Here is a 57,671-nt window from a genome sequence, read left to right on the forward strand (position 1 = left end):
GAGGGGTTTAATAGATTGACAGCGATTTCAAATATTGTGTATGATTGACCCATAAACACGTGTTTACGAAAGAGGCTGAAGGACATTGTGAAAAAGGCGGATATAAACAGCGTCGAGATCGCCCGTTTGGCTGGCGTATCCAGAAGCACGGTCAGCAGAGTCATCAACAATTACGCCAACGTTCCGCCGAAGACGCGTGAGAAAGTCATGAAAGTGATCCAGCAGTATAATTATTTCCCCAATGCTTCCGCTCAGGTGCTTGCCGGCAAACGCGCGCGCACCATCGGGCTGTTCCTGATTGCGCCTGGGCATGTATCAAGCGACATGCTGGTGAACAGGATGATCGTAAGTGTCATTGAAGATGTCTCCGCTTACGGTTATTACGTGCTGACGCATATCATTCGTGACGCAAGCGATCAGGAAACGGTCAGAAATGTGAAGGAGATCTTCTTCCAGCGCCGGATTGACGGGGGGATCTTCATTGGCGCCGCCAATCGTGAGCCATTCATCGAAGAGCTTATTGCCGAAGGCTTCATCGTCGGCGTTGTGGATCAGCAGCATCCGGAAATTCCCCAATCCAACCGGATAGTCGCCAATTTCAACAATGATTCCGGCATGAAGCAGGCAGTCGCTTATTTGACAGGACTCGGGCATACCAGGATTGGCGTTATTAATGGCGATATGAACCGTCTATCAGGCCCTACAAAATACGAGGGCTTCCTGAAAGCCATGCAGCTATGCGGTTTGCAAGTCAATCAGGATTGGGTGCTGGATGGCAGCTTTCATGAAGAAAGCGGATATGAGGCGATTTATTCCTTTCTCCGCAAGAATGGGGAACGGCCGACAGCCATCATAGCGGCCAACGACAGCGTAGCTTTCGGAGCGATCCGGGCATTGAAGGAGCATGGACTGCAGGTGCCGGAGGATATATCCGTCATTGGCTTCGATGATCATGCGCTTAGTGAGAAGCATCATCCGCCGCTTACGACGATCAGGGTCGATTTCAGCGACATGCTGAAGCAGCTGACCTCCATCCTCATCGGCAAGATCGAGCAGCCAACCGACGATGTGAAACAAATCACACTCGAATGCAGCCTTGTAGTCCGGGATTCATGCCGGAGGGTGTGAATTTTTTCAATTCCATAAACACGCGTTCGTCTATCATTCAGACCTGTATGCTTACCAACCATTCGAAGGAGGATATAACAATGAATTTGCTTATAACAGGCGCCAATCGTGGATTGGGCTACGAGATTGCCGCCGAAGCGCTGGAGCGGGGACATGCCGTAATAGCAGGAGTGCGAAGCCCCGGTCAGGAAAATGACAAGCTGTCGGCACTTGCCGCCAAGTACGGAGAACGGCTTACCGTCGCCGAGCTGGATGTAACCGACGAAGCAGGCATCGCAGCGCTTGCTGCCCGGATGCAGCAGGAGGGCAGGATGCTTGGAGCGATCGTCAATAACGCGGCGATTCTGGTAGCCCGCAACACGCAAATTGAGAGCCTGGATATGGACGATGTGGTGAATACATTTGAGATCAATCTTTACGGTCCGATGCGTGTAGTCAAGCATTTCCTGCCGCTCTTGACGGAGAAGGATGCTGCGATTATTAATATTTCCTCGGAAGCGGGCAGCATCACGAATGCCTATCCGGGCGATTATCCTTATGCGATTTCCAAAACCGCGCTGAATATGTTCTCGCAGCAGCTGCTTTCCTATGTGAAAGGCCGCGGCATTCACGTGCTCAGCATCCACCCCGGCTGGATGCGGACGGATATGGGCGGAGCATCGGCCCCGAACGATCCGGGCAACAGCGCACGCGGCATCGTGGATCAGATCGAACGCAAAATCGTTCCGGAGAGCCGCTTCAATTTCGTTGATTTCTCCGGTAAAGAAATGCCTATTTAAAGGCGCGGGCGACCATTCATTGAATGGTTCTTCTGAGGCTGCGCACGCTTGTATGCCCATCTTTCGAGGAATGCAGAACTTTATGCGCATCTCTCCGAGATGTACGGTTGTCAGGAAATAACCCTGCCTGCCCAAAGCACCGGAGGTAAAGCATTCAAATGCCATATCCCTAATATTCATTCCATCCGCCGTCTCCCTTAAGGAGGCGGTTTTTTTTATGGAACGAAAACCAGCCATCAATCCTGATGCAAAGACGCACCAAAATAAGTTTATAATATTCCTTGACAGGAATATTCCTATTGAGGTATATTCAACTCATGAATTCAAGCTTTATTGCCCTGGCCGAACCAAACCGGCTGCATATTGTCGAGCTCCTGCGCAGCGGCCCTCTTTCGGTAGGGGACATTTCCAGCCGGCACGGCCTGAGCCAGCCGCAAGCCTCCAAGCATCTCCGTGTTCTCTGTGACGCCGGGATTGTCGAGGCGCATGCTGCAGCCAACCGGCGGTTCTACAAGCTGCGGCCCGAACCGTTCAGGGAGTTTGAAATATGGCTGGAGTCCTACCGTCACGTCCTGGACGAGAGATTTGCCCGTGCGGACGATTACTTGAAGGACCTGCAAAGAAAGGATGTGATACATGGCGATATGCAGTAGTCCTGCAGGAAGTTTATTACCCAACAAAATTGGAGGAATGGAATTATGTCAGCAAACCATGCAGCAAACCATTCAGCAAGCCATTTTCAAGCATCAGTAGAAGGTCGGGAGCTTATTGTCAATCGTATCTTTCATGCACCTCGCGAGCTGGTTTTTAATACATGGACGGATCCCGAACATCTGCCTCTCTGGTGGGGACCGGCGGGCTTCACAATCACGATTCAAGCCATTGACATAAGACCAGGCGGCGTATGGAGCTATATTATGCATGGCCCCGACGGGGTCGATTACGATAATAAAATTACTTATATTGAGGTTGTCAGACCAGAGCGCCTCGTCTATTCCCATGGCGGCGATGGAGATGACGAGCAATTTCGCGTCACGGTGACTTTCGCCGAGCAGGGCAATAAGACCCGTCTGACCATGCGGTCCCTCTTCAAGTCGGCAGAAGAGCTGGATACTGTGGTAAAAGAATACGGAGCTGTTGAAGGGGCCAAACAAACGCTGGATCGCTTCGAGGAGCAATTGGCAAAACTTGTGTAATTGTGAACTTAAAACCAGAAAGGAATGAATTTAATATGAAAAGAAATACATTGATCTATTGGATTTTTACCGGCCCTTTGGCAGCCTTAATGCTTGTTGGATCCATTCCTGACATCATGTCCGTCCCCGATGCCGTTGAATTATTCGATCATCTGGGCTATCCCCACTACCTGCTGCCCTTTCTCGGAATCGCCAAGCTGCTGGGTGTCGCAGCCATCCTGATTCCCGGATTTCCGCGAATCAAGGAATGGGCTTATGCCGGGTTGGTATTTGATCTGGCAGGGGCCATGTATTCCAGCATGGCCGTGGGCGACCCTGCAGGCAGCTGGTTGCCCGTCATTATCGGATTCCTGTTCATAGCCGGTTCTTATGTGTTCTATCACAAAAGATCAAAAGCAGCAGCTTCGATTCGTTCCCATTCCGCTTATTCTTCTGAAAATGCCCAAATTCAGGTCTGAAGAAAATAAAAACCAAACAGCCAGTGCGCACCGTTATTCAAGTCGGCGTGCACTGGCTGTTTACGGATGATAAAGCACGGTTCGGCATGCTTAATCCGGTTTAACCCTGGCTTACCAATCAGCTCCGGCAGCCATCTTCCGGTTTAACCCTGGCCTACCCAATCCGCTCCGGCAATTTCCTTCCAGCGCGTACGAATGGCCTCGTACTGCTGCCGGGGAAGAAGCCCATTCTCAAGCAGCTTGGCATTCTCCAGCCACCGCCCGGGGTTGGCCGTGCCGACAATTGCGGCATGAACGCCGGGAATGGACAGCGTGAAGCGCAGGGCCGTTCCCACCGATTCACTCAGGCCGCCGTCCAGGAAATCGTAGTTCAATTCCTGCAGCCGCCTCCAATATTCGCGCGGATATTCATCTTCCGGCAGCTTGCCTGTTTTCCAGGCCGCATTGGCAATCGGACGTTTCACGACAACGCCCATGCCCCGCTTGGCCGCTTCCGGCAAGGTCAGCTCGATCGCTTCCTGATCCGCGATGCTGATCGATGTCTCCAGTGAGTCAAACGCCCCGCTTTGCACCGCGTACAGCGCGGCCGAAGAGTCCCCGCTGTACCCGATAAACCGGGTTTTCCCCTTCTCCTTGGCCCGCTTCAACACATCGATCACATCGCCTTGCCGCAGGATATCTTCCGAGCAGCTGTGGAGATGAATGACATCGACATAGTCCGTCTGCAGCCTGCTCAGGCTGCGGTCAATGCTTTGCTCCAGCAGGGCGGGGTCCCAGTCGGGCAAGTCAATACCGGACGAATGCCCGCATTTGGTAAACAGATAATAATCATCACGGCGGTGACCCACCGTCTTGCCGATCAATTCCTCGCTGATCGCATAGCATTCCGCGGTATCGATCAGATTCAGGCCAGCATCCAGCGCGCTTCCAAGCAGCTTGTCCGCCTGTTCCCCGGTAATGCCCTGAAAGCCGATCTCCGCTCCTCCAAAGCCCAGGATGCTCACATTCATTCCGGTACGTCCATACTGTCGTTTCTCCATATCGTCCATGCCTCGCTTTCCCAAATTCCCAGAATTCACAAGAATCATTACCCTTGGTTGACTTGTTACAGCAGCAATTCATAACCTGGATTACCCGTCCTGAAGCCCAGTGTAACAAGAAGAACCGGCTCCGCCGTCCTTTGGCGGCAGAGTATACTTCTTCCCTCAGACCTCATAGAAATGGACAAATGTGAAACTTACGCATTCTATAAGGTGTAAGAAGAAACGGCTTCGCCGTCCTTTGGCGGCATCGTTAGTTTCTTGCCTCATACCTTATAGAAATTTATAGGCGTGAAAACTTATAAATTCTATAAGGTCAAAAAGACCGCCTGAGCGGCCTTCCCTGCTAAGGAGCGGCAATTCCGAAATACGTAAGCAGCGCCTCATTATAATCGTCTTCCGAAGCTGGCGTAAAAGCATGAACCCCATCCGCAGTAAAGATACGGAATTCCTGCCCTGCGATCGTGTTTCGCCCCTCGCGGGTGCGCATCGCCACCATGGCGTTCCTCGTGAAAATAGAATCCGGGGCGTTCTCGCACCAGTAGGTTGCCATAATAAAATCCTTGGGCAGCTGCGGCTCTTCGGTAAATGAATACAGCCAGCTCCACCCGCCCCGCTTCCATTCGCAGAGCACCCAGCCATAGTAGGCATCCTGCTCCAGACGATAGCTTTCTTCTCCTTGCGGCTGCTCCAGCAGCTCCTGCATTTGGATGGGACGGCGCGGCACGATGCCCCCGACGCCGACATCGCACAGGTAGGAGATGCCTTCCGCCTCCACCTTCAGCACATGATGGCGCCGTTTGGGCGGGGCATCGGTCTCATCGCGCCAGAACCGCGCGAACAGGTCGGTAACCGGATATCCCAGCTCCCGCAGCAGCCAGCCGAACAGCGCATTGAGCTCGAAGCAGTATCCGCCCCGACGGCGCACAACGATTTTGTCGTGGAGCGCCGGGATTTCCAGCGACAGCGGAATTCGCTTCAAAATATCAAGATTCTCATAGGGGACCGCATGAAGATGCCGCTCCTGCAGTTCGGCCAGCGCCGCGGCGCTTCCGTCAAGATTGCCTTCATAGCCGATCCGCTTCAGGTAAGCGGTTACTTCAGGATGAAGAGGGGCTTGGTTGGTCGTCATCGCATGAACTCCTTCGCCAGTAGTTGCGGTTCGCCACAATGGGCTGATCCGGTGTGTTTCCTGATATTACTATACCACATGAACAGGCAATTGGATCGCTTCCAATCCTTTTCGTATGTAATTAACTTCCATATAATAATTCGTTTCAATCGTGTTATCTTTGTTTATTACATAAGGAAGTATAGCTTTTTCGTACTTTTTACTTTTAGGAGCATACAAAAGTATGTACAAACAAAAAAGGGGGCGGCGTTAGTGGCAAAAAAACGGATTGCCTTATTATTATTCATTATAGTCCTGACAGTGTGCGGGTGTTCCGCTGGAAATTCTTCAACTGAAAAGACAACGCTTACACTGTGGTACTGGAACCGCGGCCTGGATGATAAGCTCATTGCTTCCCTTGAGACACAATTCCCGACACTGCAGATCAATGCGCAAAAAATCGGCGGCGATTTCAAATCCAAGCTGAAAACAACGCTTGCCGCCGGATCAGGCGGACCTGATATCGTCGCTTTCAATGACTGGGTGACGGAAATGTTCCCGAATTCGGACCGTTTCTATAATTTGTATGATCTCGGAGCCAAAGAAATTGAGCCGGATTATCTGGATTGGAAATGGCAGCTCGGGGTTTCGCCTGAAGGAAAAATGATAGCGCTTCCTATCGATACGGGGCCTACAGCTTTATTTTACCGCGCCGATCTGTTCGAGAAGGCCGGACTGCCCAGCGACCCCAAGGAGGTCAGCGATGCGCTCGGAACCTGGGAGGAATATTTCGCGGCGGGCGAGAAGCTCCAGTCTGCGCTGGGAGATGACGTCAAGCTTACGGATAATATCGGCAGCATCTATACCCAGGTGAACGCCCAGAGCGATAAGATCTACTTCAACAAGGATGAGACCTTCATCGGGGAAGATTCCTCTTCTTCCATGAAGAAAGCCTGGGATCTTGCTGTGAAGGCATCCCAAATGGGACTCCTGGCCAATGCCAACGGCAGCACCTCCGAGTGGAACGCAGCCATGAACAACGGTAAAATCGCTTCCTTTGTCGGCGCGGTCTGGAACAAGGAAGTTCTGATGCAAGCCGCACCCGACACGGCCGGCAAATGGCGGGTGGCGCGGGCGCCAGGCGGAGACGGCAACAATGGCGGCTCCTTCCTGTCCATCATGAGAACAAGCAAGCATCCGAAGGAAGCCTTCGAGGTTATCAAATGGCTGCAGAATCCCGAGAATCAGGTGAAATCCTTCACCGATGTCAACCTGTTTCCATCGGCTGTCAAGGCGCTTGATGCGAAGGAGCTGCTGAAGAAAGAAGATTTCTTCGGGGGACAGGCGACCGGTGAAATCTTTACTGAATCGGCAAGGAATGTCAAGCCTGCTTACTTCGGCTCGAAATACGCCAATCTTAACGGGATCGTAAGCCGCCAGCTGCAGTCCGTTGCGCTTCAGGGGAAGAACCCCGATGAAGCATGGAAGGCTGCATTGGCCCGGGTTAAAAAGGAGCTGCTGCGGTAAAGGCACCAAGCCGGCCGCTTCAGCCAATGCCGCCCATTTGTGGCATTACAGCGTCGAGGCCATGCCGCCCGCAAAGGTTGAAAGCAGCCAAAATGAAATGGCGGTACGCCATCTACTATAAGGAGGTTAAGCTTATGGCCGAACCAACCAGACTGCAAGCATCGACGAAGCCTGCCCTGCCTGCAAGGGTGCGGGAACCCAAACGCGGACTCGCCTCGGAAATATGGAAGCACCGCAAAGAATATTTAGCCATTTCGCCATTTTACCTGTTGTTTGCCATATTCGGGCTGTTCCCGATTGCCTTCTCCATGTATCTGTCGTTTCAACGATGGGACGGAATCGGGGAGATGACCTTCAACGGCCTGAACAATTACCGGTTCATGCTGTCGGACCCGGAATTCTGGAAAGCCGTGGGCAATACCCTGCTCATCTGGGTGTATTCCACCATACCGATGCTGTTCTCGGCGCTTGTCGTCGCTTTCCTGCTGAATGCGTCATTCGTAAAATTCCGCACGTTCTTCCGGATCGGTTATTTTCTGCCGAACGTAACGTCGCTGGTAGCGGTAGCGATTATTTTCAGCACCCTGTTCTCCAACAATTATGGCCTGTTGAACTACATTCTCTCCCTGTTCGGCCTTCATTCCGTGGAATGGCTGAACGAGACATGGGGGATTCAGCTGGCAGTTTCCCTGATGGTAGTCTGGCGCTGGGTCGGCTATAATGCCGTCATTTATCTGGCCGGATTGCAAAGCATTCCAACCGTGCTGTATGAGGCAGCCAAAATTGACGGCGCCTCTGGCGTCCAGTCCTTCTTCCGGATTACGGTTCCCATTCTGCGGCCGATTATTCTGTTCACTGTCATAACCTCGACCATCGGCGGCATGCAGATCTTTACAGAGTCCCAGGTGCTCGTCGGCAATGACGGCGGCGTGAGCGGCGGCGGGCTTACCATCGTGCTGTATTTGTACCGCGAGGCCTTCATCAACAACTACTTTGGCTATGGGGCCGCAGTGGGCTGGGGAATGTTCGTGCTGATCGCGTTGTTCTCGATCGTGAACTGGAAGCTGGTTCAGGGCAAGTCGGCCAATAATTGACGATTATATGATAAATGGGGTGATGGCATATGCCAACAGCAAAATGGAAATCGACTCTGCTGCATCTGGGACTGATTGCAGGATTAATCGTTTCAATCTTTCCTTTCTACTGGCTACTGGTGATGTCCACACGCACGACAGCTGAAATATACAGCTATCCTCCGAAATTATGGTTCGGCGGCGAGCTGTTTGACAATATATCGCGGGTTATGGCCAATATTGATTTTTTTGGCGCTTTTCTGAATACACTGTTCGTCGCCTCTGTCTGTACGGTGCTGGTATTGTTCTTCGATTCGCTGGCCGGCATCACGTTTGCCAAATATCATTTTCCGGGCAAAAAGTGGCTGTTTATCCTGCTGCTGGCCACCATGATGGCGCCTGCCCAGCTGTCGCTCGTTCCATCCTTCGTCATTATGGCCAAGTTCGGATGGGTGGGATCCTTCAAGGCGCTTATTATTCCCGGCATGGTGAATGCCTTCGGGATTTTCTGGATCAGGCAGTATGCCGAGGAATCCATTCCGTCGGAGCTGCTGGATGCCGGACGGATTGACGGCTGCGGATTCTTCCGCCTGTATTGGAATCTGTCCCTGCCGATTCTGCGTCCCGCATTATCCTTTCTCGGCGCGTTCACGTTTATCGGCGTATGGAATGACTATCTCTGGCCGCTCATTATCATCACCGACGAGAGCAAATTCACGCTTCAGATTGCCCTCTCGTCCTTGAACGGGATCTATATGACCGATTACTCCATGGTTATCGCAGGTACGCTGCTTGCGGTGCTGCCGCTGATTCTGCTGTTTCTGTTTATCAGCAAGCAGTTTATATCCGATATCGCCGCAGGCGCCATCAAAAGCTGACCCGGACCTGCCGGGCTTTGTCTGCAGGCTTGAACGATAACGAAAAAGCACCTTCTTTCCCACGTCAATCGTGGTTTTAAGAAGGTGCTTTCGTATGTTTATTGGGTTGGCTCCGTAGAGCCTGGCCTTATGGAAAAGCCCCCATTTCATTTTCAGCTCAAAAAAAGCCCGCTTACAATTCAGATAAATAGCGCTTCCCGCCCTTGAACCAGGCGGCCTCGCGGTAGCCGGTCCGCTTCGCCAGCTCGACCGCTTCGTCAATCAAAGTGCCCAGATCGTCGGGATAATGCGCGTCCGACGAGAATGTGACCGGCACGCCATACTCAAACATTGCGGCAAGCAGCAGCGGGCTTGGACAAATCTCCTTCACCGGATACCGGTACGCCAGACCCGTGTTCACTTCAGTTGCGACACCCGCCTCCTTGAAGGCCCGCGCCGTCTCCCGGTACAGCTCCGCCAGCAGCCCCTCATCCGGCCTGTAGCCGAATACCTTGATGTTGTCGGGGTGGCCGATCATATCGAACAGCCCGCTGCGGGCCGCACGCTGGACCAGCGAGAAATGCCTGGCATACAGCAATTCCAGATTCTCGTCCTCAAACCGTGAAGCCGTCTCCGGATTGTCAAAGCCCCAGCCGTCAATGAAATGGACGGAACCGATGACATAATCGACATCCAGCATCTCCAGCAGTCCTGCCAGCTCGGCTTCCCCGCCGGGAAAATAATCCGCCTCCAAACCAACCGACAGTGCGTCATCGCTGCCAGCGGCGTCCTTGGCCGCCTCAATAAACGCAGCTGCCGAGGTCACACATACCCGGTCCAGCCATTCCCGCTGCAGTCTGCCGAGCGGCGAATCGTCGACACAGATATGCTTGAGGTAATAGGGCTTGAACTCCTCGAACCGGTACAGATGATCAACCAGTCCGAACTTCCCGATTCCCCTTCGCCTTCCCTCCGCCAGGTACCGTTTAATCCAGTCCTGGTGGAATGGCCCCTGCTCAATGCGCCGCCCCAGCTGGGCGCTCACGCTATTGATCCATGACAGGGAGTGGAGAGGGGACCGCCCCGTCTCCTGTTCCCTTCCGATCTCATCCGACGTTGCAGAAAGCGCCCTCGCCGTCCGCTCCAGCCAGCGCAGCGAATATGGGCCTTCCTCCAGGTGAAAATGAAAGTCTACTTTCATTCCGCCCTGCCTGCAGCCGCATGATTCAATGAACAGCCCGGCAGCTCAATCGGCCTCATCGCTGGCGAACAAGGAATACCGAGAAGTCCACACACCAGCGGCGCGACCGCCAGCTGGGGAATGGGGTCTTCGTATACGCCCGGGGTAAACTCCGGTCCTATGGCGTAGAAGGGCACATCCCGTTCTCCCTGGCCGGTCCCCCCGTGCTGTCCGAATTCGTTCATGCCGTGATCGGCTGTGACAATGATGCGGTATTTATTTTCCAGCCATACGGGGAGAAGTCCGGCGAGAACAGCATCCGCCGCTCCGGTAATTTGCCGGTATTCGGCGGAACCGGACCCATGCTTATGGCCGATGTCGTCGATTCCCATCGGATGGACGTAGAGAAAATCCGGAGCATACGCCCGGCGAAGGTATTCGGCATCGGCGAACAGATGCGTATCCGGGTACGTATCGTCAAAATAAAACATCCCGTATTGGATCGGAGATGTTCCGTCCAGCTGAATCCGGTCGGTCATCGGATTGAACGGGGCGCGGTTATACAGCTCGCTGACCCAATGGTAAGCTGCTGCGGCGGTTGTGAGTCCCTGTTCAGCCGCAAGCTGAAACACACTGCGCTGATTCGACAGCCTCACCGTATGATTGGCTGTAATGCCGTTCTCCACGGGCGGCGTCCCCGTGAGCAGCACCTCATACAGCGGCCTCGACAGACTCGGCAGCTCCGAGCTGACGCGGTAGCAGGCGGCACGGCCCTTCTCCACCAGATGCTCCATATATCCCATGACGGCGCGCGCCGTATCATAGCGCAAGCCGTCAAGCACAACCATAATCACTTTCTGCATGGCGTTATTCCTCCTTCATGTATTCGGACGCTGCCGCAATCCACTGCACGCCGGATTGATCAACGGCATCCTTCCATTCATCCGGACATTCCACATCGCAGATGATAGCCTCAATCCCGTCAAAAGGCATGATTCGTGCGAAAGTCGTTACGCCCAGCTTCGAATGGTCGGCCAGGACGACAACCCTCTGCGCACAGCGGGCGAACAGCTGCGACATGGACGCTTCGTTCGCATCGTAATCGGTTATGCCGTCGACGAGCGATACGCCGCCGACCGACATGAACGCGAGGTCCACCCGGAACTGCTCCATCATCCGTTCGCATAAGGGACCGCTGATCGACTGCTGCTCCGGGTTCAGCTCACCGCCGAGCAGCGTCACTTTGCCGCGGAAGCGGCCCTGGTTCAGCGAGTCCGAGAGGACGGCAGCGACAGCGACGGAATTGGTAATGACTTTGAGCTGCTGCTTGTCCTGAATCGCCATAGCCAGCTCCATAGCCGTTGTGCCAACATCAATCACAATGGTGCTTCCATCCTCGATCCAGTCTGCGGCAGCCCGGCCGATCGCCCGTTTCTCCTCCGCATTCTGGCTCTTCCGCAGCGCATACGGCGGCTCCGAGGGGCTGTAGCCGGAATGCCTGACGGCTCCTCCGTACACCCTCCGGAGCTGGCCTTCCCTCTCCAGCACATCCAGATCGCGCCGGATCGTCTCCGAAGACACCATGAACCGGTTCGCAAGCGGAAGCACATTCACTTTTCCCTCACGGTCAAGGATTTGCAGAATAAATTCTTTTCTCTGTTCCGATGAAACTGACAATTGCAACTCACCTCAATACTATTCGCTTCCCTTTCATGACAGCCAATGCCGTTCGCAGCAGCATTGTATGGCCCTATCCTTCCAGCGGGACGCATGCGTCCCGGTCGACCGTGAGGCGCACCCGGCTGCCCGGCGCAAAACGGCGGCTCGCCGGCGCATTCAATTCGTCGGTCGTGATGCTCAAATTCCCCACTCTGACCGTGTAGCGCAGCAGTGCGCCAAGTGCCGTGCATTCCGAAACGGTGCCACTCATCCGATACGAGTCCGTACCGGCGTCCGTTGCATTGTCCGCATCCCCATCTTCCGCGGAGGACATCCGTACCGCTTCCGGCCGGATGGCGAAGGCTGCCGGTTCGAAGCGTCCGTCAGAAGATGCCGCCGCTCCCCCGATACCCGCCATTTCATCTGCGGTCAGCACGTTGTAGTTGCCGATAAAACGGGCGACAAACGCCGTTTTGGGCCTCGTATATATTTCCTCGGGCGTTCCGTTTTGTTCGATCCGGCCTTGATTCATAATGCAGATGCGGTCGGACATCGTAAGCGCCTCTTCCTGGTCATGCGTCACGAACAGCGTCGTCATGCCCAGCTCCTGCTGAATGCGGCGGATTTCCAGCCGCAGCATTTTCCGGATTTTCGCATCGAGTGCGCTGAGCGGCTCATCCATCATCATCAGCTTCGGCTGAACGGCAAGGGACCGGACCAGCGCCACCCGCTGCTGCTGGCCTCCGGACAGCCGCTGCGGATACTGTCCGCTTTTCTCCGACATGTCGATGATCTCGAGCATTTTCTTGACCGTCCGCTCGATTTCGGCGCGCGGCATGCCTTTCATTTTCAGCCCGAAGGCAACATTCTCGTAGACCGTCATGTTGGGGAACAGCGCATACGCCTGAAAAACCATCCCGACATTCCTTTTCTTCGGCGCCATGTTCGTAAGATCGATCCCATCCAGCCGGACGGTGCCTTCGTCAATCCCCGTCAAGCCGGCCACGCAGCGGAGGAGCGTGCTTTTGCCGCAGCCGCTGGGACCGAGCAGCGTGACGAATTCGCCCTTCTCCACCCCCAGCGACAATGCATCCAGCACCGGCGCTGCGCCGGCGGTTCCGAAAAACTTCGATACGCCTTCAAATTCGACATAGCTCATCTAAGTTCCTGTCCTCCCTGCAAGTTAATTCCGCCCGCAGCGGTTCCCGGGTCCGAATGCCTGTCCTTCCTGGTCCCGGCTGCCGCCGGCTTGTCGTCGTCCGCCCCGGAAGGCGCGTTCAGCACCCGCTTGCCCAGTTTGAGCATCACACCTGAAATAATGGCAACCAGTACGAAATACGTAATAGATACCGCGCTCGACAGATGTCCGCTCTCCCCCTGCCGCCGGTACAAATAAATTTGGATCGTTTCGTATTGTCCGCCGACCAGCAGGTTCGCCAGCACGAATTCGCCGAACAGCACCGCAAACGAAAGCAGCAGCGATACGGTAAGGCCCGGCATCACGTTCGGCAGCAGCACATAACGGAACGTCTGCCAGCGTCCGGCGCCCAGCAGCATCGCCGCGTCCTGGAGCATGACGGCGTTGACCGAGCGCAGGCTGTTGCGGATTCCCTGGTACATGAAGGGCAGAACCACGACGAAATAGGCGCCGCACAGGAGCCAGATCGTGCCCGAGATGGCGAGCGGACCGGAAGAATAGAGACGAATCAGCCCGACCGCGGCAACTACGCCCGGCACCGCATAGGGGATGAGGGCCAGGATATTCAGCACCTTCTCCCATTTCGGAAACTCAAGTACGACAATGATAACTGTAGGCACCATGACCGCGGTGCTCACTATCAGGCTTATCCCGCATACGACGATCGAACGGACGAACGCATCCGTGAACCGGCTGTCGTGCAGCAGGTCCTCAAACCACTTCAGCGTCCACGATTCGGGCAAAATCGTCGTCTGCCAATTCCCTGCCAGCGCATACAACAACGTCGCCAGCAGCGGGAGAACCAGATAGATGATGAGAATCGTCCAGATGATGCGATGAAAACGGTTAGCGCGCCGCTGCCCCCGCGGCATATTCCTGTTCAAGGTAAATGCCCCTTTCCGCCAAGCTTATTCGCATGCCGTGGTTTATACGTTCGTAAGCTCCTTGCGCAGGCTGCGCATCAGCCGCGCATTGACCGCCAGCGCCGCCATCATCATCAGACCGAGCAGCACCGCAAGCGCGCTTCCCAGCTGCGGCTTCGTCACGACATCGCCGGCTACAAGAGATCCGATCCGGATCGCCAGCAGATTAAAGTTGCCGCCAACCAGGGCATACGCCGTCGCATAAGCGCCCATCGAATTGGCGAACAGGATAATAAATGTACCGGCAAGGCCGGGGAGGATAACCGGAAGCCCGATTTTCCGCCAAAACGTGAAGGTGCCCGCCCCAAGCAGGGCTGAAGCGTCCTTCCACTGCTCCTGGATGCCGAAATAGACAGGATAAAGCAGCAGCGTGGCCAGCGGAATTTGGAAATAAACGTAAACCAGCATCAGGCCGGTCCAGGAATAAAGATCGGGACTGAAAGCGTCAAGCCCCCATGAATTCAGAAGGATCGTGAAAATCCCGTTATTTCCAAGCAAAATGATATAAGCAAATGCCAGCGGAACGCCGGCAAAATTGGAGGACATGTTGGAAATCGTGAGCAGTCTCTCCCGTGCCGCCGTGGACAGCTTCGTAAGGGAATAAGCGGCGAACAGGGACACAATAAGACCAATGACGCTCGAGCCGAGCGAGATCGTGACGCTGTTCGTGATCGCCTTCAGATAATACGGACTGGTCAGCGCCGTCGCATATTGGGATAACGTATAATGCGTTTCGTCATCGGACAGCAGGCTGGTCATGATCAGATAGATAAGAGGCAGCAATTCAAACATGACGATCAGCACCACGAACGGGATGAGCGCGAGCACGACGGGATTGAAGCGGTACCGCCGGGCAGCTTTCTTTTTGAGCGTCAACTGTTGGCTCATAATCTTTCCCTTCCTTATGATAGCTCGGTTGTTGTCCGCCGGCTGCGCGCGGCAGCCGGATACGGACGGCGCAGCCCTGCGCCGCCTGCATCCATGTCCGCGTGAGCCGGTCCGGATTAACTCATATGGATCAGTACGTTATCCTGCCACAGCTGCGGCAGCGTCTTCGCCGTCTCGTCCCAGGCCTGATAATCCGCAATCGGCTTGGCGTTCTTATACTGCTCCAGCGGAATCAGCTTGGCGGCTACGTCGTCCGGAAGCTTGACGCTGTCGCGGATCGGACGGGCAAAGCCTTTGGCCAGATTGATTTGGCCGGCGTCGCTGAGAATATACTCGCGTGTCAGCTTCGCCGCATTCGGGTGCGGCGCGTATTTGTTAATAATGGTGGCATAGCCGCTCACGACGCTGCCTTCCGAAGGGATAACCACTTCGAATTGATCCGGGTTGATTTGATCGCGGTAGCCAAGAGCGTTGAAATCCCACATCAATCCAACCGGAATTTCACCTTTTTCCATATTGGCTGTCGTAACATCGGCGCTGCTGATCCGGTTCTGCTCGGCCAGCTTCTTGAAGAAGTCGACGCCCGGCTGGATATTCTTCTCGTCGCCGCCCATTGCGATGGCTGCGGCAAGTACGGACATTTGCGCTTGCGCGGCTTTGGTAACGTCGCCGACCGCTATTTTATAATCCCCTTTGAGCAGGTCATCCCAGCTTTTTGGCACGTCCTTCACGAGGTTCTTGTTGACCATGAATGCGATGGTGCCCTGATACCCGACTACCCAGTTGCCGTCTGCGTCTTTCGCCCAGGCAGGAAGCTCGTCCCAGTAGGAGGTTTTGTAAGGCTGTGTTACGCCTTTCTCAGCCGCAACCGGTCCAAACGCGATGCCTACATCGCCGATATCGGCGGTAGCCTTGTCCTTCTCCGCTTCAAACTTGGCAATTTCCTCGGCGCTCGACATATCCGTATCGGTATGCTTCAGGCCGTAGTTGGTGTTCATATCCGCCCAGGTGTCTTTCCAGTTCGCCCAAGAGTCCGGCATGCCGACACTGACGACTTCGCCTTCTTCTTTCGCTTTGGCTTCCAGATCGGCCGCTGATAATTCCGGCACTGCCTCCGAATTGACATTCGTCTGCGCATTTCCGCCGTTTCCGGCTGCCGCCGCATTGGCGCTGCCGTTATCCTTCGCCTTCGTGCATGCTGCCAGACTCACCGTCAATAGAATGATGGCCAGGAGCATAATCCCTCTTGTTAGCTGCTTCTGCATGGTTTCTTGTCCCTCTCCTTTTGTGGTTTGTTGCGGTTTCTTGTTGATTTATTTCTGTTCTCACTTTAACAGCCCTATGTTATCGGTTCTTCAACGCTGCGTGTTTCATTTGTAAAGGCTGAGGAAAAGAGGGCGGGTTTGCATACAGCCTATACACAAAACCACATTCGCTTCCCGCAGGCTCCAAATCTCTTTTTTGACGCTTAAGCGTCCGAACATATCGACTGCTGCTTCTATCCCCGAACATATCGACTGCTGCTTCAACGAAGAGCCTCAATGATCCTGGCAAGTCCTCTGGAATCTTCTAACAAGGAAATTCCTGCTTATGCACTTTCACGAAGTCTCCACCTGCTCTCCAACAAGGAAATAGCTCGCTGCAATCACCGCCAGCATGCCGTTCATCATCCGTGTGCCGATCCAATAAGGATTTTCCTGCTTGCAAGCACCCAAATTGAACCCCATTCATCTATAACAAGGAAAAACCCCCTTGCAGCTGCAGCGAGGTAATGAAGGGGACAGCTCTAGGCGCATAAGACGCGAGAGCTTCTGATTCCGCGTAGTTTGGAGTAAGAGTAAGGTCCATGCTGGAAGTCTTGCAAACCAGACTGTATTTCAGAGCGAATGAGCCTGCCCAAGGTGAGGAAGTGACAGCAGCGCGAATTATCTTTAAAGAAGACCGGAATCGGAGAACACGATAGCAGAGGTGAGGAAGTGACAGCAGCGCGAATTATCTTTAACGAAGACCGGAATCGGAGAACACGATAGCAGAGGTGAGGAAGTCACAGCAGCGCGAATTATCTTTAACGAAGACCGGAATCGGAGAACACGATAGCAGAGGTGAGGAAGTGACAGCAGCGCGAACTATCTTTAACGAAGACCGGAATCGGAGAACACGATAACAGAGGTGAGGAAGTGACAGCAGCGCTAATTATCTTTAAAGAAGACCGGAATCGGAGAACTCGATAGCGGAGGTGAGGAAGTGACAGCGCGAACAGCCTATGACAAAGACGCGAATCAGAGAAAATCACGATAACAGCAAACTCTAATGAAAGAAAGGGCTGCCTTCCATCTTGTGAAGGCAGCCCCTTTGACCGTAGCTACTGTCATTTTGCTGTTCTATTGTACAGTGCTCTTGCGCCTCCCTTGTTGGGTTGCCAGATACGTATCGTCTCATTCAGAAACGCCCAGTGGCTGACGGGGACATGCTAAAAGCCTTAGACTCCTGAGACTCTCAAATCTTGCCTGGATAATAAAATAATATTGCAGGTGACATAATAAGCGAACATAATGAGCATCAGCCCCGATGTCCAGGAGCTGCCCATATCTTTCAGCCGGTCGGATAATTGAAGACCCTGCTCAAGATTGCCGGACTGCATCAAATCGTATATGCGATAAATCAAGCGCCCCAAAAAAAGAATGGTCACGGTTCCGCCAATCCAGGCGCTGGGACGGTACCGCCAATTTCCGTCCCGCCGCTCGAAGCGGGTCTTGGCCGCTCCGTAACAAGCCAGAGCAATACCCAGCGCAATTCCGATCATATTGGAAATCAGGCTTACGGTGTCGAAGGCTCCTTCAACAAAGAAAAGCAGCCCGACCACGCCCAAAACAACGGTCATGATCCGCACTCTTCCCGGGTTCAGCTGCTGCCATCCGAACGTTCGGCGGACGCGCAGGAAAATCCGGTAAACAATAAAAACGCCTAAGAGCAAATAAATAATGACTTGCCCACTCATGAACATTGCCTCCTTTATGAATTCCCGTCGATTGATGCTAATGATACCCCTTATACCGTTTGCGAACGACCAACTACAGATAGAACTTCATATGCATCTCTATATCTGCCGATAGATATTCGCTTAAAGACAGCCGGGATTGTTGTATTCTGCCGATGGCCCGGTCTAAAATGAAGGGGTATGCAGCGAAAGGAACAAGGGAGGGGATAAATGTGGATTACCGCTCCTATGGAAAACCGTTTGCCAGCGCCGCGGTCATTTTTTTTCTTATGAATACAAATCGGATGTTTGAGGCTCCCCTTCCCCAAATCGGGATCCATCTCGTGATATGGGCGACCTTCTCCGGCATCCTGTTCATTCCGAAAATATGGTGGACATTAACGCGGGCAGTGATTGCCGCAAGTTTGCTCATCATCGAGTGCGCGATCGGGATCATTTGGTTCCAGGAGATGAAGCTGCTTTATTTTATCGCTATCCTCCTGTTTGCCGCAGCGCTTCGCCAGTCTCTTCTCAAAGGCCGGAATACGGCAATTGCGGTCATGTTCATAACGGCGACGTTGTATATCCGGTTTGGCCATGCGGACTTGTTCAATCTCGTTTCTTTTATTCTCCTTGCCATCGTGCTTTATTTTTTTATCCGCAGCCGGATCCAGAGAAATGAAATCCATGAAATGAACAAACGGCATCTGGAAGAGCTGCAGGACGCCTATGAGCAGCTGCAGGATGCTTCGGCTACTGCTTTGCAGAACGCAATTTTGGAAGAGCGGACCCATATCGCCCGTGAAATTCACGATGCCGTGGGACACAGTTTGACGTCATTGATCGTACAAATGCAGGCTTTACGTTATATGATGAAGGAAGATCCCGTCCAAGCGGGACAATCGCTGGAAGGAATACTGGGCGTAGCCCGCCAGGGACTGCAGGATATTCGGTCTTCCGTACACGCCCTTGCCGGCAACCGCACGATTCCCGGGATTGCGGCTCTGAAATCGCTGCTTTCGCGAATGGAGGCTGCAGCCTCTATCGCTTACCGGTTTCATACCGATTTGCAAGACGAGGATGTAAGCGCCGAAGTATATGAGACTCTATTCCCGGTACTGCAGGAATCGATCACCAACGTTATGCGGCATTCCCGCGCAACGCTGCTGGAGGTCGGGCTGGGCAGGGATGGGGACAATATCGTGATGCGCATCCGCGATAACGGCGTGCTTGCGGACGATTACAAAATCAGCGAAGGATTTGGCTTGCGGGTCATGAAAGCAAGGCTGGAGGAGAAGGGCGGAAGCCTCGTCTACAGGTTTGCCGAACCGGACGGCTTTGAAATTACGGCGACCATCCCAGGCGTTGATACGGGGGGGCAAATTGAATCTTAAACAGGAGGTCCGGATTTATGCCGCTCAACGGAAAAATTCAAGTTCTGCTCGCCGACGATCAGACGATGATCCGGCAAGGATTCGGCTACATCATCGGCTTGCAGGCCGATATGATGCTCGCAGGGGAGGCAGCTGACGGCGTAGAAGCGGTTGAGCTGGCCCTGCGGCTTCGTCCGGATGTCATTCTGATGGATGTTCAGATGCCCCGCATGTCGGGCATTGAAGCGGTGAAGGAGATTATGAAGCGGATGCCGGAAGCAAAGACCGTCATTTTAACCACATTTGATGACCAGGAGTATATTTATCAGGGGATTCGGGCGGGAGCGGTCGGGTATTTGCTGAAGGACGCGGAGGTTGAAGAGATGCTGGAGGCGGTCCGGTCCGCATTCAGAGGCGAAGCCGTGTACAAGACCGGACAGGCAGCCGTCGCTCTGCAGAGAGTGGCCGCACCCGGTTTTCCGGCAACCGGAGGTGACTCGAAACTCCCTCTATTGGAGCCATTGACGGACCGGGAGCAGGAGATTTTGCAGGAGATGGCTTACGGGCTGCGCAATGACCAAATCGCGCAAAAGCTGTTCATTGCCGAGGGTACGGTAAAATCGCATGTACATCGTATTTTGCAAAAATTCGGATGCGAGGATCGAACCCAGGCAGTGGTCTTTGCGCTCCGCAGCGGGATGGTAAAGTGACAGAGTCACTATATGCGTCCAAAGAAGCTTTTGATAAGCTCAGAAACATGCCGGCTTTGTTCCTCCAGCACAAAATGCCCCCCGCATAAAAGACAGATTTCAATATGATGAAGTTCTCTGCCAAAGGCATAGGCGCCTTCCAACGTAAAGATAAAATCGTTTTTACCCCAGGCTATCAGCGCAGGGGGCTGATAGGTCCGCAGATATTGCTGCCAGGCAGGGTATTCCTCTACGTTCTTTCTGTAATCGTAGCCCAGCTCCAGCTGGATTTCACTGTTTCCCGGGCGGTCCAGAAAAAACTGGTCCATCGAGTACCCGTCGGGGCTGATCAGATACGGCTGGCATACTCCGGTCAGATACTGCTTTTTTGTAAAATCAAAGGTCACCAGTTCGGAAAATGCCGCTTCGGTTGCCGGGTTTCTGTCCGCCCAAAGGGCTTTGAAGAGATCGAACGGCTGCCCCAGCCCCCTCACATCGGCCACTGCATTCTGAATGACAAACCCGAGAATACGGTGAGGATTGCGGACAGCCAGCCTGAACCCGACAGGCCCTCCATAATCATGAACGTACAAGATATAACGGGAGATACCAAGCTTGGCGATCAGCTTTTCAATCACAAGAGACAGGTTTTCGAAGGTGTAAGGAAATTCTTGGGCCGCAGGCATGCTGCTGTTTCCAAAGCCGGGGTAATCCGGGGCAATGACATGAAACCGGTCTTTCAGAAGAGGAATCAGATCCCTGAACATATGGGAGGAGCTTGGGAATCCGTGAAGCAGGATAATCGCCGGATTGCCGGGATGCCCGGCTTCACGAAAAAATATATCCAATCCGCCGATCTTTATTTTTTTGTACAGCACCATCATGTCAACCTCCTTTCCGATGCTTCCATTTTCCGCCATAACAAAAATATATGTGGCTCATGAGTCTTTAAGTATCTTCTTGTTTCGTCGGCAGCGGCGGCGGCATATCGACAGGCGGGCCGCCCTACAGATCAGGCAAATTTCCGGATTTTGTTCCTACCCGGTATGAAGTCGTGACACCCTCGTAATTGAGCATCATGCTCATGCCCATAGAGGCATGCATCAAATTATGGCAGTGCGCCATCCATAGTCCAGGATTATTGGCCAGCACATACAGCTCATAAGTCTCATCTTTCTTCGTTAGAATGGTGTCCAGAAAGACGGGGCTTCCCCTCAGGGGCTCGCCGTTCCGGCTCAATACGCGAAAGGTATGACCATGAATATGAAAAGGGTGGTCGCCTCCTCCTTCGTTTGTGAGCGTGATCTTGATCCGCTCTCCTTCTTTCACCGTCATGGGCGGAATTTCATGAAAGGACTTGCCGTTGATTGTATTAACGAATAAGTTCTGTCCGAGCCTCAGATCGAAGGTTTGATCAAAGGTCGGCTGACCAACAGGATCATCTTCTGAGGGTGTTCCATAATCAAGAAAGTCGAATAAAATATTGTTCACCGAATGGACAGGTTCTGCTCCTTCGCCGATCGTAATCTTCAAGCCTTCCTCCATGAGGCTTCTGACCACGGCTGTACCTTGCTCCGGAATCTTCAGCAGCAAATCATACCGCTGACCTGCTCCCATCTGGAAATTCGTATGATCGAGCAGTCCCGGTTCATGGATATCGTTGCCATCCATCGCGATGATCCGATATGGCGCCCCTTCAACAGCCATCTCCATCGTATCGTTAGTGCCATTGGTCAGCCTCACCCGGATGGTATCGCCCGGTTTGCCGGATACCTCAAGTCCCTTCGTCCTGCCGTTAATGACGAAGCTCGAATCCAGCTTCTGCATGAGGCCGGCAATATCCTGTGCTGCTGCAGACTTGGCCTGCTTGGGCTCCACGATGAACTGTCCCAGAAGTCCTTTTTCCGCCTGAATCGAGCTCATCTGGTGGGAATGGTACCAGTAGGTGCCAGGTGCGGATGCAATAAATTCATAAGTGAACTCTTCCCCGGGCAGCACCGCATTTTGCGTGACACCCGCTACTCCGTCTTGCGAGCAGGGGACAACCACACCATGCCAATGAATCGTTACACCCTCTTCAATGTCCTTGTTATGAAGCGTCACCATAACCCGGTCGCCTTCGGTTACCCGAAGCTCAGGGCCCGGCGATGAGCCATTGAATGTCCATGCCTCTACAGTCTTTCCATTATCCAGCTTCAACGCGGTTTGAGCGGCGGTCATCTCAAACGTACGAACCGGCGCCTGAGTATCTGCGGCTCTAATCATATCGCAGGGAGTGACGGATGTTGCTGAAGCTTCCATCTGATGGCCGGCATGTGACATGGCATCCATAGCATGCATATGGTCGGCCATATTGATCTCCTCCGGTTTTTGAAGCCGGATTTGCCAGAAATACAGGGCGGCGGCAGCCCCGATCAGGATGACCGGCGCGAGCAGCAGCCCCATCCACAATTTACGCTTTTTGCTTGTTGTTCCAGCCATTATGCGCTCACCTTCTTTACTTCCGCCCGTTGCACAAGGATAACAATGAGCGCGCCGACGATTGCAAACACTGCCGCTCCCAGGAATACACGGGCGAATCCCCCGGTCAGCGCCTGAAAATTGCTGCTGCCCCCAGACAACAGTCTATTCGTTCTGGATGCCGCAACCGCAGCCAGGACGGCCAGCCCGACCGCTCCTCCGATTTGCTGGCTCGTATTGACCAGTCCGCCGGCAAGCCCTGCTTCGTTCTCCCTCACGCCGTGTACGGCAAGCTCTGTCCCTGCTACAAAAGCGCCGCCAAGCCCTGCGCCAATGACAAGCGTCGGCCCGAGCAGATGTGCGGCAAACGATGCGTCGCTTGGCGCGAAAGAAAGCCAGATCAACCCTGCTGCGAATAGTAGAAGCGAGCTGGCGAGCGTCCATCTTGTGCCGATGGATTTGATCAATCCCGGAACGATTCCGGCGAAGACGACCAAGGCTCCTGCAAGCGGAAGCTGTGTAAGACCTGCAGTCAGAGCGTTGTATTGAAGAACCTGCTGCATATAAACCGAAAGTGCAAAAAACAATCCGGTTGCAGCTCCGCCAATAAGCAGCATGGCGAGATTTCCGCCCGTTACAGAGATATTCCTGAAGATGGCAAATGGAACAAGCGGCTCCGGCGTGCGCTTCTCAATGACCATGAATACGATAAGCATCAGGAGCGCGGCGGCGGCAAGAATCAGGGTCAGCGGATTGGACCATCCGATGCGCTGGGCTTCAGAAAGGGCAGCGACAAGGGCAACGATGCCTGCCGTAACCGTCACCGCCCCCGGAAGATCGACGCTCAGCTGCCTGCTAGTTGAATCTTTAGCAATCAGAAAGGGAATGGCTGCAATAACGAGAATACCGACGGGCACATTCACATAAAATACGGCCTCCCAGCCAAAAGCCGAAGTAAGCACGCCTCCAAGAAGAACGCCCGCCGCGCTTCCTATCCCGGCCACAGCTCCCCAGATGCCAAGGGCCTTGGCACGATCCTGCGGCGACAGGAACAGCTTCGTCACCAGTGCGAGAGCAGCCGGAGCCAAGAGAGCAGCCGATGCTCCCTGGACGGCACGGGCTGTCAGGAGCCATGCCCCCGATGCAGCCATGCCTGCCGCCGCAGAAGCGATTACGAAGCCGGCAACTCCGCTGATAAAGATCCGCCGGTGCCCGAACCGGTCAGCCAGGCGTCCGCCCAGCAGCAGCAAGCCTCCAAACGGCAAAACATAAGCGGTAATGATCCAGCTTAGCGTGCCCGCATCCAGATGAAGCTCCGTACCTACGGTGGGCAGGGCAATATTAACGATTGAGGCATCCAGGACCACCAGGAACTGCGCGAGCGCAAGAATAATCAATGCCCACCACCGGTTAGCGCTGATTGCTTTCCTTATTTCCGGAGCAAAGCCGCTCCTTGCCCGGCTTCTCTCCATAATCTTCACTCCTGCTGCGTTTTTCATATTAGCTTCTCTCCTTTTTATTTATTATTGATTAACCAATTACTATTGTTTAAAAATTTTTTCCGGTTCTGCTCCAGATCAAGCTTTAATTCGTTCTTAGCAACGATTGTTGGAACAAGCAAAACGTGCTGCCTTTTGCGTTATTATTGATTGATCAATTACAGTTCTATAAAAAAAATTTATATCTTATCTCTTTACCATCAAATTCGGCATATCCATGGCCATCGATACATTGCACAGCATGCCTCTTGCAAGAAAATCCGAAGTCCGGTCCCGCGCATCTTCAAACCCGGCTTGGATAAAGGCATTCTCCACGAGCTCTTTCACCTGGCCCATGCCCGTTCTCATTGCCTCCCGAATCGGTGCTTCCCGAATCGTCTGTGCCTGCATCTGAAGCAAAATTTCATTGCGGTGGGATTCCATGATCTCCTCATAGGCCCTTGTAAGACCGATTTCCAATTGCTTGGGGGTTTCTTTGTCAATGACAATCTGGAATGCTTTTATAATTCGTTCCCATGAAACCTCCAGTGCCTCCACCAGCAGGGATTCCTTCGTAAAGAAACGATAAACGTAGGGCTGCGAGATCGACGCTCGCTCTGCGACCTGTGCTGTAGTTGCGCGGTAATATCCAATTTCAGCAAAGACCTCAATCGCGGCGGAGACAATATCTGTACGGCGGTTTGCAGAAGCTGCTGATCCTTTCGCCATGATGATGACCTCCTTTCTTCAAAGGCAATTTACATTATTGATTGACCAATTACTGACTTGATTCATCATAACCGATCTTTTTTTAGTTTGCAACTCTTATTTTAAGATCACCGATGACATTCCGATAAGAGCTGATTCTGGACGGTCCCGGCGTATAAATAAAAAAAAGTTATCCTTCCACCCGTTGGTTCAACCGATCAAAGGATCATATCCCGCCTGAATGTTTTATTCATTTTTTCCAGAACCTGCCCCATACTCTTCTTTCAAAATAGAATAATGAGCGCTGTCGGCAAATACGCCATTCACCACGTGGTTTCTCCGAAGAGTCCCCTCATAAGTCATCCCTAAACGAATCATTACTTTTCCGGAAGCGGGATTCTTAACGTCATGCATCGCAAATACCCGCTCCAGGCCCAGCACATCGAAGGCTAATGCCAATATTAATCGGCCCGCTTCTGTCATGTAGCCCTTACCCCAATGATGCCTGCTTAACGTAAAACCCAATTCGCCGCTTTGGTTGGTTTCATGGACTCTGAACTCAATCGTTCCGATCATTTTATCGCTTTCTTTTAACACGATTGCATATTTTCCTAGCGCTTCTTTCACAAAATAGTTCGCTATCACCTGTTTCGTTTTGTTCAAATCCTGGTGCTGCGCATAAAGGAAGCGTGTCGTTTCTTCATCGGATGTATATTCGAACATATCTTCAGCATCATTAAGCGAAACCGGACGCAACAGGATGCGCTCGCTTTCCATCCGGCTATGGGTAACTAATAACAGTGTTGCATTTTCCATGTAAGCTCTCCGATCTGACCTTTTCTCATGTTCTATTCGTTTCATTATACCAGATGCCGGATGCGATCCTGCCCCTTTTATTCAAGCTATCTTTCAGATCGTTCATTTAAATGAAAATAACGATCAAACGGGAGAAATTTATGCCATTTGTGTTACGTACTCTGCCATTCCTCCCTGATGACATCTGTAAAATTTGATAGCGAAGTGCCGACAAAATAGAATTCTGTCCGTCCCGCAGCCTGCTTATGATGAATATAACCTCACAAGAGAGCAGCAGCGCGGATATCAAGAGATCAGTTCTACGAAATGCAATGAACCTCACTCCAGTCAGGTGGTGACCCCGAAAAAGGCAAATACAAACAAAACCTGCTCCACTCCTAAATTAATCCCAGAAAATGGACAACTCCATGTCATAGGCTATGTCCAGTGCGTTATCGAATCATCAGGAAGTAATAATTCAGCTGGCGGTGGCCGGGTTTATCAAGCCGTAATTTCGAATCGATACCCGTGGCAGACATGGACGTCTGCGGGAAAGAGTATTTTGCAAACGCTTTCTCTCTTAAGAGCCTGGTCGCATAGCTGATAAGACAATATCTTCGGTTCTCATGGTACCAAAAATCAGAAGAGGAACCCCTGAATCAGGAGCTTCTCTTGGCAAACAAGGAGAATGAACTATGGATAAACGAATAATCTCGTTTCTTGTCGCCCTTTTGATGCTCTTCGGGTCGATAGGAACGATCGCTGCGGCATCAAACTTCGCGCCGGATCCGGCCGGCCCGATGCCATCGGAGCAGTTGAGCGCCCAGTTTACCGCCCAGAATGTAACCGTGGATGGTGTACGGGATCAAGCGTACAACGCGGCTGAACCGTCACGGATCGGGCACGGGAAGAACGCGGCGGCAAGCGCCGACGTGGTCACCGCTACATACGGCGAGCTTCGCTCCGTGTGGGACGGCCCGGTGCTGTACCTGCTCGTCGAGGTGCACGACGCAACGAAGTCGCGCAGCGCTTCAACGGATACGGGACTGCAGCAAAACAACGTTAACAACCCTGCGCTTCGCGACAGCGTGGTGTTCGGCCTGGACTTCTGGAATGACAAGGTTGACAAATTCCAGGATGACGATGGTTTATTCACCATCAGCTCCAACGGCAATCTGACCTACCAGCTCAACGCGGGCGTCAACAATCACTCCTCCGTCCATGCGTACCCGCAAAACCGCGAGTATTCGAATCGGATTAAGAGCTATGCCGCCTCCGAAACGGCTGACGGCTACATTGTCGAGCTGGCGCTGCAGATAGAAGGAGCGGTGCTTCAGAACGGAACCTCATTCGGTGTTGAAGTCGCGATCAGCGATTCGCCCGCCGAAGGCGTGAGCCGTGCCGGCTACGTATTCTGGAGCCATAACAACAATGCTTATGCGGCACTGAGCCAGGACCATTCGGTTGACTGGGGAACCGTTACGCTTGCCGGCTGGAACGGCACGGCGCCCTTTAAATTCAGCGACTGGCAGCTGAGAGACACCATCCGTTGGGTGGAATCCAATTCGCTGGTCAAGGGCGTATGGACCCCCGAGACGGAAAATGAATTGTATGCGGCGCTGGCGGCTGCAAAAGGAATTGCCGGTTCCAGCAATCAATCGATGGTCAATTCCGTGGCCAAGCGGTTGCAAAACGCTATAGCCGCGCTGCGTTGGGCCGACAAGAAATATCCCGATCCGATGGATCTGCCTGCCCAATTCACGCTGCCCGACCCTTGGACCTTCTTTGACGGACACAAGGTCACAAGTACCGGCGACTGGTTCGGCGATGGCGGCCGCCGCGAGGAGATACTGGACATGGCCCAGTTCTACGAGTACGGTTATATGCCCGCTCCGCCGGATAAGATGTCGATTACCAATGTTGCGGCGGTTCCGGCCGGACAGGGCCGTCCCGCGGGGCTTGGCATTACCGTTTCCATCACGTATGGAACGATTACGGCACCGATGACCTTTACGCTGTATCCGCCCACGGAGGAAGCAAAGCAGGCCTCCGGTCATGTTGGTCCGGTGCCCGTTGTCTTGAGCTTCGGCGGGTATATCGCCCAGTACGGCGACGCCGGTTTCGCTGTTCTGGCCGTTCCGGCCAACGTCACAACGGATGACCGCAATAACCCTTGGGGACCTCGCAGCGGAATATTCCGCACGTTCTTCCCGTACACCCGCGATGGCGATACGCAGGAGATCAGCAATGAGATGGGCGCTGCTTGGGGCTCGTCCCGCGCCATCGACGCCCTGGAGCTTCTGTCCGCATCGGGCAGCACATACGGCGAGGGTATCGGCTCGCTGATTGCTCCGGATAAGCTTGCGGTGACAGGCCATTCCATCAACGGCAAGTATGCCTTTGTTTCCGCTCTGTTTGACGAGCGCATTGACGTGTGCATTCCAAGCGCAGCCGGCGCAACAGGCCCATCCCCTTACCGCTATGTCTACATCGGGCATGAGTACAGCTGGGGCAAAGCAAGCGGCACCGAGATGATGGGCGATTCCATCCGTCACAACCCGGGCCGTACCACCGAGCTTTTCCGCCGCTTCCTTACGCCTGGCCGCTTCTATGAGCGCCTGGACGGCGCCTGGGGCTACGGCGAGCGCCTGCCCTTCGACCAGCATGAGCTTGTAGCCACTTTGGCGCCGAGAGCCATCGTGCTTCATAACACGATTAACGACTACGGCGATGGCGCGGAGAGCGATCCGTTGGGTCTGGAGACCGCCAAGTTCGTATATAACACGCTGGGCTATGATGCCGGCGATCTGGTGAAGTTCAACATCCGGCCGCTCGCTCCCGGTGACGGACATTCCGAAGACGCCCCTCAGAGACAGAGAACAGCAGAGTATTTGAATCACTATTTCTATGACAAGGAAATGCCGGCGGAAACCGCTGAATACCTGAACGACGATCCGTTCGATAATGAAGGCAAAAGAGCGGAGAACGCATACAACCGTTATTTCGGTGGTTATGAAACGATCGCGCCGTGGAAGGATTATGCATTCCCGGTCACGCCGTCCGTGACGACGAGCGGGCTTCCGGGCGGAACAACAGGCACGGCATACAGCCAGACCCTGACGGCAGCAGGCGACACGCCTATCGCATGGTCGCTGGTCAGCGGCGCCCTGCCGGACGGGCTTTCTCTTGACGCCGCCAACGGCAGCATTGCCGGAACACCGACCGCTGCGGGAACGTTCAGCTTCATCGTCAAGGCGCAAAATGCCGGCGGCAGCGCGACACAACCGCTGAGCATCGTTATCTCTGCACCGGAGTCGCAGCCGCCGATCTACTGGCCTTCAACACCGGTTACAGAAGTGCCATCCATCAGCGAGACCGATGGGAATATCACGGTCAAAGGTAATAGCGCGGAGCTTACGATTCCCAAGCTTAACCTCGAGGCTGCCGCCGACAGCAAAGCTCCAAAGTCCATCACCGTCGAAATGGCCGCCGGTACCGTTACTTTTCCGGAGGAAGCAGTCGCTGAAATAGCCAAGCAGGCCGGAGGCCAAGACGTGAAGCTGAGCATGTCATTGACGAAGCCGGATGAGGAAGGCGATGTAACCGTCTCGCTGACTTTGAAGAACTCTGACGGCAAGCAGATTACCCCGTTCGCCGCCAGTCCCGTCACGGTAAGCGTTCCGTATACGTTGGCAGACGGCCGTCATCCAGACGCTGTAATTGCCAAGAACAAAGGAGACAACGCTGTCCTTCGTGGTCACTATGACCCGGACTCGAAGAAGATGATCTTTACGACAAAGCACTTCTCCGATTTCCTAGTCACCTACAACCTCGTCGAATTCAGCGATGTTCCGAAAACAAGCAAGCTGTATGATTCCGTCGTATTCCTGGCCGCACGCGGCATCACACAGGGAGTGGGCGGCAGCAGGTTTGATCTTGACTCGACGCTGACCCGCAAGGAAATGCTGGTATCCCTGATGCGTATCATGGACATAGCGCCAGACAAGACATGGACGGACAATTTCAAGGACGCGGGTAAAGATTATGCTGCCGGATACCTCGCAGCAGCCAAGCGTCTTGGCATTTCCAAGGGCAATAATGCTGCGGGTACCACCTTCGGTGGCAATTTGAACGTGAATGTATCGGAATTCTATCAATTCCTGTACAATGCGCTGCAAAATGATCTGCCCGCCAGGGATCCGAAAGCACCTGCTCTGACGAGCTATTCGGATTACGCCGACATCCCTGCCTGGGCGATGGACGCGACCAAAGTTTTTGCAGGAGCCGGCGCCGCACTGCATGAGAACCAAATCACGCCGAGAGCGCTCCTCAGCCGCAGCGGCATGGCGGAGCTGTTCTACAAGTTCCTGAAAAAATAAAACGAAATTTCTACTATGCCGGTGAGCTGCCGGGAATCCGCTCCAACACAAAAACACGCCTTGATCGGCGTGTTTTTGTGTTGGATTAGAATCTGGTTTTGAATATTTCAGGTGATGGATGCTTTATAAATGGACGCGATCGATTGGGACAGCAACGCGTTGAATTCTTCGTCCGTTTGCTGGGCTGTCAGCCCCTCCGATAAGGCACGCGAGAAGCTGGCGATCAGGCCGTGATTATGCGTCAATTTCTCATTGGCCTCAACTTGATCGTATCCGCCCGACAAAGCTACAACCCTTGCAACCTGGGGATGTTCGATCAGATCGCTGTAGAAGTTATCCTCCGTCGGTATGGAGAGCTTCAGCATCACTTTTACGTCCTTATCGAGAGCCGACAATTGCTTGAGGATCTCGTCTTTCAGGATTTGCTCCGATTTCTGCTTGTCCGCACTGTGAATATCGACCTCAGGTTCGATAATGGGCACCAGCCCCATCGCCAAAATTTGTTTGCCGATCTCGAACTGCTGCTCCACAACCTGTCTGATTCCTTCCGGATTGGCTTCCTTAATGACCGAGCGCATTTTGGTCCCGAAAATATGCTTATCGTTCGCACGCTTCAGGAGATTGTTCAAATCCGGTATCGGCTTCATGAGCTGGACGCCGTTTGCAGGTTCGGCCAGCCCTTTATCGACCTTCAGGAAAGGGACGATGCCTTTCTTCTCCCACAGATAATCGGCGGTGAATTGACCGTCAATCTCACGGTCCATCGTGTTTTCAAACAGAATCGCACCCAAGATGCGTTCCGAATCAAATGCCGGACTCTTAATGATGCGCGTTCTCATCTCGTGGACCACGGCATACATGGCTTCTTCGCCAGAATAGCTGTCTTCCTTGATGCCATACTGCAGCAGTGCCTTCGGGGTGCTCCCGCCGCTTTGGTCCAGTGCAGCGATAAATCCTTTTCCCGTGGAAATACGATTCAATTGTTCCAGATTCATTGTTGTCGCTCCCTCCAATTCATGGATTCATACAAACGTGCTTGATGCATAAAGCAGCTGAAGTTCTTTATATTGTACAATAATTGCGAAGCCTAAGCACGGCAAAACAGACAAAGCTACAAAATCTTGATAAATTCCGCATGCCGGTTAAATGTGACAATCTGTGCCGGAGGTATTTTTATACGTTCTTATATTTAAACAAAAACCGCGTCCGATGGACGCGGTTTGAATTGTTATGTCGCGGAACCTTGGACTGAAGTACCGGCCGCTGTTAAATAATTGCATAAGATCAACCATTATTGCTTGACCGGAGTTCTGTTAATTTTCGTCTGCGCTGGGACCGTAAATGGAAGGGAGCGGGACCTCAAGCATCCGGAGATAAACCGTTAGTTGTCCCCTATGGTGGTACCAATGATTGAACATTAATGAACGCGCCATTTCGACTCGGGGCATCTCCAGGACCGGGTTGCCTTCACGGGTGAGCTTCCATGTCTCCATAAGTCCTGCTTCTCCCCATGTGAGAAGCTTGTTTTCAGCGATTATCACATATTCATCAAATACAGAGAGGATCTCGTTCAGCGATGCTGCCTCAGGAAATGATGCAAATGTCGGAACTTCGCGTACCTGTTCATTCAGAAATTCGGCCACGCCTCCGGGCAAGCCCGCGATATGCAAAGCCAACTGACCCAATGACATCGATCTTTCATGCGGCTTCCAGGAAAGCTTGTCTGACGGCACACGTTCCAGCAATCTCCTGGTTGATTCGGCTTCCTGCTTCAACTCAGCAATCAATCCATCGTTTTGTTTCATTAGAACTCCTCCTCTGTATGCTTGCTACACATACAGTACCATGAAACAAAACAAGACATTTCTTCTTGATTGCTAATATCGCAGCCATCCATTGCCCGGAGTATCCATTTCTACCATAGGATTCACTTATTCCAGCCGTTTATATTCAAAAACAAAATCCAGAATTTCATTTGCCGTCTTGCCGCCAGCCGCAAATTGAGTGTACAGAGCCTTGGCCGCTTCCGCTTCCGTCCAATTGTTCGATTCCATCAGAGTAAGCACGGCCTCGCCTATTCTTTTGTGAAAAGCATTCTGCATCTCATACGCGGCTGTGAGCTCTTCCTCAGTTAGATGGATGGCTTTGAAGTCATAACCGCGTTCAGTGGTCGCTTCGGTTAGCGCTTGACGCAGGCCCGGCACATCAAGATCGACGCAATAAGCAGGCGTTCCGGGTTGTTGGCGCCATGACTCGTCCAGCCCTCCGGCATCGACCGCATCAAACCCTGCCTCTTCCACCAGTTTGAATACAACTGCCTTAGCTGCATGATCATCGCCGGCTACGGGCATTGCCAGACGTCCAGGAGTACCCGCCGGCAGCCCTTTTTCCAGATTGTACCACGGAGTCGCATTGAATGCTTTAATGACCGGGTGTTTGATTTGCTGTTCCACCCAGCGGCTTTCAGTCAGGCCCCTTTCAATTGGCTCAATCAAGCCGTCGCGCAATAAGGGATAATAATTGCCGGTATCGATCACGACAGCGCCTGAAGCGGCCTCATCGAGAAATCCTGCTGGCAGACTGGGAATGCTTTTCGGCGGAATTGATATAATAACAGCTTCAGCGCCTTGTGCAACCTCCATAATCGCAGCCGGCTTTGCGCCTGTCTCCTTGGCTATTTCCTGAAGGACTTGAGCGTTGCTCGCGTTAGTGATTGAGACCTCATGTCCCAGCCTGGTAAAAACTCTGGCGAGACTGCTTCCAATATATCCTGCTCCGATAATGGCAATCTTCATTTTTGCACATCCTTCTTTCCGTATGATTTGGTGTATCTGTCACAGTCATCCGCAAAATGTGACTGCAGTCAGTATACTCCGGTCACTTTTATTTTGTCAAACGCTTCTCCCTCCGATTCTTTGACTTGGTTGAAACACATGCATTATAGTTGTAGTTGGAAAATAGACAAAACGGCTTTATGACCTCAACGCTTCTAAGGAGGGATTGAATGAAGGCAACAGAGACGAGTCGACAGCTTAAGGGGAAAGAAACACAGAAGAGGATTTTTGCTGTGGCTAAGGAGCTTATCATAACTAAAGGGTATAATAATGTTACGGTTGACGAAATATGCGAGAAATGCAGCCTTTCAAAAGGCGCGTTTTATATTCATTACAAGTCAAAAGAGGACATCGTCCGAAAATTGTACCGTGACGATATTACGGAATATATGAACGAGAATTTCAGGAAGTTTACGCTTGAGCATAAGGATGCCAGTCCAATAGACAAGCTAAAAACGTTTATGATGTGTACCTTGCGCTTTCCGTCAGTCGTAGGGGAAGAGCTTACCAAGCTTTCTTTTATTGTCAATCTGTCGCCAAAATCGCCGGAGCAATCCTCATTTTTTGCCGATTGTTTAGAACCGGAGCTGCTCTTGGGAATTATTGATGAAGGCGTATCCGGATCGGTATTCAGGAACGATTTATCCACAGAAGAGATCGTGAATTATGTATACTCTTATTTAACGGGAGCCTTGATCACCTGGTGCTTATCAAACTTCGCATATGATATTGTCACGACGGGGGAGAAATCAGTGGGGGTCTTCATAAAAGGTCTTCAATGACGAACGCGCTTTACGTATGGCAAAAAAAACCGTTCTTTCGCAGATGGTTGGCTGGTGCCTCCATTTAACCAAAGAACGGTTTCTTTTTGTTTTTATAAAATAAAGAACGAAGGACTGTCCTTTCATTCTCACGGCGAAGATTGTTATTCCTTAAATATAATTTCCTTTTGGTCCCTGGCGTTATATAAATTCCAAAAAACATCCGCAATGCGATCCGGATCGTAAAAGGTTCCTCTTTTAACATGGTCGGCTATCAAAACCTGCCCTACATAAATTCCGTGCGGCGTCAGCGTATCAGCCAGCGACAGCGCGAGCGAACGAGTCGCAGCTTTGCCTAAGGATAAAGAAGCGTAATCCGGATTCGGATCAAGCGCTATTGCGCCTCCCGTGAAAAAGAGAGTCCCTTGCTTACGCTCGATCATTTCCGGAATCACCTGTTGAGCGCTCGTTAATGCACCTACCGTGTTCACTTTAAAGTCATTGATCAGCTGCTGTTCGGTTAACGAAAGAGGGTCCCCCGGCACAATATTGGCTGCATTATAGACAAGGACGTCAGTCGCTCCATATTCGGACTTAATTTGTGCAAATGCCTGTTTTAAGGAATCCGGATCGGAAGCATCCGCGGAGATGCCATAAGACTCAATATTTTGTTCATGAAGTTCCTGTAGATTGGGTTCCAGCGATTGTTGAGTTCTTGAGACAAGAACCACCCGAAATCCATTGCCGCCAAATTTTTTCCCTATACTGAGGCTTACTCCTAGGCCCGCACCAACTATCACAAGCAATGGATTGCTGTTCATCATCCCATCTCCTTCTTACGATTAGTGATGAAACATAAATTATATAGTATATAATTATTTGAAAGTATATTAAAACACACGGGAATAGTCAACATTTACTGTAGAAAACGACAGCTTCGCCTCTTATTACTTCATTCAGCAAGTTCATCTGGTGCAAGGTGAAACGGCTGTCTCCGTCCTTATGGCGGGGCGCGTTTCATTCCGGAGAAATATAGAGAAAGTATGGCGAAATGATATACTTTCCTATATTTCAAAAAAATCCCCGGAAACCTTATTGGTTCCGAGGACATTTTTTTATAGAGCCTGGGGGAGGGATCTGGCAAGGCGGAAGCCGAGATCATCAATGCGAAATGTGGGGTGACTGCGGCGGCGGCACGTCGCTCCACAGCCCCTGGCCTCTTCCGCCCAGCTGCCGCAGCGGAATACTCTGTACGAACCGTATACTTTCACATCGTATAGATCCCAGCACCACTCCCAAACATTTCCCAACATATCATGGAGGCCCCACGCATTCGGCAGCTTTTTACCTGTCTCATGCGCCATGCCCGCGGAGTTTTCACGATACCAGGCTATCTTCTCAAGCTCACCGTACCGGTATCCGGTTGTTGCCGCTTTACACGCGTACTGCCATTCCGCTTCCGTAGGAAGACGGTAACCATCCGCCTCCCAGCTGCAGACGACACTCTCACCATCATCACTTACCGAGTAACATTCCTTCAGACCCGATTGCCGGGAAAGCAAATTACAAAAGAGAACGGCATCGTTCCACGAGACATCCACAACCGGAACTTGGGAATCGTCATTACGTCCAACTGACTTTTGCGCGGTCGACTCATATAAAATTTTCGTAACAGGAACCGGTGCAAGCCAAAAAGAATTCACCTGGGCCGTCCATACCGTCTTTATTCGATCGTCCCTTAATTCAATTTCACCTGCAGGAATTTGCACCATTGGATACTCAGTATCACTACGACGCGCGTTTGACACCTGTCTTCCTCCTGTCCCATCTGCTACCTCAACTTGCTTAACTTTTCAATCGCTTGCTGCTCGGTCGGCAGGAAAAAGAAATCGTTGCCGTTGTTGCATTCATAGATGAAATCCTTAAGGCTTTGACTTGAATACACGGAAAAATCTCCAATAATGGCAAACTTCACCCGATAATTGATGAACTTCTGAAGTATTTCACCTGCAAGGCGTGTTTTCAAATCGAAAAAGCTTTCGTTTAGCAGGGATTTGTTTATAACGATACGATCAGTGCCTGCTTCATATTGTACGGTTGCCATCAAATCCAATGCTGACTGTACATCCTCTATTACGATCTCGCTGCTGCTCACGACGGCAATCGTTCCCCCGCCTGTTTCTACCTTCGTTATATTCATAAACATCCTCCTAACAAAGAAATATACTCAACTATTGGTGAGCCTTCTCACATAATCATCCCCGATGGCTCGATTATCTTCCCCATTGACGGGCGGAATGTCCGCTACTCGAAAGAAGCTTAGACCTATTGCCATCGCCAGCAGCCCATATGCAGCGTTTTGGGAATTTTCCACAGACATATGTCCCATTCTGTTGCCGTAATCAAAAATCTTTGCTATGCCATCGAAATCAGCCCGATAGCTCTTGGATGCGACTTCCTGCAAATTGCGATCCAACACGGCCTTTGAGAAAAATTGCAGAAAGAGCCTTCCTTGATCTTCATACGGGATAAACATCTTGTCAATTCCATCAAGCCGCGAAACATTAATCTTCTTCTCCTTGTCATCACGGTATGGCGGCAGTATATGTTTCAGCGTAACATCAATCATTTCCCCGGCTGTCATGGTGTTTTCAATTTCTGATTCTATCTTCAGCCCATAATAGGCCAAGAACGATTGGAAGGCTTCGATCGTCAGATTATCCTTATTCTTAAAATAATACGTGACAACACCCTTTGAGCAGTCCGCATACTCGGCAACCTTATCCAGAGTCATGCCATCGATTCCGTAAATGCTAATGCAGGTTAACGTGGCGTTTATGACATCTGCTCGGCGCCTTGGTTCCATTCCCAGTTTGGGCATGATTTCACCTTATCCAATTTATTTATACTGAATGGTCAGAATAAATAAATTGTACATATTGATTGACCCTGTTGTCAATGAGGAGTCGGGTTTGTTGATGTTTGAAGCAAGTAACAACTGATGCAGATATACGCGCGGACATACCAAGGTTCACCCTTCAGGTGAAGCACAGCAAGAATAGTAACCACAGTTTCAGCCTGGGTTGCCTCCTCTTTCGCCCCATAAACCATTTATGCATAGCCGTTCAAGTCATTTGCATAATCAAGAGGCCACTCCCTCTCGGAGCAGCCTCTCCATTCACTTCTGGTGTATCTGACACCTCTCATCTTGGGAGAATGTCGCTAAGCCTTCCTACTGAAACAGAATTTTCTTATTGGTTATCAGCCTGATCATGAGGTACTGCGACGGTTACAGTTACAACCGTTTTGTTACCTGCTTTATCGGTTGCCGTATACGTGATCGAATAATTGCGCGATTTTTCCGCGCGCAAGTAGAAGGAAACGGCGGCCGTACCGAATTCGGCCTCTATGTCGCTTTGACAGCTATCGGGTTGATCACAGGCAATTGACGTTAACGCCACAGATTCAACGCCCGATCCGGCATCATCGGAACTCAGCTCAGCATGGACCTTCACCATTTTATGATTCGGAGGCCAAATCGACGTCTTATCCGGCAGGACGGATAACGCCGGCGCCGTCTTGTCGACGTTCACCGTAACTGTATGCGGCTCTTCCGCATTGCCTGCGAAGTCCACGCTCCAATACACTAATGTATGCGTTCCATCGGCGGTCAACGTCACCTCGTTCCCGGTTTGGCGCTCGCCTCCGTTTACGGAATAATAGGTAGCCTCTACGCCGGAATCGGCATCGTCGGCATAGAAGGTTACTTTCACATCCTCATTAATCCAGCTTTGCGGCGCATTATCCGTTGTCACCGGCGGCGTCAAGTCTGCCGCTTTCACTTCCCCGTGCAATCTTAACTCCGCCATGTTGCCGAACCACGAATTCGAATTGAAAATCCGGATATAACGGTATGGTACCTGGCTGCTCGTGGTGATGCTTTGCCAATCCGCCGAAGCTACCGCTTCCTGGGAAATTGTCTTCCACGCCACAAGATCATTGGAGCCTTGAACAACGGCACCTTTAATTCTGGCGTAATTATTGTCTTGTCTTGCAAGCATTTCTACGCTCGATAATGCGGCTGCATGGCCTTCTTTGAAGTCGAACGTAATGTAGCCCCCAGCCCCGCCGCCATTTAAGCGGAAATCGGAATTCGTTGTAGGATTGTTATCGAATAGATAATTGGCCTGTTTTAATGTTTCAGCAGCGGTCCTTCCCGAAGTCGAATCAAGAAGATCGGCGATGCCGGTCACGTTGCGAATCAAAGCCGACTCGTCGGTCAAATACAGCTTGGAATTGTCGGTCGTGGAATACGCCTGTTCTCCCCTCGTTCCATCATTCTCCTCGTAGTCGATGACGAATTTCACCATGCCGGTTTGGTTCTTATCGTTCAGGACTGCCGCGGCCGTCCAATTGACGTTGTCCTGCGTGCTGACCGTCGCCTCCTGACCTTGAATGCTGACTTTCACGTTACGAATCGCTTCTTTGAATTTGATCGATAGCTTGGCCGTGTCGCCTAACACGATTCTGCCGTTCACGCTCTGGTCCGAGCTAATCGAAACCGACGCCAGCTTGTTATTCGTCTCATGCCGCTTGCCATAGATTCTAAACTCGGCGAGCTCTAACAAATTCTGAATGCTGCCGCGAAGCACATCGGGCTGCGGATCGACCAAATGAATTTTAAGATACCGGAACCTGGCATCTTTATAGGCATCGGCCACGTCAAGGGTTGCAACGCCGTCGGTAAACGCCGTTTGTCCCGGCGTGATCCGCGTCCAATTCTCTCCGTCGTTGGACCCGAATACCGTCGAACCCGCCATCCGGTCTACGAAATTCATTCTGCCTTCAAAAGCAAACGAATCGGCCGAAACTTTATAATCGAGTCCGAAATCCAAGATGTGATACAGATTCGGATACGGTGCCAGCGAGTAGACCGGGAAAGTGTTGTCGTTGCCATCCACGAGGAGAGAGATTGCATCGTCAAATGTGGACGTAACGATTTTGCTATAATCTATACTTCCGTCATCCGGTAATACAGGCGTCAACAGTTGAAGGCTTTCGGCCGCGTTCCTCAGGTTTAACAATTGTTGATAGAAAGCCTCATCGGTCGCGTTCGCAAGCTGGCTCATCGTCGCGTCATACACGGCTTGGTAATGATTCAGCGACGCGGTTACGTAGCTTGCATCCGGATCATAAATCGCCGTTGCCGCTTCAATGGCAGAAGCACGGTCGTCGGAAACAATGATGGTGACATTTTTGGCTGCAAGCGTCGTGCCGTCGGAAGCTTCGGCAATGAAGGAATACGTCCCGGCCTGCGCCGGCTGCCAGGACAATATGCCGGTACCCGTATGAAACGAAGCAGCCTGCGGCTTATTCGACAACTCATAAGAGATGACCCCATCTTGACCAGCATCATCGGCGGAAAAATCCAGGTTCACAGGCGCGCCGACAAAAGCAAATAAAGTCATATCCGAATTTCCGGCTTTAAAGGCCGGAGGCGTCAGTTGCTCGCCTGCCTTGACGTTTAGGTGGTCAATGTCTACCGTTGTGCCTGCTCCTCTCACGTTCATATACAGGAGGCTGTAATCGCCGTCAAGCTGACCATAGGAAACATGGCTGATCCCCATGTCATAGGTCATGTATTTCCATTGGCCCTTTGTATCCGGCAGCGTTAGCGTATGATATGGCGCCGAATCGCTTTCTTTACTTAGCTCTAATACAGCCGTTCCGTCCGTTCGAAACTTTATTCCGATAAGCCGGGAATTTGCGCGATTGGCATACGAAATATTCTGCAGGGCGTATTTGCTTCCCTCTTCCGTTGCCTTTGTCCGCACATAAGCGGCATCTCCCTCATGGATGGTAACCGTATTGTCGTCAAACGCCGTATACCGGTCTTCTGCTTCTACCAGCGCATCGCTTGTCTGCTCTTCGGGAAGATACTTCGCTCCCTCGGACTCCGCCTCCTTCGGCATATAGATCCAGAAGTCTCCGCCTCCGTCCGGACTTTCCCACGCTTGCCTGAACGACCCTTGATAATAATAATTGGATGGAATTCGCTTGGTAAATGCTTCATAGAAGTAAGGGGCTTTCTCCGCGACATTGACCCCTTTCACATAGGTGTAGTAGTAATACATATCCCAAAATAAAGCCGTATTCATTCTTCCTCTGTACGAATCCGAGAACTTCGAGTAGATGCCTTTCACCGTTCCGTCCGGAAAGATGGAGAATGGTACCGGAACCCAATGCGTGTCATAACCGAGCATGTACTTCCAGAAGAAGTCGGCAGCCGCTAAAACCCGGTCATCCAGAAACTCATAGTACCCGACGGCATTGTCCTGTGCGGATACGGTGCCTTCCACCGGGTCGACTTTGGTCCCCTGGGCCAAAAACATACGCGAGAGAATGGCCGCATTCGTCAAGTCGCCGGCCCCATGTGCCTGATCCCGGCCCATCTCCACCTGTTGAACGACCGGCTCGTCCAATTTCTCGCCTGTCTCCGCATTCGTGTCGACTAATCGGAACAATTGCTTAATCGATCCGTTGAAGCCCTGATTGCTAGCCGTCTTATTCACGGTCGCCCATTCGACCGCTTCATTATATCTTGCTCTGTTATCGGTAAAGATGTAACCCGCCATTGCTCCAAGCAGCGGATAGTTATGCTGGTTCATAAATTGATTATTATCGTGCTGAAAGGTTTCGATGACCGGATTAATCAGATTATTCGTAAAGTCGGCCGTATCCTTCTCGGTCCACTTCAGCTCATCCGATTGGGAGCTGGAATATCTTAAAATTTCCGCCGCCGTGACCATCCGGTTGAGAGGAATGCCCGTATGAATATGCGAATCAGTAAAATACTTGTATTTCGCGGGGTCCATCTGGGACCAGATGCGGATAATGCCCATGGCATTCGCCCGATAAACCTCTTCGCCGGTAATATAATACATCAGCGATTGTGTATACGCTTTCAAACCATCTGCAATAAATCTTGAATTAAAGCCTTGGCTGTCAAAAGCAGTGATGTCCGGTTTCGTCGGATCCGCGGCGCTTTGATTGCTGGATGTAACCGTCTTCGAGGCGGTCGCGGATACGGTCATGGCCTGGTAGTAGGAATACCAAGGCTCCTTTTGCGCCAGTACCTGCGTTCTCATGTTTTCCAGTATCGGTTTGGTTACCCCAACGCCTGGATGGGTAAAACCGTTGGTAACAGTTTCATTAATTTCAACGATATAACCGGTTCCGGCCCCTTCCTCTGTCCCCGATTCTGCAGCCGAAACCGCAACGACCGGCGCAAACATCGCAACCATACTCACGGTTACAATTACCGCGGACAGGCGCTTCCATAAACCTCTGAAATGAATTGCTGTAATACGTTTCATCAGTTACCTCCTAATCAAAATAGATTCACTTAACATTTTAGGAAGAATCGCCCTTCCTGCTTTAAATTGTAGATGATCCTCCGGCCAAATGGTATGAGGGTTTTTATAGCGATTCCTGCTGTTTTTATAGCGATTCCTGCTGCTTTCATCAGATTTGTGATAAAGGAGAAGTTGGATTCCGAATGGAGGCGAAATAAGAAAAACAGGCACCACGCCGTAATGGGTTGCCTGTTTCTTAGCCAATACTACTGCTTCGCCTGTAGCCTCGATCGCTATGAAGCAAAGGGCTGCTTCCAGGATAAAACGGATTGGATTCCCTGTACCCTCATCAGACGGTATACGCGCTTATGGTTAATCGTTTTTCCCGTTTGGCTGCGCGTATGCAGCGTTAATTGACGATAGCCAAAGATATGCTCCACTTTCTCATAAATATAATTTGTTTTTTTGCTTTCATTCTATTCTTTTTAATGATTCAATCATACTGATTTTAGTTACTTTTCTTCGAAGCAATAAGTTAGAGAGGATGGTAAGCAAGTATGCAAGCATAATCGACACAAGCAATATAGAAATACTTAATTTATCCGGGATTTGCTGATGGGAACTCGACAGTGCCTTTACCACCATTCCATACATATAGCCGCTTATCGGTAATCCTGCAATTACTGCAAATGTGGTTAGAATGATGTTTTCCAAGAATATAAGTCTATTTATTTTGTTTTTCTGATAGCCTAATACCTTAAGTGTAGCAAGCTCTCGAATTCTTTCATAAATGTTTATGGAAGATATCGTATAGATAGCGCCAAAGGAAAGCACGACCGCACAAATGATAAACATGATAAAGATAAAACTATTTTGCTTCAGTATATATTGAGCCGATTCCTTCAAATCATTCTTGTCTGCAATTGTATCTACCTGTTGATCTTGTTCGAAGAAATTACGAACACTTATAAGATCTGTAGCGCTGCTGGTCTCCACTAGAAGCGAGGTTGGATTGTACTTGATGCCAAAGCTCTCCAGATACGCAGGCGTGCAATAAAACGACGGATTCGAATACTGTGTAGATATGTGCAAAACCTTCAACTCTACAATCTTATTTTTAAACTCGGGCTCTGTGAACTGGATGTTGATGATATCCCCTTCTACTATGTGATATTTGTCGGCGTAAGATTGGGGTACCAGTACACCGCTATTTTCTAAAGATATCTTATTGTCATTTTCGTCAAAAAAATGAATGAGCTTGTTATCTTTTTCAGAAATGACTAAAGTTGCATTTTCTTGTTTATCATCTTTCATGAATGCAACAGGAAAGGTGGATAAAAAATAACTATTCGTTATGCCGGAGGGCAGGTTTAACGTATTCATAGCGGTTCCCGTCTTATAATCCACTCTCAAATCATAGGAATAAACTTCTTCAACTTGGTTAGCCACTCTAAGCAATGCTGTTTGAGTACCAAAAGCGGTAATCAATAAAACCGTACTCACTACAACACCAACCGAGCTCGCTAACGCTTTTGGTTTATTTAAAAATATATTTCTCAAAATGAGCTTGTAGCTGTAGGAAATATGGCTCCAGATGCCCGGAATTCTTTCGATTAGCAGCTTCTTCATCTTCTTAGGCGGTTTGGGACGCATCGCCTGGGCTGCACGTTCCTGCAGGATGGCTCTGCCGCTCAAGTAACAGGACAGGATTCCAAACGCACTGGAGAAAAGGATAGGTGGGATCACAGAAGTTAAGGATAAGGAGAAGATGATATCAGGCAGCGAGTAGGCTTTGGCATTCGACGCCCTCACTAATGGAATAAATACACTAGCGGCAAGGACAGAACCTAGAATGGAGCCTATGATCCCTACCAGCACTGGGTAACCCATGTAATGAAGCATGATGTTTCTGTTTTTTACACCCAACGCCTTCATGATGCCTACTTGATTTCTTTGAGAATCAATGATCCGCGACATGGTAAGGAAGAGAATAATCGCTTCGATCATAAAGAGAACCAACGGGATAACCCTGCTCATCAATTTATTATTATGAATTGTTTGTTGTAGTTGAGAATAACTGAACGTCCGCTCTTTACTGATTTGGTTTACATAGGAGAGTTCTTTAGATTGTGCTTCAATGGTTTGGCCTAATTGGTCAATATCGTAACCTTCCTCGGCATCAATCAAGATTTCATTATAGTAAAAGCCGCCTGCGATTTGAGGTATGGCCGCTTCAGTCATATAAGCTACACCGAAGGTTTTATGGTCCTGGATCTCGTTTTTTTTGGCATATTCCACATTCTCACCCAAGCCGCTAATGGTGAACGTCACATTTTTCCCATTCACACTTGTCTGAATTTGATCACCGACCTGGTATTGATGCTCCTTCGCATAATGGGAATCCAGCAGGATTTCATCCTTTTGTGACGGAATCCTGCCCTCAATCAGCGCAGGTGTATTGATTACATTATTTGCAGGGATCGAATGTATCTTTAAAGAAGATTTCATATCTTCAAAAGCCTGCGTCGCATCCAGGGTGAACCGTCCTTCGATTTTGCTTATACCTTGAATTTGGCCTAACCCGGCCACGTCCTGCTTGGAAATTTGGCTGTAATAGACATTCAAGTCGCTTAAATTATGCTCTTTAAAGTAAACCTTCGTATAAGCGCCAAGATTATCGCTTAACGTGACCAGCCCCGCATAGAAAAAGGCGCCTACTGCGATAACCAGCACAAAGGCGATAAATTGCCCGACCGATTGTTTGATATCCCTTACCAATTTTAAATATAACTTCATCATTACCACTCGATCCCTTCAACATTCTGTTTGTCGTGATTCACCGTAACGCTTTCGATCATTCCGCTCTTCACCTTGATAATTTTATCCGCCATAGGAGCAATCGCGGAGTTATGCGTGACCAGGACAACGCATTTCCTCGTCTCCTTGTTCAGATCTTGAAGAAGCTTTAAGACCGACTTCCCTGTCACATAATCCAAAGCTCCGGTTGGTTCATCACATAGTAGAAGCAAAGGATTCTTGGCAACGGCTCTAGCTATGGCCACTCTTTGTTGTTCTCCTCCAGAGAGCTGGGAAGGGAAGTTTTTAATACGATCCTGTAATCCAACTTTATGTAGAATATCTTTAGCATCCAGATGGTTTTTACATACTTCAGTGGCAAATTCAACGTTTTCCAGAGCGTTTAAATTGGGAATCAAGTTATAGAATTGAAATACAAAGCCAACCTTCTCACCGCGGTATTCGGTTAATTTTTTTTCATTGAACCTTGTGATTTCTTGATCACCAACAAACACATGGCCTGCAGTAGCCGTATCCATACCGCCAAGGATATTCAAAATTGTACTTTTGCCGGCACCACTAGCACCCAAAACAACGACGAATTCTCCCTCTGATATGGAAAAATCAACACCTGCAAGAGCCTTGATCGGGACCTCTCCTATTTTGTATTCTTTCGTTACTTTTTTGAATTCGATTAACGTTTTCATTTTCACATCTCCTCTTATTGCATTTTTTGAAGCCTGGTTTGACGCGTTTTCCCATCCTTATTACTCCAGATTTGAATGAAATTGGAACATTATTCGAGTTGATTATACGAAGGCAAGTGAAGAGAAACATCCATCTACAGTCTCCACTTCAACTAGACCAAAGTCGGGTCCAAACACAACAGCACTCCCTGTGCACGAGAAACTCCTTGGGGTTCTCATCCCCCTGGGCAATCCAGCAATAAACAGAAAACCACGTCCGAATTTGGACGTGGTTGAAATTGTTTATTTAGTGGGGCCTGATGGTCCATTAAGGGGGTATACGAATCTTGATTTAATGGCTGACGAGGCTTAGTCTATGGGGATTTTTAGCGGCAGATTCAGACGCCGTGCTCCTGCACTCTCGATGTAACTTCTTCGAAGCTTAAGCTTTATCATCCGTTCCGTCCGCGCGGGAAATCTCTGGGCATTCCATCAAATACAATTAAAAAAGCAGCCGTATTGGCTGCTTAAAATTTGTATTTGGTGGAGCCTAGGGGGATCGAACTCCTGACCTCATCGCGGCCAGCGATGCGCTCTCCCAGCTGAGCGGCGGCCCAGTTCTATTCTTCTTACACGCGCCAGCACTCTGCCGCTCTCACCGGACCTTCCCCGCTCGACTGCCCTGCACATCCCACTTTCCATCTACACCCTAATCGCCTTCCACGACGCCTCCAGCGTCTGCTGCGCCTCAAGCTCCGTCAGCGGATACTTCTCCACGAGATAACCCTTGACGATGGCGGAAATAATGCCGTGGATGAGCTGGTGGCACATATGGGGAGCCATCTCCTTGATGACCCCCTGCTTCTGCCCTTCGACGATGACATCCTGCACGGCCCGCGAAGAGCCCGCATCGTCCATATTGCGCAGATCGGCCGAGATATAGGGCGAATACGAATAGTTGTCGATAAACAGAAATTCCTTGGGAAAATCGATCCCGAAGCGAAGCCTGTTCAACTGGAGGCATTTGAACCTCTCATACAGACTCAGCCCCGGATCGTAACCGGCCAGAAGGCAGTTGCCCATATGCAATCGTGCCTCTTTATATACTTCATTGACCAATTCTTCCTTGCTGCCAAAATAGTTGAAGACGGTGCCTGAGCCTACATTGGCTTTCTTCAATATTTTGGCGAAGGTGACGGACTGCAGCCCTTCTTCATCGATCAGATCCAGTGTAGCGTTCATAATATCCTGGCGTTTGCTCATCATACACACCTCATTAAACTCCACTTTAGTGTCGCCCGGGAGCTATGTCAAGTCTATGAATTCTCCCACCTGTTGTCAGTCTTATCCGACCCGCTTACCCTTTACTCCCCGGAACGGAAAGCCTGGGTAATCCTGCCTTCCCGGCTGCTGCATTTCCCCTGCAAGCTCTGTTAATTCAGAACAACGGTATCGCCAACCTTCAAGCCTTCCAGCACCTCCGTATTCTCCGGTGTTTCCATGCCGATCTTGATATCCTTGCGCTCGTACATGCCATTTCCCTTGTCCAGCATAACATAGTAGGCATCCTGCTCACGCATGACCGCGATGGTCGGCACGACAGTAACCTTTTCCTTGCGCGTGATTTCAATTTCGCCGTTCAGACTGAGGCCCGCAATCAGATACTCGCTGGGCTCAAGCGCAATCACCACCTCGAACTGGGCGGCCTGGTCGATATTGTTCTGATCCGTCCCGGTCTTGGCGAATTTGGATACCTTCAATACGCTGCCCGAGAGCTTCAGCTCCTTCTTGGCTGTCATTCTGACGACAACCGGCATCCCCGGCTTAATGCTGAAGATATCCTGCTCGCCAACGAGCGCAATCAGCTGAAGCTTGTTCAAATCGACGATTTTGCCCACATATTGATTATCGGTTACCATCTGCGGATGGGCGCTGGCGCTGTCATACAGAAAAATACCCGAGGCGGGAGAGCGGTACTTGGCCTCGCTCAGCTTGGCCTTCTGCTGCGCAAGCTCCTTGAGCTTGATTCCGCTCGTGACCTCGCTTAGCTCCTGGTTCAGTCTGGCGACCTCCTTGGATGCAAGCTCCCTTGCCCTTGCCGTTTCGTCGCCAAGCGCTACCGCCTCCTGGTCCAGCTTGTCCATGTAGGTGTTAAGCTCGGATTCGAGCTTCGATTTATGTATTTCCGCTTCCTGCTGCTCGATCTCGTTCTGCAGCTGCGTCTGGTCCAATTGAAAGAGGACATCCCCCTGCTTCACCTGCTGACCGTCCTCCACCTTCCACTCCGTAACCCTGGAGCCAAAAGGAGCATAGACAAACGTCTCCTGCTCATACATCGATTTCCCTTTTACTTCAACCGTATTGACGAGCGTTTCCGTGCTTACCTTGAAGGTGATAGCCTGCTTGTCCGCCATTTCCTCGATTCGAGGCGCAGGCTTGGATACGGTATAGAGCGCGTAGCTGATGCCAATGAGAATGATCCCGATAATCAGCCATTTTATTTTTTTCTTCATGCGAGCTTCTCTTCTCCCTTCATGTATAGCTAATCTCGCCGGATGGCGGTCAGGGCATCTGTGCGCGACGCGCTGATCGCCGGATAAATGCCGGATAATACGCCTGTCATAATGGCAAACAGCATGCCAATGGGAATGGTCGTCAGCGGGATGAAAATAATGACCTGCTCCTGCTCGGGAGCAACCGCATTAATGATGCCGTTGATTCCCCATACAATCCAGTAGGAGAACAATACACCCAGCAGGCCTCCGAGAAATCCCAGCAAGGCCGCCTCCACGATAAACATATTGCGGATTTGTCCCAAATTCGCGCCAAGCACCTTCATAATGCCGATCTGCCTCCGCCTTTGATAGGTCGACATCGTCATGGCCACCACGATCGAGATGGAGGCGATAATGAGAATAAACACGCCGCCGCCCAATGCGACGCCCTTGATGATGCTGAACTGCTGGGCGATCCGCTCTTTCTGCTGCAAATTGGTTTGTGTTGACAGGGTGAGCTTCTGGATTTGTTTTTCTACCTGCTCGGTGTATGCTTGATCGTCCACTTTGACGAGAATGGAATTATAGACATTTGCCTGCGCAAGCTGGCTTTGGCCGGGATATAGCTCCTGCATGAGCATTTGCGCGGTGTCCAGCGATATGTAGGCCTTCTTGTCATAGGAGGCGGACTCCTCGCTCACCCCGCTTGCTTTCTTCAGGACCCCTGCCACACGGAAAGGCGAGCTGACCGTTGTTTTCTCCGGCTCTTGAAGATTGCGGAACTGGACCTGCCTTTGATAAAGCGGAGAGGGCGTCTGGTTCAATTTATTGTATTGCTCCGTCAGCTTGCTGTCGTAGGGATTCTTCTGCATCTGCTCCAGCACGCTCTGCCGCGCGGCTTCGTCGACGAGTCCGAGTGTCGCGCCGTAACTGAGGATAACGGTCCCCTGCAGATCGGAAGGAGCGCCCTGCATGAGCGGTTTATCGAATTCCGGAAGCAAATTCAGATCCGTCCCGATGATTTCAATATAGGAATTGCGGCTATCCACCGTTTGCATTTGAAAGCTGTTCAGCTGCTGGAATGGCGCCGCGGCTTTCACATGCGGGATATTCCGGATAATCTCCAGCTTCTGGTCCGTCAGCTTCCCCCGCTCCAGGCTCTGCTCATCCGTTGTTTCCTGACTGCCTGGAGAGGATATGCCGCCGTTTTCCGTCACCGTAATCTCATCCATTTTGAAGAAGCTGTTCATTTCCTGCTCAATATAGGTCTGTGCCGATTCGCCCACGCTTAATGCGACGACAATGGCCGCGCAGCCGATGGAAATTCCCGCCGCGCACAGCGCCGTGACCACTTTCCGGCGTTTGACCTGATCCCACGACAAGCGCGTAATGTCGCGAATTCTCAACTTCTGTTCCCCCCTGCCCACACTGTGCTGGCCGCATCCGTCTCGGTGACGAGAAATCCGTCCCGAAGCGCAATAATATGCTGCGTTTGCTGTGCAACCTCCCGTTCATGCGTCACGATAATAAAGGTCGTCTTCATCGTTTCATTGAGCTGCTTCAGAATCGCGATAATTTCCTCCTCTGTCCGGGTATCCAGATTGCCCGTAGGCTCATCCGCGAAGATGACCGAGGGCTCCGTAATCAGGGAACGGGCAATACTGACGCGCTGCTGCTGTCCGCCTGACAGCTGCGAAGGAAACATATCCGCCTTCTCCGGAATGCCCACCTGCTCAAGCAGATCCAGCGCCCGCTGCTTGCGCACGGAGGGGCGGATCGATTGAAACACAAGCGGCAGCTCCACGTTCTCGCGGACCGTCAGATTGGCAATCAGCTCATATGCCTGAAAAATAAAACCGATATGCCCCCGCCGGAACTCCGCCAGCTTGTTCTCCCCCATGGTTACAATGTTGTGGCCGGCAATATGGATCGTGCCTTCCGTCGGCTTCATCAGACCCGCCATCAAATTCAGCAGGGTGGATTTGCCGGAGCCCGAGCTTCCCAGGAGTGCGATCATCTCGCCCTGCTTGACTTCGAAGCTGATATGCTGAAGCACCGGGGTGATTTCGCCGCCGTTCTTAAAAGAATGAGACAAGTTTTCAACACGCAGCATACATTCCGATCCTTCCCTTTGTTATATTGGGTCGCCCTATATAATGGTAAATCTTCTATATATACGATTAACGGCTCCAAATAGCTTTATATGGAAACAGTTCAGGGAAAATAAAAAGACATCCGGCGGCAGATGTCTTCCTGGCGATGCTGGTCTATTTGATGATGAAAATGAATCCGCTCCTATGCATGCCCGTTACATCTCTGCATACATACCGCTCAGCGCCTGCTGCGCGGCGAGCCTGGCGCTGGACATTGCCGCATCGGCGAGCCGGTCATCCCTGCCGACCCAGTCGCCGGCGACGAACAGCCCGCGGACTTCCGGAACAGCGGGACTTGCCGCCGGCCCCACTCCATTGTGATGAATCGTGCGCGCATCATGTGCTACGAGAAGTCCGGGCAAGTATCTGGAGGCGACCATTTCCTCCTCCCAGCCGGGCTGCAGCAGGTCAAGAAGGCCGGTCAACTGCTTCTTGTCGGCCCCCGGCTCTGCCTCGCTGCGGGTATTTTTGTATTTCATGAGATGCAGGACATATGAGCCGTTATCGCTTAATGTAACCGAAGCCGAATGATTGGAATAATAGAGCGGCTGATCCATGCCCACAGCGAAGAGATGCTCCGGTCTCGGCACTTGCCGCAGCGCCACATCCAGACACGCGGCATAGATCGGACGGGACTGCGCCTTCCAGGATCCGAGCGACATACGCTCCGAGCCTTCAACCATCCGGCAGACTTCATCCGGACCAACGGCGGCAATAACAGCGGAGACTTCAACCGGCGTTCCATCAGACAGCACGATGGAGCGGACTTTCCCGCTTCCGACTGCAATTTGCTCCGTTTTGCGCCCGGTGGCGATCACGGCACCCGCTTGAACGGCCAGCTCCCGCAGCTTATCCGCAACGGTCTGCCAGCCGCCTTCCACATACTTGACGCCTTGCGATGCAAGCTGCGACTGCCTTATGGCATAGCCCGCGCTTAGCAGATGCAGATCACCGCAGAACGCCGCCTGCCGGCACATGGCACTGAACAGGAGCCGGACACGCTCGTGGACAAGATTGGTTTCCACCCACTCCTGGAGGCTGATCCCGCGAAGCGAAGCGGTATCGATTTGGCGCAGACCGCCCGTGAGCCGGGTCCATTCCGCATTTTCTTCGGGTGAAAAGTGCTGCGGAATTTGCATAATCTCCCCCTTCAGAATTCCCAGCATCCTGCCTGCGGCCGTATAACCTGTCTTCGGCCGGCAGCCGAGCTCCTCCAATATCCGCAGCGCCGCTCCTCCCTCGTACATGGCATGAGGACCGAAGTTAAAGAGCGCTCCATTCTTGTTGACCGTTTGGGCAAGGCCTCCCGTCCGGCCCGCTTTCTCCAGCACGATAACGGATTTGCCCGCTCTTGCCAGAAAAACGGCAGCAGTCAGTCCTGCCAGCCCACCGCCGACTACCGCGGCATCATATTTGTTCCCGTACGGATTCATCAATTAAATACCTCCGATTCCCCACCCCGTAACGCGTGCGCAGTAAGCACAAAGAGTTGTCGCTTTTACCGGGGCATGATATAATGTGACCATAAAGTCACCTTTATATTATGTTACCATCAAGTAACATGTCAACACCACGATAAGAAATAAATGCGCTTTTCCCGGATAACGGATCCGGATCGAATAATCTATAGGGGGTGTGCCGGCTGGAGAACGATATATTTAAAGCGCTGGCCGACCCGAGTCGGCGCACACTGCTGGATCTGCTGCAGGAATCGGATGGACGCACATTAAGCGAGCTGTGCACGCATCTGGACATGTCCAGGTTCGGCGTCATGAAGCATCTTAATCTGCTGGAGGAAGCAGGCCTTATTACGACAAGGAAGGTCAGCAGAGAGAAATTGCATTATCTGAATCCCGTGCCGATCAGGCAAATCTATGAACGATGGGTTAGCAAATATGCCGAGCCCTGGGCCTTGCAACTAACCGCCATGAAATCTGAACTGGAGCGTGAACCTGTTATGGAGCATAAGCCGCGTCACATTAACCGCATCGCCATCCGGTCGACTCCCGAAAAGGTATGGCAAGCCCTTACCGACCCGTCTTTGACATCTAAATATTGGTATAATGGCTTTATCCGGTCTGACTGGGGAATCGACTCTCCTTATGAGATTCTGAGCCCGGAAGGACAGGTTCAGGCTAAAGGAACCATCATCGCGTTTGACCCTCCCCGCAGGCTTGTCATGTCCTGGCAGCTGCTCGCATTGGCCGAGACTGCAGAGGAAATTCCCTCCTGCCTCACATGGGAGATCGAGCCTCTTGACGAGCTGGACGGGGTCACACTGGTAACCGTCACACATGACGAATTCGAGCTGTCGCCCCATACTTCCCGGGTACTTGAAGGCGGTTTGCCGGTTGTTCTGTCGGGTATGAAGACATTGCTCGAGACCGGAACCTCCCTGTCAGGGGGTTAATGGCGGGCCTGCCAAGAAAATCGGAACGGCGAATCAAAATTTGAGCTGGGGGAATGCATATGAGTCATTCAGGCCGGGAAGAACGGCAGAAGGCGGCTGCGCAAAGTCCGATCAGGAACAAGGTCGGCAGTGTTTTTGTGCCGGTCCGGGATATTGAGCGGTCGCGGGATTGGTACTGCCGCTTGCTGGGGCTGTCTCCGGGAGATTGCGAAATCATGAACGGGCATCTCTGCCCGCTGCCGATGGAGGGAACGGGTCTTATCCTGGACACGATGCCGATGTGGGGCGGGAAGGAACCCGGAGGCGCCCCGAATACAAAGACGCCGGCGTTTATGCTGGTGACCCGTGACCTGCAGGCTTCCTATGCTTTTGCCCAAGAAAATAACATTAACCTGGTCACGGATATCCAGCAGGATCACTGGTTCGTCATCAAAGACCCCGACGATAACCTGTTGATGGTTTGCCGGGAATAACATAGAAAAAACAGAGCAATCCCATTGGGACTGCTCTGTTTTTCAAACCCGTTCATCGCATGCACCTCTGCTGAGGCATTAATTCAAGGTTATTTTCTTTTTCCAGGTTAACTCCTGGCCTTGATCATCCTTGAACAGGAAGCTTACCTCGCCTTCCTCGCCCTTCATCGTATCCGGATAGAAGAAGCCGGAGAATTGTCCGTCTCCGCTGATGTAGAACCCGTCTTCCCCGTTTTGTCCGTGTTCAATGGCTTCCGCTATCGTATTGGTAATCTGGGTCTTGTCGGAAACCCACTGAATTTGACTCAGCGAGTACCCTTCCGGGAGCTTGTTCACCACAAAATCGAAACTGTTTCCCTCAATCGGCTTGGGAGTCTGATCGATAATAATTAAAATTTCCTTGTCGGAATCCGCTGCACTGCCATCAGCGGCGGCATTGTTTGGGGAATTCGCCGCAGCGCCCTCATCAGAGGCGGCATTGTCCGGGGAACTCACAGCATTGCCGTCCTGAGCAGCAGTATTGTCTGGAGAATTCGCCGCATCGCCGTTCTGGCCGGCGGTATTCCCTTGATTGGTTTCAGCCGGGGTCGCGTTTTCAGGATCCGATAATCCGTTGTTTGATTTTGCACCGCACGCGCTAATCAGAATCAGCGCAATCAGAGCTGTAATAAGATAGATGATTTTCTTGTTATTCATGATGTTCTCCTCTGCTTTCATTTAATGTAAAAGAAAATGCGACGCCTTGACTCGTGTTGACCGCACCATACTCGCTTTCGTGAAGCTCCAGAATATGTTTGACGATCGCAAGTCCCAGACCAGTCCCTCCGGATTTACGGTCCCGGGAACGCTCGGCCCGGTAGAAGTGATCCCATATCCGGCCCATATCCGCCTCTGCAATGGGCGGTCCGGTATTTTCGATAACTGTAGTTACCTTTCCCGGAGAAGTCCGCCTGATGTCAATTGTAATGACACTGTTCTCCACCGCATGCCGAATGGCGTTGCTCAATAAATTCATGACTACCTGTTCGATTCGTCTGGGGTCTGCCGTGACTAACGGTACTTCCCCATCCTCCTGGCTTAACCTGACCTGCAGTCGCTTGCTCTCCAATTGACCGGAAAACGAATCAGTCGCCTTATGAACAAGGCTTGCCATCGACAGGCTTCCCGGCTGCAGCCGAACGGCCTTGACTTCAAATTTGGAAAGCTCCAGCATATCCAGAATTAAAGCGTTCATCCGATCCGTTTCATTGACGATGAGCGCGAGATAACGGTCTCTTTTATCGCTCGCCACCCCGTCCTGCAGCCCCTCGGCAAATCCTTTAACGATGCCGAGCGGCGTCTTCAGCTCATGGGAGATGTTCGCGATCAGCTCTTTGCGAAGCTGCTCGGACCGCTCCTTGTCTTCGATATCCTCCTGCAGCTTCTCATTCGCATGGGTAAGCTCCTTCAGGGCTGCATCCAAATTCCGGGATAACACAGTCATATCGCGCGAAAGATCCCCGAATTCATCCTTTGAACGGATTTCAGGCTGTGCGGTAAAATCCAGTTTCGCAAGACGCGCTGCCGAGCGGCTCAGCATCACTAACGGACGGGAGACAATCCGGGAATAAATCAGGGACAGAACGATCACAAGGATAAGAATAACTGGCGCGATATAAACAAAATATTGCTTCAGTGTCTCGACCGCTTCCCCGACAGGCTGCAGCGAGGTCATGACGAATAAATAACGGTCCCCGTTCTTACCCTCGGGCAGCTCCCGGATCAGAACCGCGTAACTGACGCCGCTCCATTCGTCTGTCCATTCCACTTGAACAGGGGAACCATCCTGCAGCAGGGAACCGTATTGTTCCGATTGCTCTCTCCAGTCCTCAAGCGCATCGTCGATAAGGGAATCCTGATAGAGAGGGTTGTACGACCGCTGCTCGGGCAGCATCAAATCCGTTATTCTCCCTTTCACACGCACCAAACCCTGTTCAAGCTCCGAATTCTTCTGCTGGATGACCACGGGCTGCATGACGGTATCCGCCTCATCCATGAAGATCCCGTCCACCACCAGCGTATCGCCGATTTGCATCACTTGCGGGATGGAATTAATCGTCATCCCATCCTGCGGGATAGGAATGGTAACCGTCTTGCTGCCTACTTGCAGCTTCAGAAAATAGGGATTGATAGCTGTCCGTTCGAACCGGTCATTCAAGATTGCCGTGCTGGTATCATTATGGTTCATAAAGGCGCCGAGCAGCCGCGACACCTGCTGTCCGCCCGCTTCCGCCTGTTCGAATTGATCCGCGAATTGATTCATATTCCTCTCTAACGCATGGATCTTGGACGACCGGTAAAACCGCTCGAAAAACAATCCTTCCGCCAGCATAACCAGGGAAAAAACAATTAAAATCAGAACAGATGTGACAATGAAAAGTTTTAGGACTACGCCGCGCCTTCTCATGCTTCCATGTCAAATTTATAGCCTGCGCGAATGACGGTGCCTATATACCGGCCTTCGTCTCCGAGCTTGGCTCTTAATTTTTTGATATGGGTGTCGACTGTGCGCAAATCCCCCAAGTAATCGTAACCCCATACCGAATCCAGAATATATTCACGGGGCAGGACCTTGCCATAGTGCCTGGTGAGAAAGAGGAGCAACTCGTACTCCTTCGGCGACAGATTGATCGTATTGCCCGCAACAGATACCGTATGCGCCATTCTGTTCACCAATAAATCCCCATAGACCAGCATGTCCCCTTCACGTCCGATCGTTCCTTCGGTTCTTTTCATTAATGCAGTAGCGCGGGCTACCAGTACCCTCGGACTCAAGGGCTTCGTCACATATTCATCGGCGCCAAGCTCGAACCCCATAACCTGATCATCGTCCTCCGCCCTTGCCGTGATCATGATGATCGGCACGTCCGATTTCTCGCGAATGCGCCGGCATACCGACCATCCGTCCATTTCCGGCATCATGATATCCAGAACAATCAGATCAACGGTGGTCCGTTCAAAAATTTCCAGCGCGAGTCTTCCGTTCTCCGCCTCATGCACTTCCCATTGTTCCTTTATGAAATAATCCGTTATAAATTCACGCATAAGCATATCATCTTCTACTAACAATATACTTCGTTTCATTGCTGTACACTCCATATCTGCCTGCAATCTGGTGTATCTTAATTTAAGCTGCGGCATGCATTCTTATACCGTCATGTTATCACAAGATTATACCGGACACGGCATTTTTCCTGCTCTCTTCATCATGCGAGCCACACCTCCATTTGTAACGTCAAGACCAAGTATAGAAGACATCTGTGTACAACGTGTGTAGGTTTGGAGCAATATAGCGAAAAAAGAATGGGCCTCAAACCCGTTTAATATTTTGGGATATTATCATATTTGCGTAGGATATCGGTTCTGAATGACACGGATTATAATAAACACATTAACCTTACGTAAAGAAGAATGGGCTAAGTCGTTCTATTGAACAAAAAATAAAGCGCATACATCAGTTGAAAACCTTATTCAGTTGATTGAAGCAGCAGAGGAGGAGAGATGCAGCATGAATTATGACGCCTTATGGAATCCTTACCCCTCCAGAAGGATGGTAACCTACGCAAAAAAAGGAATGGTCGCCACCACCCAGCCGCTTGCCGCACAGGCGGGCCTCGATATGCTTAAAGCGGGAGGCAACGCGGTGGATGCGGCCATCGCCGCGGCCGCCTGCCTGACTGTCGTCGAGCCGAATTCCAACAGCATCGGAGGCGACTCCTTCGCCATCGTCTGGATCGACGGCAAGCTGCACGGCTTGAACGCCAGCGGCCCGTCTCCCGAATCGATCTCAATCGATAAAGTCCGAGCCGCCGGATACGACAAAATTCCGGCCTACGGCATGCTGCCGGTTACCGTTCCCGGAACGCCGGCGGCCTGGGCCGCTTTGTCGGAACGGTTCGGCCGTCTTCCGCTCGCCGAAGTGCTGAAGCCGGCGATCGAATATGCGGAGAACGGCTTCCCGGTATCTCCGACAATAGCGAAATACTGGAAGCTGGGCTATGACAATATCAGCGCTTTGAACAATGAAGTGCATGAGCCGTGGATGGACACGTTCGCGCCGGACGGCCGCGCACCAAGCGCAGGCGAGATTTGGCGCTCAGCGGATCACGCCCGTACACTGCGCTCGATTGCCGGGACCCGGGCGGAATCGTTCTATCGCGGAGAACTGGCGGAACAGATCCATGCTTTCTTCCGCAAGCATGGCGGATTCCTGAGCAAAGAGGATTTGGCCCAATACAGACCGGAGTGGGTAGATCCGATCAGCGTAAATTACCGGGGCTACGATATCTGGGAAATTCCTCCGAACGGACAAGGACTCGTCGCTCTGATCGCTCTCAATATTCTCAAAGGCATGGATTTTGACGCGAAGGATACGGTATCCACCTACCACAAGCAGATTGAGGCTGTGAAGCTGGCTTATGCGGACGGTCTGAAATATATTACGGACCCCCGCAGCATGAAGGTCACCGTCCAGGAACTGCTCTCCGGGGCTTATGCAGACCAGCGGAGATCATTGATCGGGATGGAAGCTTTGCTTCCATTGGCCGGCGAGCCGCCTAAGGGAGGCACGGTCTATTTGGCAGCGGCGGATGGCGAGGGCAATATGGTCTCGTTCATCCAGAGCCATTCCGGCGACTTCGGCTCCGGAATTGTCATTCCCGGAACGGGGATTTGCATGCAGAACCGGGGTGCCGGATTTTCCATGGATCCTGACCACGCTAACGCCCTTGCGCCCAGGAAGAAGACCTACCATACGATAATTCCGGGATTTATCACGAAGGACGGAATGCCGGTCGGCCCCTTCGGCGTGATGTGCGGATCGATCCAGCCGCAAGCGCATGTGCAGGTCGTGATGAACGCCATCGATTTTCATCTTAATCCCCAGGCAACGCTGGATGCGCCGAGATGGCGCTGGATTAAAGAAAAGATAATCGAGGTGGAACCGCAGTTCCCCGATCACATCGCCCAGGCTCTGGCCAGAAGAGGGCATGTGGTGCAGCGTGCGCTGGATTCGGGCATGTTTGGACGGGGACAGATCATCTGGCGGGATTCCGCAACCGGCGTATTGGCTGGCGGCACAGAACCAAGGGCGGACGGCGAAGTGGCCGCGTGGTGAGTCCGGCTTTTATCCCGCCGCGCAGCATCCCGGTGCGTAGTGCGGGCCCTGCATAACGGCGGCCGGCCGCATATTTCTTCTGTCGGCAGCAGCATTTTGCCTATTGTATAATCGGTGGTACCCTGCCCTGCTTCCCGCCAAAATGCGCAATAGCAGGGCTTTTCATTATTTTCAACCCGACGGCTGTCCAATCGCGATATACCTCAAAAACAAGTATCATGTCCTGTATCTGCATTAAAAATTTGGATGTTATCATAATTCGCCGGGATAGTAAGAGCAAATGAGCTCATTATATAATAGTCCTGTAAGGTTAATGTTAATAAAAATAACATAAGATGAGGGGAATGTGTATGGGTACAGGTTTTTTTCGAAAATCGCTTCTTGCTGTTGCTTCTGTTGCACTGATTGTCATTACAGCTTGCGGGAACAACAACACCGCCACGGAGAACGGTCAGCCTCAGACGGCATCCGATGAGAAGGTTACGCTCACCATGGAGGACAACTGGTCGAGTCCCAATGTGGACAATGAGCTGTACAAGGAGCGGATCAAGAAATTTCAGGAGCTGAATCCGAACATCACAATCGAAGCGCAGGATATCCCTTCCGCGCAGTACCGTACCAAGCTCCGCACGGAAGCGGCCGGAAACAGCATGCCCGATATGTTCATCCTGTTTCCC

Annotated in this window: 51 protein-coding genes (1 of these 51 cut by a window edge); 16 read left to right on the top strand and 35 right to left on the bottom strand. The window is 51.6% G+C overall.

Annotation, left to right across the window (positions count from 1 at the left end):
* Positions 1–87 precede the first annotated feature (87 nt).
* The 5 genes from AC0YOB_RS27385 (at position 88) to AC0YOB_RS27405 (ending at position 3,561) form a co-directional block, all read left to right on the top strand.
* Positions 88–1,128, top strand: a complete 1,041-nt coding sequence (locus AC0YOB_RS27385; protein ID WP_210038714.1) for a LacI family DNA-binding transcriptional regulator — start codon at positions 88–90, stop codon at positions 1,126–1,128.
* Between the two features lie 80 nt (positions 1,129–1,208).
* Complete coding sequence (locus AC0YOB_RS27390; RefSeq protein WP_475795464.1) at positions 1,209–1,907, top strand: SDR family oxidoreductase; 699 nt, start codon at positions 1,209–1,211, stop codon at positions 1,905–1,907.
* A 317-nt stretch (positions 1,908–2,224) separates the two neighbouring features.
* Positions 2,225–2,560 carry an ArsR/SmtB family transcription factor gene (locus AC0YOB_RS27395; protein ID WP_475795465.1) on the top strand — a complete coding sequence of 112 codons (336 nt, stop codon included), beginning with the start codon at positions 2,225–2,227 and terminating at the stop codon, positions 2,558–2,560.
* Between the two features lie 45 nt (positions 2,561–2,605).
* Entirely contained in the window at positions 2,606–3,103 is a 498-nt protein-coding gene (locus tag AC0YOB_RS27400; protein WP_475795466.1) for an SRPBCC family protein, read from the top strand.
* A 35-nt stretch (positions 3,104–3,138) separates the two neighbouring features.
* A complete protein-coding gene (locus AC0YOB_RS27405; RefSeq protein WP_475795467.1) occupies positions 3,139–3,561 on the top strand; it encodes a DoxX family protein in 423 nt (140 codons plus the stop codon).
* Positions 3,562–3,704: 143 nt separating this feature from the next.
* Here the strand turns inward: AC0YOB_RS27405 and AC0YOB_RS27410 are convergent, their stop codons facing one another.
* Complete coding sequence (locus AC0YOB_RS27410) at positions 3,705–4,601, bottom strand: aldo/keto reductase (RefSeq protein ID WP_475795468.1); 897 nt, start codon at positions 4,599–4,601, stop codon at positions 3,705–3,707.
* A gap of 346 nt (positions 4,602–4,947) precedes the next feature.
* Positions 4,948–5,733: an arylamine N-acetyltransferase family protein gene (locus tag AC0YOB_RS27415; protein ID WP_475795469.1), complete on the bottom strand. Its 786-nt coding sequence runs from the start codon at positions 5,731–5,733 to the stop codon at positions 4,948–4,950.
* 252 nt (positions 5,734–5,985) lie between these two features.
* Here AC0YOB_RS27415 and AC0YOB_RS27420 point away from each other — a divergent pair, with 252 nt between their 5' ends.
* The 3 genes from AC0YOB_RS27420 to AC0YOB_RS27430 all read left to right on the top strand — a co-directional run bounded on the left by AC0YOB_RS27420 (position 5,986) and on the right by AC0YOB_RS27430 (position 9,190).
* Positions 5,986–7,239, top strand: coding sequence for an ABC transporter substrate-binding protein (locus AC0YOB_RS27420; protein ID WP_475795470.1), 1,254 nt, complete (start codon positions 5,986–5,988; stop codon positions 7,237–7,239).
* A gap of 134 nt (positions 7,240–7,373) precedes the next feature.
* A complete protein-coding gene (locus AC0YOB_RS27425; RefSeq protein WP_475795471.1) occupies positions 7,374–8,333 on the top strand; it encodes a carbohydrate ABC transporter permease in 960 nt (319 codons plus the stop codon).
* Positions 8,334–8,362: 29 nt separating this feature from the next.
* The gene (locus AC0YOB_RS27430; RefSeq protein WP_210038707.1) at positions 8,363–9,190 is read left to right on the top strand and encodes a carbohydrate ABC transporter permease; all 828 of its coding nucleotides are present in this window, start codon (positions 8,363–8,365) and stop codon (positions 9,188–9,190) included.
* Positions 9,191–9,362: 172 nt separating this feature from the next.
* Here AC0YOB_RS27430 and AC0YOB_RS27435 read toward each other — a convergent pair whose 3' ends face one another.
* The 8 genes from AC0YOB_RS27435 to AC0YOB_RS27470 all read right to left on the bottom strand — a co-directional run bounded on the left by AC0YOB_RS27435 (position 9,363) and on the right by AC0YOB_RS27470 (position 18,015).
* Entirely contained in the window at positions 9,363–10,370 is a 1,008-nt protein-coding gene (locus AC0YOB_RS27435; RefSeq protein WP_475795472.1) for a PHP domain-containing protein, read from the bottom strand.
* Positions 10,367–11,212: an alkaline phosphatase family protein gene (locus AC0YOB_RS27440; protein WP_475795473.1), complete on the bottom strand. Its 846-nt coding sequence runs from the start codon at positions 11,210–11,212 to the stop codon at positions 10,367–10,369. The genes AC0YOB_RS27435 and AC0YOB_RS27440 overlap by 4 nt, the downstream gene beginning before the upstream one ends.
* Positions 11,213–11,216: 4 nt before the next feature.
* Positions 11,217–12,026 carry a DeoR/GlpR family DNA-binding transcription regulator gene (locus AC0YOB_RS27445; RefSeq protein WP_210038704.1) on the bottom strand — a complete coding sequence of 270 codons (810 nt, stop codon included), beginning with the start codon at positions 12,024–12,026 and terminating at the stop codon, positions 11,217–11,219.
* A gap of 73 nt (positions 12,027–12,099) precedes the next feature.
* The gene (locus AC0YOB_RS27450; protein ID WP_475795474.1) at positions 12,100–13,167 is read right to left on the bottom strand and encodes an ABC transporter ATP-binding protein; all 1,068 of its coding nucleotides are present in this window, start codon (positions 13,165–13,167) and stop codon (positions 12,100–12,102) included.
* Positions 13,164–14,090: an ABC transporter permease gene (locus tag AC0YOB_RS27455; protein ID WP_475795475.1), complete on the bottom strand. Its 927-nt coding sequence runs from the start codon at positions 14,088–14,090 to the stop codon at positions 13,164–13,166. Before AC0YOB_RS27455 ends, AC0YOB_RS27450 begins: the two co-directional genes overlap by 4 nt.
* Positions 14,091–14,132: 42 nt before the next feature.
* The gene (locus tag AC0YOB_RS27460) at positions 14,133–15,017 is read right to left on the bottom strand and encodes an ABC transporter permease (protein WP_475770221.1); all 885 of its coding nucleotides are present in this window, start codon (positions 15,015–15,017) and stop codon (positions 14,133–14,135) included.
* Between the two features lie 116 nt (positions 15,018–15,133).
* Positions 15,134–16,282, bottom strand: coding sequence for an ABC transporter substrate-binding protein (locus AC0YOB_RS27465; protein WP_475795476.1), 1,149 nt, complete (start codon positions 16,280–16,282; stop codon positions 15,134–15,136).
* A gap of 1,214 nt (positions 16,283–17,496) precedes the next feature.
* The gene (locus AC0YOB_RS27470; protein ID WP_475795477.1) at positions 17,497–18,015 is read right to left on the bottom strand and encodes a CcdC protein domain-containing protein; all 519 of its coding nucleotides are present in this window, start codon (positions 18,013–18,015) and stop codon (positions 17,497–17,499) included.
* Between the two features lie 212 nt (positions 18,016–18,227).
* On the opposite strand from AC0YOB_RS27470, the gene AC0YOB_RS27475 reads away from it, so the two are divergent.
* Both AC0YOB_RS27475 and AC0YOB_RS27480 read left to right on the top strand, forming a co-directional pair.
* Positions 18,228–19,388 (top strand): sensor histidine kinase, encoded by a 1,161-nt coding sequence (locus AC0YOB_RS27475; RefSeq protein ID WP_475795478.1) that lies wholly within the window; start codon positions 18,228–18,230, stop codon positions 19,386–19,388.
* Between the two features lie 17 nt (positions 19,389–19,405).
* Positions 19,406–20,077 (top strand): response regulator, encoded by a 672-nt coding sequence (locus AC0YOB_RS27480; RefSeq protein ID WP_475795479.1) that lies wholly within the window; start codon positions 19,406–19,408, stop codon positions 20,075–20,077.
* Between the two features lie 8 nt (positions 20,078–20,085).
* On the opposite strand, the gene AC0YOB_RS27485 is transcribed toward AC0YOB_RS27480, so the two are convergent.
* The 5 genes from AC0YOB_RS27485 to AC0YOB_RS27505 form a co-directional block, all read right to left on the bottom strand.
* A complete protein-coding gene (locus AC0YOB_RS27485) occupies positions 20,086–20,940 on the bottom strand; it encodes an alpha/beta fold hydrolase (RefSeq protein WP_475795480.1) in 855 nt (284 codons plus the stop codon).
* 121 nt (positions 20,941–21,061) lie between these two features.
* Positions 21,062–22,537 (bottom strand): multicopper oxidase family protein, encoded by a 1,476-nt coding sequence (locus AC0YOB_RS27490; protein WP_475795481.1) that lies wholly within the window; start codon positions 22,535–22,537, stop codon positions 21,062–21,064.
* The gene (locus AC0YOB_RS27495) at positions 22,537–24,015 is read right to left on the bottom strand and encodes an MFS transporter (RefSeq protein ID WP_475795482.1); all 1,479 of its coding nucleotides are present in this window, start codon (positions 24,013–24,015) and stop codon (positions 22,537–22,539) included. The genes AC0YOB_RS27490 and AC0YOB_RS27495 overlap by 1 nt, the downstream gene beginning before the upstream one ends.
* Before the next feature lie 186 nt (positions 24,016–24,201).
* Positions 24,202–24,723 (bottom strand): TetR/AcrR family transcriptional regulator, encoded by a 522-nt coding sequence (locus AC0YOB_RS27500; protein WP_475795483.1) that lies wholly within the window; start codon positions 24,721–24,723, stop codon positions 24,202–24,204.
* Positions 24,724–24,948: 225 nt separating this feature from the next.
* On the bottom strand, positions 24,949–25,518 hold the full coding sequence (locus tag AC0YOB_RS27505) for a GNAT family N-acetyltransferase (protein WP_475795484.1): 570 nt from the start codon (positions 25,516–25,518) through the stop codon (positions 24,949–24,951).
* Between the two features lie 674 nt (positions 25,519–26,192).
* On the opposite strand from AC0YOB_RS27505, the gene AC0YOB_RS27510 reads away from it, so the two are divergent.
* On the top strand, positions 26,193–29,876 hold the full coding sequence (locus AC0YOB_RS27510) for a glucuronyl esterase domain-containing protein (RefSeq protein ID WP_475795485.1): 3,684 nt from the start codon (positions 26,193–26,195) through the stop codon (positions 29,874–29,876).
* Between the two features lie 107 nt (positions 29,877–29,983).
* Here the strand turns inward: AC0YOB_RS27510 and AC0YOB_RS27515 are convergent, their stop codons facing one another.
* The 3 genes from AC0YOB_RS27515 to AC0YOB_RS27525 all read right to left on the bottom strand — a co-directional run bounded on the left by AC0YOB_RS27515 (position 29,984) and on the right by AC0YOB_RS27525 (position 32,671).
* Positions 29,984–30,871, bottom strand: a complete 888-nt coding sequence (locus AC0YOB_RS27515) for a fructose bisphosphate aldolase (RefSeq protein ID WP_475795486.1) — start codon at positions 30,869–30,871, stop codon at positions 29,984–29,986.
* Positions 30,872–31,189: 318 nt separating this feature from the next.
* A complete protein-coding gene (locus AC0YOB_RS27520; RefSeq protein ID WP_475795487.1) occupies positions 31,190–31,681 on the bottom strand; it encodes a DinB family protein in 492 nt (163 codons plus the stop codon).
* A 126-nt stretch (positions 31,682–31,807) separates the two neighbouring features.
* Positions 31,808–32,671, bottom strand: coding sequence for an NADPH-dependent F420 reductase (locus AC0YOB_RS27525; RefSeq protein WP_475795488.1), 864 nt, complete (start codon positions 32,669–32,671; stop codon positions 31,808–31,810).
* Positions 32,672–32,880: 209 nt separating this feature from the next.
* On the opposite strand from AC0YOB_RS27525, the gene AC0YOB_RS27530 reads away from it, so the two are divergent.
* On the top strand, positions 32,881–33,492 hold the full coding sequence (locus tag AC0YOB_RS27530) for a TetR/AcrR family transcriptional regulator (RefSeq protein WP_475795489.1): 612 nt from the start codon (positions 32,881–32,883) through the stop codon (positions 33,490–33,492).
* Positions 33,493–33,635: 143 nt separating this feature from the next.
* On the opposite strand, the gene AC0YOB_RS27535 is transcribed toward AC0YOB_RS27530, so the two are convergent.
* From AC0YOB_RS27535 to AC0YOB_RS27600, 14 genes are all read right to left on the bottom strand, one after another.
* The gene (locus tag AC0YOB_RS27535; protein ID WP_475795490.1) at positions 33,636–34,295 is read right to left on the bottom strand and encodes an SDR family NAD(P)-dependent oxidoreductase; all 660 of its coding nucleotides are present in this window, start codon (positions 34,293–34,295) and stop codon (positions 33,636–33,638) included.
* A 291-nt stretch (positions 34,296–34,586) separates the two neighbouring features.
* Positions 34,587–35,279, bottom strand: a complete 693-nt coding sequence (locus AC0YOB_RS27540) for a formylglycine-generating enzyme family protein (protein ID WP_475795491.1) — start codon at positions 35,277–35,279, stop codon at positions 34,587–34,589.
* A gap of 23 nt (positions 35,280–35,302) precedes the next feature.
* Entirely contained in the window at positions 35,303–35,671 is a 369-nt protein-coding gene (locus AC0YOB_RS27545) for a DUF4180 domain-containing protein (RefSeq protein ID WP_475795492.1), read from the bottom strand.
* Between the two features lie 27 nt (positions 35,672–35,698).
* A complete protein-coding gene (locus AC0YOB_RS27550) occupies positions 35,699–36,352 on the bottom strand; it encodes a TetR/AcrR family transcriptional regulator (protein ID WP_475795493.1) in 654 nt (217 codons plus the stop codon).
* Between the two features lie 370 nt (positions 36,353–36,722).
* Positions 36,723–40,847 (bottom strand): discoidin domain-containing protein, encoded by a 4,125-nt coding sequence (locus tag AC0YOB_RS27555; RefSeq protein ID WP_475795494.1) that lies wholly within the window; start codon positions 40,845–40,847, stop codon positions 36,723–36,725.
* A 3-nt stretch (positions 40,848–40,850) separates the two neighbouring features.
* Positions 40,851–41,090: a hypothetical protein gene (locus AC0YOB_RS27560; protein WP_475795495.1), complete on the bottom strand. Its 240-nt coding sequence runs from the start codon at positions 41,088–41,090 to the stop codon at positions 40,851–40,853.
* Between the two features lie 29 nt (positions 41,091–41,119).
* Entirely contained in the window at positions 41,120–41,266 is a 147-nt protein-coding gene (locus AC0YOB_RS27565; protein ID WP_475795496.1) for an IS3 family transposase, read from the bottom strand.
* Positions 41,267–41,297: 31 nt separating this feature from the next.
* Entirely contained in the window at positions 41,298–43,622 is a 2,325-nt protein-coding gene (locus tag AC0YOB_RS27570; RefSeq protein ID WP_475795526.1) for an ABC transporter permease, read from the bottom strand.
* A gap of 2 nt (positions 43,623–43,624) precedes the next feature.
* Complete coding sequence (locus tag AC0YOB_RS27575) at positions 43,625–44,329, bottom strand: ABC transporter ATP-binding protein (RefSeq protein WP_475795497.1); 705 nt, start codon at positions 44,327–44,329, stop codon at positions 43,625–43,627.
* 681 nt (positions 44,330–45,010) lie between these two features.
* A complete protein-coding gene (locus tag AC0YOB_RS27580) occupies positions 45,011–45,574 on the bottom strand; it encodes a TetR/AcrR family transcriptional regulator (protein WP_475795498.1) in 564 nt (187 codons plus the stop codon).
* A gap of 167 nt (positions 45,575–45,741) precedes the next feature.
* Positions 45,742–46,821: an efflux RND transporter periplasmic adaptor subunit gene (locus tag AC0YOB_RS27585; RefSeq protein WP_475795499.1), complete on the bottom strand. Its 1,080-nt coding sequence runs from the start codon at positions 46,819–46,821 to the stop codon at positions 45,742–45,744.
* A gap of 29 nt (positions 46,822–46,850) precedes the next feature.
* Positions 46,851–48,209: an ABC transporter permease gene (locus tag AC0YOB_RS27590; RefSeq protein ID WP_475795500.1), complete on the bottom strand. Its 1,359-nt coding sequence runs from the start codon at positions 48,207–48,209 to the stop codon at positions 46,851–46,853.
* Entirely contained in the window at positions 48,206–48,916 is a 711-nt protein-coding gene (locus AC0YOB_RS27595) for an ABC transporter ATP-binding protein (protein WP_210038679.1), read from the bottom strand. The genes AC0YOB_RS27590 and AC0YOB_RS27595 overlap by 4 nt, the downstream gene beginning before the upstream one ends.
* A 195-nt stretch (positions 48,917–49,111) precedes the next feature.
* Positions 49,112–50,389 (bottom strand): phytoene desaturase family protein, encoded by a 1,278-nt coding sequence (locus tag AC0YOB_RS27600; protein WP_475795527.1) that lies wholly within the window; start codon positions 50,387–50,389, stop codon positions 49,112–49,114.
* A 200-nt stretch (positions 50,390–50,589) separates the two neighbouring features.
* On the opposite strand from AC0YOB_RS27600, the gene AC0YOB_RS27605 reads away from it, so the two are divergent.
* A complete protein-coding gene (locus AC0YOB_RS27605) occupies positions 50,590–51,366 on the top strand; it encodes an ArsR/SmtB family transcription factor (RefSeq protein WP_475795501.1) in 777 nt (258 codons plus the stop codon).
* Between the two features lie 59 nt (positions 51,367–51,425).
* Positions 51,426–51,839: a VOC family protein gene (locus AC0YOB_RS27610; RefSeq protein ID WP_475795502.1), complete on the top strand. Its 414-nt coding sequence runs from the start codon at positions 51,426–51,428 to the stop codon at positions 51,837–51,839.
* Between the two features lie 78 nt (positions 51,840–51,917).
* On the opposite strand, the gene AC0YOB_RS27615 is transcribed toward AC0YOB_RS27610, so the two are convergent.
* The 3 genes from AC0YOB_RS27615 to AC0YOB_RS27625 form a co-directional block, all read right to left on the bottom strand.
* Positions 51,918–52,535, bottom strand: coding sequence for an LptM family lipoprotein (locus tag AC0YOB_RS27615; protein WP_475795503.1), 618 nt, complete (start codon positions 52,533–52,535; stop codon positions 51,918–51,920).
* Positions 52,528–54,141: a sensor histidine kinase gene (locus AC0YOB_RS27620; RefSeq protein ID WP_475795504.1), complete on the bottom strand. Its 1,614-nt coding sequence runs from the start codon at positions 54,139–54,141 to the stop codon at positions 52,528–52,530. The genes AC0YOB_RS27615 and AC0YOB_RS27620 overlap by 8 nt, the downstream gene beginning before the upstream one ends.
* A gap of 140 nt (positions 54,142–54,281) precedes the next feature.
* Complete coding sequence (locus AC0YOB_RS27625) at positions 54,282–54,962, bottom strand: response regulator transcription factor (protein ID WP_475795505.1); 681 nt, start codon at positions 54,960–54,962, stop codon at positions 54,282–54,284.
* Between the two features lie 424 nt (positions 54,963–55,386).
* Between AC0YOB_RS27625 and AC0YOB_RS27630 the strand changes: the two genes are divergently transcribed.
* A complete protein-coding gene (locus AC0YOB_RS27630; protein WP_475795506.1) occupies positions 55,387–56,994 on the top strand; it encodes a gamma-glutamyltransferase family protein in 1,608 nt (535 codons plus the stop codon).
* Between the two features lie 350 nt (positions 56,995–57,344).
* Positions 57,345–57,671 carry the 5' portion of an extracellular solute-binding protein gene (locus AC0YOB_RS27635; protein ID WP_210038674.1) on the top strand. Its footprint extends 987 nt past the window's final position, so the window shows 327 of its 1,314 coding nt (coding positions 1–327); its start codon is at positions 57,345–57,347; its stop codon lies beyond the right edge, outside the window.

This window comes from Paenibacillus sp. JT31N17 (assembly GCF_056269255.1).

Coding starts and splice junctions, on each gene's coding strand:
- AC0YOB_RS27570 (WP_475795526.1), bottom strand. CDS start 43,622: ATGAAGTTATATTTAAAATTGGTAAGGGATATCAAACAATCGGTCGGG.
- AC0YOB_RS27390 (WP_475795464.1), top strand. CDS start 1,209: ATGAATTTGCTTATAACAGGCGCCAATCGTGGATTGGGCTACGAGATT.
- AC0YOB_RS27440 (WP_475795473.1), bottom strand. CDS start 11,212: ATGCAGAAAGTGATTATGGTTGTGCTTGACGGCTTGCGCTATGATACG.
- AC0YOB_RS27525 (WP_475795488.1), bottom strand. CDS start 32,671: ATGAAGATTGCCATTATCGGAGCAGGATATATTGGAAGCAGTCTCGCC.
- AC0YOB_RS27515 (WP_475795486.1), bottom strand. CDS start 30,871: ATGAATCTGGAACAATTGAATCGTATTTCCACGGGAAAAGGATTTATC.
- AC0YOB_RS27425 (WP_475795471.1), top strand. CDS start 7,374: ATGGCCGAACCAACCAGACTGCAAGCATCGACGAAGCCTGCCCTGCCT.
- AC0YOB_RS27485 (WP_475795480.1), bottom strand. CDS start 20,940: ATGATGGTGCTGTACAAAAAAATAAAGATCGGCGGATTGGATATATTT.
- AC0YOB_RS27615 (WP_475795503.1), bottom strand. CDS start 52,535: ATGAATAACAAGAAAATCATCTATCTTATTACAGCTCTGATTGCGCTG.
- AC0YOB_RS27505 (WP_475795484.1), bottom strand. CDS start 25,518: ATGGAAAATGCAACACTGTTATTAGTTACCCATAGCCGGATGGAAAGC.
- AC0YOB_RS27460 (WP_475770221.1), bottom strand. CDS start 15,017: ATGAGCCAACAGTTGACGCTCAAAAAGAAAGCTGCCCGGCGGTACCGC.
- AC0YOB_RS27520 (WP_475795487.1), bottom strand. CDS start 31,681: ATGAAACAAAACGATGGATTGATTGCTGAGTTGAAGCAGGAAGCCGAA.
- AC0YOB_RS27575 (WP_475795497.1), bottom strand. CDS start 44,329: ATGAAAACGTTAATCGAATTCAAAAAAGTAACGAAAGAATACAAAATA.
- AC0YOB_RS27450 (WP_475795474.1), bottom strand. CDS start 13,167: ATGAGCTATGTCGAATTTGAAGGCGTATCGAAGTTTTTCGGAACCGCC.
- AC0YOB_RS27610 (WP_475795502.1), top strand. CDS start 51,426: ATGAGTCATTCAGGCCGGGAAGAACGGCAGAAGGCGGCTGCGCAAAGT.
- AC0YOB_RS27500 (WP_475795483.1), bottom strand. CDS start 24,723: ATGGCGAAAGGATCAGCAGCTTCTGCAAACCGCCGTACAGATATTGTC.
- AC0YOB_RS27550 (WP_475795493.1), bottom strand. CDS start 36,352: ATGCCCAAACTGGGAATGGAACCAAGGCGCCGAGCAGATGTCATAAAC.
- AC0YOB_RS27490 (WP_475795481.1), bottom strand. CDS start 22,537: ATGGCTGGAACAACAAGCAAAAAGCGTAAATTGTGGATGGGGCTGCTG.
- AC0YOB_RS27410 (WP_475795468.1), bottom strand. CDS start 4,601: ATGGAGAAACGACAGTATGGACGTACCGGAATGAATGTGAGCATCCTG.
- AC0YOB_RS27495 (WP_475795482.1), bottom strand. CDS start 24,015: ATGAAAAACGCAGCAGGAGTGAAGATTATGGAGAGAAGCCGGGCAAGG.
- AC0YOB_RS27470 (WP_475795477.1), bottom strand. CDS start 18,015: ATGAGTGGGCAAGTCATTATTTATTTGCTCTTAGGCGTTTTTATTGTT.
- AC0YOB_RS27545 (WP_475795492.1), bottom strand. CDS start 35,671: ATGAATATAACGAAGGTAGAAACAGGCGGGGGAACGATTGCCGTCGTG.
- AC0YOB_RS27580 (WP_475795498.1), bottom strand. CDS start 45,574: ATGATGAGCAAACGCCAGGATATTATGAACGCTACACTGGATCTGATC.
- AC0YOB_RS27400 (WP_475795466.1), top strand. CDS start 2,606: ATGTCAGCAAACCATGCAGCAAACCATTCAGCAAGCCATTTTCAAGCA.
- AC0YOB_RS27620 (WP_475795504.1), bottom strand. CDS start 54,141: ATGAATCAATTCGCGGATCAATTCGAACAGGCGGAAGCGGGCGGACAG.
- AC0YOB_RS27405 (WP_475795467.1), top strand. CDS start 3,139: ATGAAAAGAAATACATTGATCTATTGGATTTTTACCGGCCCTTTGGCA.
- AC0YOB_RS27535 (WP_475795490.1), bottom strand. CDS start 34,295: ATGATGAACAGCAATCCATTGCTTGTGATAGTTGGTGCGGGCCTAGGA.
- AC0YOB_RS27630 (WP_475795506.1), top strand. CDS start 55,387: ATGAATTATGACGCCTTATGGAATCCTTACCCCTCCAGAAGGATGGTA.
- AC0YOB_RS27435 (WP_475795472.1), bottom strand. CDS start 10,370: ATGAAAGTAGACTTTCATTTTCACCTGGAGGAAGGCCCATATTCGCTG.
- AC0YOB_RS27600 (WP_475795527.1), bottom strand. CDS start 50,389: ATGAATCCGTACGGGAACAAATATGATGCCGCGGTAGTCGGCGGTGGG.
- AC0YOB_RS27480 (WP_475795479.1), top strand. CDS start 19,406: ATGCCGCTCAACGGAAAAATTCAAGTTCTGCTCGCCGACGATCAGACG.
- AC0YOB_RS27530 (WP_475795489.1), top strand. CDS start 32,881: ATGAAGGCAACAGAGACGAGTCGACAGCTTAAGGGGAAAGAAACACAG.
- AC0YOB_RS27510 (WP_475795485.1), top strand. CDS start 26,193: ATGGATAAACGAATAATCTCGTTTCTTGTCGCCCTTTTGATGCTCTTC.
- AC0YOB_RS27555 (WP_475795494.1), bottom strand. CDS start 40,847: ATGAAACGTATTACAGCAATTCATTTCAGAGGTTTATGGAAGCGCCTG.
- AC0YOB_RS27595 (WP_210038679.1), bottom strand. CDS start 48,916: ATGCTGCGTGTTGAAAACTTGTCTCATTCTTTTAAGAACGGCGGCGAA.
- AC0YOB_RS27585 (WP_475795499.1), bottom strand. CDS start 46,821: ATGAAGAAAAAAATAAAATGGCTGATTATCGGGATCATTCTCATTGGC.
- AC0YOB_RS27465 (WP_475795476.1), bottom strand. CDS start 16,282: ATGCAGAAGCAGCTAACAAGAGGGATTATGCTCCTGGCCATCATTCTA.
- AC0YOB_RS27395 (WP_475795465.1), top strand. CDS start 2,225: ATGAATTCAAGCTTTATTGCCCTGGCCGAACCAAACCGGCTGCATATT.
- AC0YOB_RS27415 (WP_475795469.1), bottom strand. CDS start 5,733: ATGACGACCAACCAAGCCCCTCTTCATCCTGAAGTAACCGCTTACCTG.
- AC0YOB_RS27430 (WP_210038707.1), top strand. CDS start 8,363: ATGCCAACAGCAAAATGGAAATCGACTCTGCTGCATCTGGGACTGATT.
- AC0YOB_RS27625 (WP_475795505.1), bottom strand. CDS start 54,962: ATGAAACGAAGTATATTGTTAGTAGAAGATGATATGCTTATGCGTGAA.